Below are 57,671 nucleotides of genomic sequence, written 5' to 3' on the forward strand. Positions count from 1 at the left end.
AAACGGCCAACTCATTGATTAACAAGGAGTTTATCGTTTCGGCTGCGCCGGAAGTGGGGCGAATTATAGACACTACAGATCTGCCGTCAACCCCCAATTCGAAAAACCATCATAACTCCGCGTCCAAGCGTTCTTCTCTATAAGAAGAACGACTACACCACACCTGCAGCGTGAAGCTGGTGATAGGTAAGGGCGTCCATGTTAAGCAGCTGCTGCAGTACTTCCTTGGTGTGTTCGCCCAGCAGAGGCGGCGCATGTCGGTACTCCACAGGGCTGGCACTGAGCCGCAGGGGACTGGCAACCGTAGGCACGGTGCCAGCCAGCGGATGCTGCATATGGATCGCAAGCTCCCTGGCCACTACCTGAGGGTCGGCGAATACCTGGGACAGGTCATTTATAGGCCCACAGGGCACACCGGCCACTTCGAGCTCGGCCACCCACTGCTCGGTGGTCTTGAACACCGTTGCCTGCCGGATTAGGGGGATCAGCTGCTTGCGGTTGGCGACTCTCTGCTGATTGGACGCGAATCGGGGATCGCTTGCCCATTCCGGATGACCCGCCACCCGCGCGAACTTGGCGAATTGGCTATCGTTGCCCACGGTCAGGATGAAGTCACCATCGGCCGTGGGGAAATCTTGGTAAGGCACGATGTTCGGATGGGCATTGCCCAGACGCTCAGGCGCCACCCCTGTCGTGAGGTAGTTCATGGCCTGGTTGGCCAGGCAGGCTACTTGCACATCCAGCAGCGCCATGTCGATCTGTTGTCCACCGCCGCCCTTGTCGCGATGCGCCAGCGCGGCCAGCATGGCAACGGTTGAATAAAGGCCGGTGAGGATATCGGTCAGGGCCACGCCCACCTTGGCAGGCCCGGCTCCGGGTTCGCCGTCCGCCTTGCCGGTGAGGCTCATCAGGCCACCCATGCCTTGCACCATGAAGTCATAACCGGGGCGCGCTGCATAGGGGCCGGTCTGACCGAAACCGGTGATGGAGCAGTAGATCAGTTGCGGGTTCACAGCGCTGAGTGATGCGTAGTCCAGGCCGTAGGCGGCGAGTCCGCCTACTTTGAAGTTTTCGATCAGAATGTCGGAGCCTGCAGCAAGGTCACGTACCAACTGCTGACCTTCGGGTCGGGTGAAGTCGATGGTGACCGAGCGCTTGTTGCGGTTGGCCGACAGGTAATAGGCGGCTTCACCCGTACTGTTGCCAGCGTGGTCGGCAAGGAACGGTGGCCCCCAGGCTCGGGTGTCATCACCCCGGCCTGGGCGCTCGACCTTGATGACCTCGGCGCCGAGGTCGGCCAGGATTTGCCCGGCCCATGGCCCGGCGAGTACCCGCGACAGGTCGAGAACACGAAGATGCGAAAGGGCGCCCATGACGACCTCCTATCAATAGAAGGCTTGCAGGCCGGTTTGCGCCCGCCCCAGGATCAGGGCATGTACGTCGTGAGTACCCTCGTAGGTATTGACCACTTCCAGATTGACCAGATGACGGGCGACGCCGAATTCATCGGATATACCGTTGCCGCCCAGCATATCCCTGGCCATGCGCGCGATATCCAGGGATTTGCCACAGGAGTTGCGCTTCATGATCGAGGTGATCTCCACCGCCGCCGTGCCTTCATCCTTCATGCGGCCCAAACGCAGGCAGCCTTGCAGGGCCAGAGTGATTTCGGTCTGCATGTCAGCCAGCTTTTTCTGGATGAGTTGGTTGGCTGCCAGTGGCCGACCGAATTGCTGGCGATCCAGGGTGTACTGCCTGGCGGTGTGCCAGCAGCACTCTGCAGCACCGAGCGCCCCCCACGAGATGCCATAGCGTGCCGAATTGAGGCACGTGAAGGGCCCCTTGAGACCACGTACATCGGGAAACATGTTTTCTTCCGGCACGAATACGTTGTCCATGACGATCTCGCCGGTGATGGACGCGCGCAGGCCGACCTTGCCGTGGATCGCAGGTGCACTGAGCCCGGCCCAGGCTTTTTCCAGAATGAAGCCGCGGATGTCTCCCGCATCGTCCTTGGCCCACACCACGAATACGTCGGCAATCGGACTGTTGGTGATCCACATCTTGCTACCGCTCATGCGGTAGCCGCCTTCGACCTTGCGCGCTCGCGTGACCATCGCCCCTGGATCCGAGCCATGGTCGGGCTCGGTCAGGCCGAAGCAGCCGATCCACTCACCGCTGGCCAATTTGGGAAGGTATTTCTGCTTTTGCGCCTTGGTACCGAATTCATTGATCGGCACCATGACCAACGACGACTGCACGCTCATCATCGAGCGATAGCCAGAGTCCACCCGCTCGACCTCACGGGCAATAAGGCCGTAGCACACGTAATTCAGGCCACTGCCGCCGAACTCTTCGGGGATGGTCGCACCGAGCAGACCCATCTCGCCCATCTCGCGAAAGATGGCAGGGTCGGTGGTTTCGTGGCGAAAGGCCTCCAGCACTCGCGGCATCAGCTTGCCTTGAGCGTATTGCTCGGCAGAGTCGCGCACCATGCGCTCTTCCTGCGTGAGTTGTTGGTCCAGCAGCAGTGGGTCGATCCAGTTGAAGCTTGCCATGTGCGCGTCCTCGGAAAAGCTGTATAGCCCGAGGGTAGGTGCTGATGCGTTGGTGAGCAAAGGAGGATTACGCATGAGCTTGTGATAATTTCTCACTTCAGGAACCTGCGACAGGCAACATGGCCGGCAGTGATGTGAGGAACAGTTACATGCGTAGACGAATTCCCAGTACGGCGGCTCTGATCTGTTTCGAAGCGGCGGCACGCCATGAGAGCTTTACCAAGGCGTCCCTGGAACTGTTCCTGACTCAGGGCGCGGTGTGTCGACAGATTGCCAACCTCGAGGAATTTCTCGACGTGCGCCTGTTCCGGCGTTCGAAGCGTGGCGTGAAGCTAACCGAGGCTGGGCTGTCCTACAGCCGCCGGGTGGCCGCGCAGCTCGATGCTGTCGAGCGCGAGACACTGGCGGTGATGGGGCAGCAAGGTGCCAGCACCTTGGAGTTGGCGGTGGTGCCGACCTTCGGTACGCAGTGGCTGTTGCCACGCCTGAAGGACTTCCAGCGGCATCATCCGCAGATCACGGTCAACCTGACCAACCGAACTCGACCCTTTCTGTTCGCCGATACCGACTTCGATGCGGCGATCTACTTCGGTGATGGTGATTGGTCGGGGACGCAGACCAGCAGGCTGATGGAAGAGCATCCTGTCCCGGTATGCAGCCCGGCGCTGCTGCAGGGGCAACCAGCGCTGGCGCCAACACGCATTGCCGAGCTTGCGCTGTTGCAGCAAAGCACACGCCCCTATGCATGGCGGCAATGGTTTGCCAGCCTTGAGCTGAACGTGTCCCGCGACCTCAGTGGGCCGCGCTATGAACTATTCTCCATGCTGGCCCAGGCGGCGGTACATGAGATGGGGCTGGCGCTCATTCCTCCGTTCCTGATCCAGCGCGAGTTGCGCGAGGGCAGCCTGGTCATTGCCAACGCCCACGAATTGCGCAGTAGCAAGGCCTACTACCTTGCCGTGCCAGAAAGGCATCGCGAGCTGGCGGCGCTGCGGACCTTTCGCGACTGGTTGATGCAGCAGGCAGAGGATTATCGCCAACCCCTGCCACATGGACTGGAAATCGGTAGTGGCGAACGGTAGCAACCTACAGATGTACGTTTCTGGCGCGTTATTGAAAGCTTTGATAAACCGCGGTATTTCCGCTACAGCCGTTGAACTGCCTGCATCTGGCAGGTTTTTGACACGCTATCGCCCGCAGCCGATAAATATTTCGCAAAATATTTCGAGAAGCCCAGCCTCGCCTGCAACGCCCGTACTAGAAGGGCGGAAGCAGGAATGCTGTGACATTCGGTCACAGCGTGACTTGTAGTGCCCAGAGTGTATCGCTCCATAACCTGTTGAAGCCGCTCGTCGGGGCCTGCAAAATGCCGCGGCCCGCCGCTCTCAGGCGGTATCGCGCTGATGGCGCTCTGGCACGATGGCCATGGCCAGGGCTTGGGTATGACCAGGAAAAAGATCCAGCAGGAGATATAACGTGCACATTGGTGTTCCTCTCGAAACGCAGCAGGGCGAAACACGTGTAGCCGCTACCCCGGAGACCATCAAGAAGCTGGTCGCTCAAGGCCATGCGGTGACGGTCGAACGTGGTGCGGGGGTTCTCGCCAGCGTGACCGACGATGCCTACCAGGCCGCTGGCGCGACCATTGGCAGTGCTGCCCAGGCATTTGCCACGCAACTGGTGCTCAAGGTCAATGCGCCCAGTGACGCAGAGCTGCAGCAGATGGCTGCCGGTACGGTGCTGCTGGGCATGCTCAACCCGTTCAACAACGAAGTGATCGCCAAGATGGCCGCGCGAGGCATCAGCGCCTTTGCTCTCGAGGCGGCCCCGCGCACTTCACGCGCACAGAGCCTGGACGTACTGTCTTCGCAAGCCAACATTGCCGGGTACAAGTCGGTGTTGCTGGCCGCGCACCACTATCCGCGCTTCATGCCGATGCTGATGACTGCCGCCGGTACCGTCAAAGCTGCTCGCGTGCTGATTCTGGGCGCTGGCGTGGCGGGCTTGCAGGCCATCGCCACCGCCAAGCGCCTGGGCGCGGTGATCGAGGCCTCCGACGTGCGCCCGGCAGTCAAGGAGCAGATCGAATCGCTGGGCGCGAAGTTTCTCGATGTGCCGTACGAAACCGACGAAGAACGTGAATGTGCCGTCGGTACCGGCGGCTATGCCCGCCCCATGCCCGCCAGCTGGATGCAGCGTCAGGCGCAAGCGGTTCACGAGCGCGCCAAGCAGGCTGACATCGTCATCACTACCGCGCTGATTCCCGGGCGCAAAGCACCCACGCTGCTTGGCGCCGAGACGGTGGCGCAGATGAAGCCAGGCTCGGTGGTCATCGACCTGGCGGCGCTGCAGGGCGGCAACTGCCCGCTGACCGTGGCCGATCAGATCGTGGTGCACAACGGCGTGACCATCGTGGGCCCGACCAACCTTCCGGCGCAGGTGGGTGCCGATGCGTCGGCCTTGTATGCACGCAACCTGCTGGACTTCATGAAGCTGCTGTTCGACAAGGACGGGCAGTTCACCATCAATCTGGAAGACGACATCGTCGCGGCATGCCTGATGTGCCGCGATGGGCAGATCGTGCGCAAGAACGGCTGAGGACAACGACAATGGAAGACATGCTGATCTCTCACGGTATCTACAACCTGATCATTTTCGTGCTGGCCATCTATGTTGGCTACCACGTGGTCTGGAACGTGACACCCGCGCTGCATACTCCGCTGATGGCCGTGACCAATGCCATTTCGGCCATCGTCATCGTTGGCGCCATGCTCGCCGCAGCGCTCACCGTGACGCCACTGGGCAAGACCATGGGTACGCTGGCCGTTGCGCTGGCAGCGGTGAACGTATTCGGGGGGTTCCTGGTAACCCGGCGGATGCTGGAGATGTTCAAGAAGAAAGCACCGAAAGTGAAGGATGAGGCATCCAAACAATGAGCATGAACCTGGTTACGCTTCTTTATCTGGTGGCATCGGTCTGTTTCATCCAGGCGCTCAAAGGCTTGTCCCATCCGACCACGTCCCGGCGCGGCAATCTGTTCGGCATGCTCGGCATGACGCTGGCGGTGCTCACCACCGTTGGCCTGATCTACAAGCTGGGCGCAGAACTGGCCACCGCCGGGATCGGCTACGTGCTGGTCGGCCTGCTGGTTGGCGGTACTGCCGGGTCGATCATGGCCAAGCGCGTGGAAATGACCAAGATGCCGGAACTGGTGGCGTTCATGCACAGCATGATCGGGCTGGCAGCGGTATTCATTGCCATTGCCGCCGTGGTCGAGCCGCAATCCCTGGGCATCGTCGGGCAGCTGGGCGATCCGATCCCGACCGGCAATCGTCTGGAGCTGTTCCTCGGCGCGGCAATCGGCGCCATCACTTTTTCCGGTTCGGTGATCGCCTTCGGCAAGCTGTCCGGAAAATACAAGTTCCGCCTGTTCCAGGGTGCCCCCGTGCAGTTCTCCGGGCAGCACAAGCTGAACCTGCTGATGGGTCTGGGCACCTTGCTGTGTGGCTTGATCTTCATGTTCACCGGCAGCTATGCCGCTTTTGGCCTGATGCTGGCACTGGCGTTCGTGCTGGGCGTGCTCTTGATCATCCCGATCGGCGGCGCGGACATGCCGGTGGTGGTGTCGATGCTCAACAGCTATTCGGGCTGGGCGGCGGCGGGCATCGGCTTCTCGCTGAACAACTCGATGCTGATCATCGCCGGATCGCTGGTGGGCTCCAGCGGCGCAATTCTTTCCTACATCATGTGCAAGGCCATGAACCGTTCGTTCTTCAATGTCATCGGCGGAGGCTTTGGTGCCGTTGCAGACGCAGGCCCGGCTGGCGCCAAGGAAGCGCGGCCGGTGAGATCGGGCTCGGCGGATGACGCCACGTTCCTGCTGACCAACGCCGACACCGTGATCATCGTGCCGGGTTACGGCCTGGCAGTGGCCCGCGCGCAACATGCGCTGAAAGAGCTGACGGAAAAACTGACCCACGCGGGAGTGACCGTCAAATATGCGATCCACCCGGTGGCTGGGCGCATGCCGGGGCACATGAACGTGCTGCTGGCCGAGGCCGAGGTGCCTTACGACCAGGTTTTCGAGATGGACGACATCAATTCCGAATTCGGTCAGGCAGACGTGGTACTGGTGCTGGGTGCCAACGACGTGGTCAATCCTGCCGCCAAGAACGATCCGAAGTCGCCCATCGCCGGCATGCCGATCCTGGAGGCGTTCAAGGCCAAGACCATCATCGTCAACAAGCGCTCGATGGCCAGTGGCTACGCGGGACTGGACAATGAGTTGTTCTACCTGGACAAGACCATGATGGTGTTCGGTGATGCGAAGAAGGTCATCGAGGACATGGTAAAGGCCGTGGAATAGCATTCCGAGCCCATGCACCTGATGGGCTGCCGTACTGAAAAACCCCGCCCCATGGCGGGGTTTTTCTTTAGGGAGGGAGAACAGATGGCAGAGCTGAACGAGCACTGCGGACCCGTAGGCGCTCGGCACTGCAATGGCGCACCGATCTACGTGAAATCAGTACCGGATTGCACACCCACGCATACAGTTGCAGGCTGCAGCGACTGAGCTTTTGTGCAACGTGATCAGAGATCGCAGCGAATAAATTTAACTGTACTACTGTACTGGTAAAGAAATGAGAATCGAGGCACCCCAGAGCACTGGATTGACGATAAATGCATTAAATTGGTGCAGACCCATACAGTTGCCTCATTCGAGAGCGAGACAGTTTGGTTTCACAGCTAACTGACTGCACACAATACAGGTGAACTGTGCCTACTGTTATGGACGGCGAGCGTGGAAAATGGGTACCAGATAAACCACTACTCAGCCCCGCCACAAGCGGAAGGATGTACATCATGGAACGTACCCTCAGTTCCGACCTGTTCCAGGCCAACACCCAAACTGCGCAAACTTCGGCTCCTCTGCGCTTCTTCGCCAACCTGATGCTCTGGCAGCGCCGTATCGCCAGCCGTCATCAACTGGCTCGTCTGGACGCTCGTCTGCTGGCCGATGCCGGTATCAGCGAAGCCCAGCGTTGCGAAGAGTTGAGCAAGCCGTTCTGGCGTTGATGCAACGCCCCGCTGGTAACAGAGCCTGAAGGCCGAACCAGCACCGAATTCAAGAAACCCGTCGCGGTCCACGCTGACGGGTTTTTTTTCGCCTGCGTGAAACAGGACAAGTACAGTTTTTGGTTATTAATTTATAACCATAACAGTTGAGTCATTGCGCTGCCGGTGTGGTCGGAGTGCTGGCGCCCGAGGCTTCCAGGCGCTCTAATAAGCTTTATTGCGCTCAAACCTCGTTCAGACCTGGAGATTCATCATGACCCGTAATCATTTGCTCAGTGCCGCCGTACTGTTGGCTCTGGCCAGTGGCGCACAGGCTTCAAGCTTCGTTGTCACCACCGATGCGCTGGTGCGTGGGGTCAACGCGTCGACCAACGCCACGTCCGACCTGTCTTCCTCGCTGCGTGACGACAAGATCGTCCGTGAAGCGCGCGATGACGCTGCAAGCTTCGTGGCCAGCCAGGGCGACATCCGCGGCGTGAAGCTGGAAAGTGCCTTTGCCCACATCCGCAAGGTTGCACCTCAGATGCAAGCCAGCGACACCCAACTGGCCCAGGCAATCCTTGCCATCTGATACGTTGCAGCGCGTGCTGCTCCAGATGAAAGAACCGGCAGGCTACCGGCTGCCGGACATCGGAGGTGGCTCTCGCGCAGGCGTTGGGCTAGCCTTGCCGTCCCAATTGCTAGACACCTGAAGCCCGATGCGTTATTTGCCATTCTTGCTTGCCCTCTGGGCGTCGTCGGCTGCGGCCTTCGATGTGAGCCTGCAGTCATCGGTAATCACCTTGTATGTGACCAGCCAAGTCACCACGGCACCGTTCGATCGCAAGTTGATTCTGTCTGCCCGGGACGATGCCGCCTGCTTCGTCGCCAGCGGCGGCCAATGCCGCGGCGCACGGCTCGAAGCGGCCATGGCCGTCATTCGCCAGGCGCACCCTCGAATGGCTGCCGGCGACCTTGAACTGGCGCAGGCGATACTCGTCCAATAAACACCTCGTATTACGGAGAAGCTCCATGCGTACCCCGCTGATTGCCGCTACCCTCGGCCTGTTCCTGCTGGCCGATGTGGCCCAGGCCCAAACTGTCGTGGCCACCAGTAATATCATCGTCCGTGCATTTGGCCGGTCGATCGATTTCACTTCCGACACCACGACCTCGATCCGCGACGCCAAGGTGGTCCTGGAAGCGCGGGACGACGCGGCCAGCTATGTGGCCAGCCAGGGCAACATCCGTGGCGCGCAGCTGGAGGCCGCCTTCAATGCGCTGCGTGAGCGCGTTCCACAGGCGCGCACCGCCAGTGACCAGGACCTTGCCGAAGCCATTCTCGCACTGTGAGGCGATTGGCCCGCTGGCTGCTGACAGCAGGCCTTCTGCTGACGGCTGCGCAGGCTTCTGCCAGCCTGCAGCTGGTGCTTGACCGCAGCGGGCTGGATGCCCGGCAGGCCGATGCCAGCCAGGCGCTGCTCGACGATGCGATGGCCGCATTGCCACCACAGTTCGTCGCGCAGCTGGACCGGCGTATCGACGTCAGCTGGTCATCGCGCATGCCCGACAATGCCTATGGCCAAGCGTCTCTGGTATCCAGCCTGGAATTGAACCTCAATCAATTGCAGGGGCTGGCCGACGGCTCTTCCGCTCAGCGGCAGACCAACCGTCCTCATGGCACAGTGCGCGAAGAGCTGTTGGCCACCGTGCTGCACGAACTCACGCATATCTATGATCGGGCGCGCCTGTGGACACCTGCGGACCGTGCACTGATCAACCGCTGCAACCGTCAGAATGCCAGCCTTGGCAAGATTGGCTTGCCCGATGAGTGCCGTGGCCAGGGTATGCGGCGCTTTACCCTGAGCGACGACCCGCGCCTGCTGGACCTGGCCGGTTGGCAGCAATACGTCGGACGCCGGGGCGAGCGCGAAGAGCAGAACCGTCAGATCGTACGCAGTCCCGACATCTACGAAGTCAGCAGTCCGAAGGAATTCGTCGCGGTCAACATGGAGTACTTTCTCCTCGACCCGGCTTATGCCTGCCGTCGGCCGGCATTGTTCGACTACTTCAAGGCGCGTTTCAACTGGGCGCCGGCGCGCCAGCAAAGCTGCGCCGAAGGCCTGCCTTACCTGAATGCCGGCAGCGACTTCGGCAAGACGCCCTTGGGCAAGATCGATCCGCAACGTGTCTACGCGGTGGACTACCTGCTTGCCGAAGCCAATCAGAACCTCGCCAGCCGTTGGGGGCACAGCATGCTGCGCCTGGTCATCTGCGCCCCGGGACGCCCGCGGGGACCAGACTGCCGACTGGATCTGGAGCAGCATCTGGTGCTGTCTTACCGGGCATTCGTCAATGATGTGCAGCTGTCCACGTGGGGCGGTCTGATGGGGCAATACCCGTCGCGACTGTTCGTGTTGCCGCTGTCCCAGGTGATCGACGAGTACACCAAGACCGAGTTGCGCAGCCTGGCGTCGGTGCCGCTCAAGCTGGACCGCGCCGAGATCGAGTCGCTGGTGCGGCATGCCGCGGAAATGCATTGGAGCTACGACGGCAGCTATTACTTCCTGTCCAACAATTGTGCAGTGGAGAACCTCAAGCTGCTGCGTAGCGGTACCCATGATCCGAGGCTCCAGGGCATCGACAGTATCTTGCCCAACGGTTTGCTCGAGGTGCTGGAAGGGCGCGGGCTGGCCGATGGCAGTGTGCTCGACGATCCGCGTGAAGCATTGCGACTGGGGTATCGGTTCGATTCCTATCGCGATCGTTACCAGGCCATGTTCGAGGTGCTGCGCAAGCATCTGCCCATCCCGCAGCAGACCGTCGAGGATTGGTTGGCGCAGGACGCTCAGCAGCGACGGCCCTGGTTTGCCCAGGCTGACCTGCGCACCAGTGCTGCGCTGTTGCTGCTGGAGCAGGCCAGTTACCGGCGCCAGTTGCTGTTGGCGCAGGATGAGGTCAAGCAACGCTATCTGGGCGCCCGCGAGTTGGGGGATGGCAGCGTGGCCAATGCCAATCAGATGCTGCAGGAAATACTGGCCAACAGTGGTTTTCTCAGCCGGCCGGCGGAGCTGCTCGACAACGGTGGCTACGGGTTGCCGCAGACGGCGGAGTGGCAGCGGCTGGAATCGGAAAGCAGTCAGCGCCAGCAACGGTTGCAGCGCCTGAGTACCGACTTGGACAAGGAGGTGAGGGCGCTGCTGACCCCTGAGCGGGCTGCGGAGATTGCGGCCAGTGAAGCGAATCTGAAGCAGGTGGGGGAACACCTGCGCCAGTTGCACAAGGCGGCGGGTGGGTTGGTGTTGCCTTGAGATCGAGGGGGCGCCATTCGCGGGCAGAGCCCGCTCCCACAAAGGACTGTGTCGTTTTGAGGAGCAGGGCATGAGCATTCGCGAGCAGCGCCCGCTCCCACAAGGACAATTGTATCGTTTTGAATGGCGAAAGGTTGTTGAAAGCTTGCCGACATAGGATCGACCCACCCCCGGCGTAAGACCGGCCGGCCAGATGGCAGCACTAAGGTGCGCTTTCGGCCTCTTGAACAACAACAATGGTGAAACCGATGTCCTTGATGATCCCTACCCGCAGTGCCACCCTTCCCATACTCCCGGCTCTTGCCATTCCTCGCTGAACCTCTCGTTCTTCGTCTTTAGCCGCGCTGTGCCTGGAGTATTCCCATGCTGACATTCCTTGGCTTTGCCATGGTCATCACGTTCATGTTCCTGATCATGACCAAGCGCCTTTCTGCGCTGATCGCCTTGATCATCGTGCCTATCCTGTTCGCTCTGTTCGGTGGTTTCGCACCGGAAATCGGCCCGATGATGCTTGCGGGCATCACCAAGCTTGCGCCGACCGGCGTTATGCTGATGTTCGCCATCCTGTATTTCGCCCTGATGATCGATTCGGGGTTGTTCGACCCGGCAGTGCGCAAGATCCTCAAGCTGGTCAAGGGCGACCCGCTGAAAGTGTCGGTCGGCACGGCCGTACTGGCGTTGATCGTTTCGCTGGACGGTGACGGCGCGACCACCTACATGATCTGCGTTGCCGCCATGCTGCCGCTGTACCAGCGCATCGGCATGAGCCCAAGGATCATGGCCGGTTTGATCATTCTGGCAGGCGGGGTCATGAATATGACGCCGTGGGGTGGTCCGACCGCGCGCGCTGCCAGTGCCCTGCATGTCGACCCTTCGGACATCTTCGTGCCGATGATCCCGGCCATGGCGGTCGGTGTGGTCGCCATCCTGGTGATTGCCTACATGTACGGCAAGCGCGAGCGCGTTCGTCTGGGCGAGCTGCACCTGCCTGGCGACGAGATCGACCACAGCGAAATCAGCGTGTCGCAGTTCCCTGACGCACGCCGGCCCAAGCTGATCTGGTTCAACGGCGGCTTGACCCTGCTGCTGATGATCACCCTGATCATGGGCCTGCTGCCTCTGCCGGTGCTGTTCATGGTCGCGTTCAGTATTGCCATGATCGTCAACTACCCGTGCCTGGAAGCACAGAAGGAACGTGTCGCGGCCCACGCCGGCAGCGTTCTGGCCGTGGTCGGATTGATCTTCGCCGCCGGTATCTTCACCGGCATCCTGACCGGCACGGGCATGGTCGATGCCATGTCCAAGAGCCTGCTGGCCGTGATTCCGGATGCCATGGGCCCGTACCTGGCCGTGATCACCGCGCTGGTCAGCATGCCGTTCACCTTCTTCATGTCCAACGATGCCTTCTACTACGGCGTATTGCCGGTACTGGCCGAAGCCGCGGCGCACTACGGCATCTCGCCGGTGGAAATGGCCCGTGCCTCGATCGTCGGACAACCCGTACACCTGCTCAGCCCGCTGGTACCCTCTACCTACCTGCTGGTTGCCCTGGCCGGTATCGAGTTCGGTGACCACCAGCGCTTCACCCTCAAGTGGGCAGTACTGGTTTGCCTGTGCATAATGTTCGCCGCGCTGGCAATGGGGATCTTTCCTCTGTTCAGCAGTCTATAAATTCTATTCGCGAGCCAGGCCGGACGCCGTCGCGCCGCTACCCCATGGTAGCGGCGCTTTAGCATCCGGCCTTGCGCCGCCCTGACATTCAACACGAAGGACTTCACATGGAATGGTTCACCAACCCGGAAATCTGGGTTGCTTTCTTGACCCTGACGGCACTTGAAATCGTGCTGGGCATCGACAACATCATCATGATCTCGATCCTGGTGAGCCGCATGCCCAAGCACATGCAGGCACGCACACGGATTTTCGGCCTGGCGCTGGCCATGGTCACGCGCATTCTGCTGCTGCTTTCGATCACCTGGGTCATGCGCCTGACCGCCGACCTGTTCGTAGTGTTCGGCCAGGGTATCTCCGGACGTGACCTGATTCTGTTCTTCGGTGGTCTGTTCCTGTTGTGGAAAAGCTCGCAAGAGATCTACCACGGCATGGAAGGCGAAGAAGAGGGCGGTGACGAGGTTGCAGGCAAGGGTGGCAACTTCATCTACACCATTATCCAGATCGCCATCATCGACATCGTGTTCTCGCTGGACTCGGTCATCACCGCGGTGGGCATGGTGTCCCATGTACCGGTCATGGTCGCTGCCATCGTCGTTGCGGTATTGGTGATGATGGTCGCTTCGGGCACCATCAGTCGCTTCATCGACCAGCATCCATCGCTGAAGATGCTGGCGTTGTCGTTCCTGTTGGTGGTCGGTACCGTACTGATCGCCGAAGCGTTCGACGTGCATGTACCCAAGGGCTACGTCTATTTCGCCATGGCGTTCTCGTTGGCTGTGGAAGCCGTGAACATCAAGATGCGTACTGCCATGGCCCGCAAGCGTCGCGAGTCCCAGGAAGAGTCCTGAGCCTGGAAAGCCGCGCGTTGCACTGGCAGCGTGCGGTAGTGGCCAGCAATGTGCTATGAACGACTGACCGGCCAGGGGGTCTGTTCCATTGACTTGGTCGATTTCAATGGAAGGGATTCATGCACGAGCGGGTGAAAAGCGCTCCCGGCACACAGCATCGTCTGCTGTGCCTGTGGCTCCTGGCGGCGACGCTGTTGTGCGCCGGCCGTGAAGCCGTGGCGCTGGACCGCTTCCAGGTCGAAGGGTATCTGTTGCCCAACGGCCTGCAACTGCTGCTCAAACCTGGCGACGAGCGTGCCCACGTGTCGATTCGCCTGGTGGTTGGCGTTGGTTTCGACGACTTCTCCTGCACTGATCAAGAACTGCCCCACCTGCTCGAGCATCTTCTGTTCAGCGGTATCGACGAGCACGGCGAAGGCGGTCTCGAAGAACGCATGCAGGCGCTGGGCGGCGAATGGAATGCGTTCACCAGCAGTGCCGACACCACCTTCGTCATCGAAGCGCCAGCGCACAACCAGCGCAAGGTACTAGACCTGCTGCTGGCTGCCGTCACTCGGACCACCATCGACGAAAAAGCCCTGGCCAGCGCCAAGCGTATCATCGAGCACGAAGACGGCGGCCATCATTCCCACCTGCAGCGCTTGCTCGACAAGCCCGCTCGGGACAGCGATGCCAGCAGTCAGTTGGCTATCGAGTTGGGCCTCAAGTGTCCGCAACCTGCCGAAGTCGCCGACCTGACGCTGGCGCAGGTGCGTGATGTCCGGCAAAACTGGTACGCACCGAACAACATGAGCCTGATCGTGGTAGGAGGCTTGGATAAGCTGCTGCCGGCCTATCTGGAGCGTACCTGGGGTGCGCTGGATGCGGTGGAACCCAGCGACCATCAAGACCTGCGTTCGGTCACCCATGCGGCCGAGCCGCAGGCTGAACTGACCCGCGGTTGGCTGGGCGAGGACACCAAGCTTCATCTGTACTTCGTCGAACCGGTGCTTGAAACCGCGCATCCCGCTACCCTGGACCTGCTGCAGATGTATCTGGAATGGGAGCTTTACCGCGAACTGCGGCTTGCCCACGGCCTGTCGTACGGGCCCTGGGTGGCCCGCGAGTCGTACGGCGACAGCGGCCTGCTGAGCCTGAACGCCGATGTGGATCGAGCCGATATCGGTCAGACCGGCCTGGTCATGGGGCAGATGATCGCGCGTCTGCGCGACAACGGTGTGGACGCGGAGACCTTCAAGCGCCTGAAGAATCTTGCGATCGCCCGGCAAGCCTGGGCGGCGCAAGGCAACGTGGCGCTGGCCGACTACTATTGGGGAGCACTGGCCGACTATACCGACGGCCGCTTCGCCAGCCCGGCGCGGCAGTTGGCTCAGGTCACCGTCGAGGACGCCAACACTGCCTTGCGTCAGATGGTAGGGACGCAGGGGTATATCCGTGTCGAAAAACCCCTGCTCGGCTATGACGAGCTCTATCGGATCGCCTGGGCGGTGTTGATCGGCATGGCAGCATTGCTGGTGGGGCTCATCGTCTGGCGGCGCGCGAAACGACGTTGATCGCTGCCGAGGCGGTATCCTGAATACCGTTTCATTGCCTATTTTCTATGGAAGACCATGCCGTACTTCGTTCAGCGCCTCATCGACCTTATCAAACGCTACCCGGGTGTGATCGCACTGGGCGGTTTCCTGTCCGGCATCGGCAGCTTCGTGCTGGTCGATCGCCAGGCAGGCCTGGCCAGCTGGATCGCGGTGGTGATGCTGCTGACCTGGATCTGGTTGATGCTGGAGAACACCTTCACCCAGTTGTTCACCCGCTTGTTCAAGCGTGAGATACCCACGCCGGTGCTGCGCTACGCGACCCAGATGATTCACCAGGAAAGCCTGTTCTTCGTTCTGCCTTTCTTCTATATCACCACCACCTGGAACAGCGGCCAGCTGGTGTTTACCGGCCTGCTGACGCTGGCCGGGCTGGTGTCGATCATCGACCCGCTGTACTACAAGTGGGTCGCGCCCCGGCGCTGGCTGTTCATGGCGCTGCACACATTCACACTGTTCGCGGCGTTGCTCACGGCGCTGCCGATCATCCTGCACCTGACCACCGATGAAAGTTTCAAGCTGGCGCTGGCCACCGCCATGCTGCTGGCCTTTCCAAGCCTGGCGGTCAGTTTCCCGATCAACCATTGGCGTCGCGGCGTGGCGCTGGTTCTGGCGACCTTGATGATCGGCGGTGCTGGATGGCTGCTGCGCTCCTGGGTGCCGCCGGCCACGCTATGGCTGACCGAGGTGGCGGTGACCACCGAGCTGGACAACCGCAGCCGCACCCATGGCGACAGCCTGGATACGGTCAGCGCGGCGCAGTTGCGCAGCAGCGGGCTGTACGCCTACACCGCCATCAATGCTCCTCGAGGCTTGGACGAGCGTATCTATCATGTGTGGCAGCAGAACGGCACCGAGGTCGATCGCATCGCCCTGGACATCCACGGCGGGCGCAAGGAGGGCTATCGCGCCTGGAGCCACAAGCAGAATTTCCCCGGCAACGTCGCGGGGAAATGGCAGGTGCGGGTGTTGACCGAGGATGGTCAGATCGTCGGCGTGCTGCGCTTCACGGTGACCGACGACGCGGTTCAGGCCGCCGTGGCACCGAAGAACCAGTAGCAGACCACGATGGCGGCGATGACTCCGGCCAGGTCCGCCAGCAGTGCACAGCCGACCGCGTGACGTGCACGCTGGATGCCCACGGCGCCGAAGTACACGGCCAGCACATAGAACGTGGTCTCGGTGCTGCCCTGAATGGTCGCCGCAACCAGGGCCGGAAAGCTGTCCACGCCATGGGACTGCATGGTCTCGATCAGCATCGCGCGCGCGGCACTGCCGGAAAACGGCTTGACCAGCGCGGTCGGCAGGGCGTCGACGAACCGGGTGTCCATGCCCAGCCATTCGACCAGGTGACGAATGCCGTCCAGGCCCAGCTCCAGGGCGCCCGAAGCGCGCAGCACACCTACCGCGCAGAGCATGGCGACCAGATACGGCAGCAGGCTCTTGGCAACGTCGAAACCTTCCTTGGCGCCTTCCACGAAGGCCTCGTAGACCTGAACCTTGCGCAGCGCGCCGATGACCAGAAACAGGATGATCAGGCCAAACAGCGTGAGGTTGCCCAGGATCGAGGACAGCCCCGCCAGGGCTGTAGCCGAGAGGGTGCCCAGGAACGCCATGAACACGCCAAGCAGCAGCGCACCGGGAATCAGATAAGCCAGCACCACTGGATCCCACAGCCGCAGACGTTGCATCACGGCCACTGCCAGCAGCCCGGCGAGGGTACTGGCCGAGGTGGCCAGGAGAATCGGCAGGAACACCAGGGTCGGGTCGAGGGCGCCTTGCTGGGCGCGGTACATGAAGATCGATACCGGCAGCAGGGTCAGCGACGAGGCGTTGAGTACCAGAAACAGGATCTGCGCGTTGCTGGCGGTGGTCGCACTGGGGTTGAGTTCCTGTAGCGAGCGCATGGCCTTGAGGCCGATCGGGGTTGCGGCGTTGTCCAGGCCCAGGCCGTTGGCGGCGAAGTTCATGGTAATCAGCCCCAGTGCCGGATGGCCGCGTGGCACCTCGGGCATCAGTCGGCTGAACAACGGCCCCAGGACCTTGGCCAGCCAATCGACGATACCGGCCTTCTCGGCAATCTTCAGGAAGCCCAGCCACAAGGTGAGGGTGCCGAACAGCAGGACCATTACTTCTACCGACAGCTTGGCCATGGCGAACAGGCTTTCGACCATCGCGGCGAAGATGCCGGCATTGCCGCCGATGAGCCATTGGCCGAAGGCCGAAATCGCGGCGATCAGAAAGAAGCTGAGCCACAGGCCGTTCAGCATGGGTATTCCCTCGTTCGAAGATGCGCGGATGATAGCCCAAAGCGAGGTTGGATTCTGCCCCGCAGGGCAGCGTGGTGTGTCCGGGTTTTCGCGTGAGGCCGGACGTGGCTTGCACCGCTGCTACAGGGTACGAGCCGCGTCGCCGGGTAGGCTGCGGATGCAGGTATCATCGCGGCGCACCGTTCGCGGGCAGAGCCCGCTCCCACAGAGCCGCGTCAGGGGGCGACGCGGTCCTTGTTGCGCCAGTGCGGCAGGGAGTTCCAGTAGCGCTCGCCCTTGGCATCGTCGTACATGCCTTCCCAACGCGAGATCACCAGCACGGCCAAGGCATTGCCGATGACGTTGAGCGCGGTACGGGCCATGTCCATGATGCGGTCGACGCCGGCAATGAAGGCCAGGCCTTCAAGCGGAATGCCGACGCTGCCCAGGGTCGCCAGCAAGACCACGAACGACACGCCCGGCACGCCTGCAATGCCTTTGGAAGTGACCATCAAGGTCAGTACCAGCATCAGTTGTTGCCCGATCGACAGGTCGATGCCATACAGCTGGGCAATGAACAGCGCCGCGATGCTTTGATACAGGGTAGAGCCGTCGAGGTTGAACGAGTAGCCGGTGGGCACCACGAAGCTGCTGATGGCCTTCGGTGCGCCATACGCTTCCATCTTCTCGATCACGCGCGGCAGGACGGTTTCCGAACTGGCCGTGGAATACGCCAGTACCAGCTCGTCCTTGAAGATGCGGAACAGCTTGAAGACCGAGAAGCCGAACAGGCGCGCGATGACACCGAGCACGACGATGGCGAAGAACAGGATCGCCGCATACACCAGCACCACCAGTTTGGCCAAGGGCAGCAGTGAAGCGAAGCCGAAGTTGGCCACCGTGACGGCAATCAGCGCGAAAACCCCGATTGGGGCGTAGTTCATGATCATGTGAGTGACCTTGAACATGCTTTCCGATACGCCCTGAAAGACTTTGACCAGAGGCTCGCGGGTTTCACCTGGCAGACTCGACAGGCCCAGGCCGAACAGTACCGAGAAGAAGATGATCGGCAGCATGTCGCCGCGAACGATCGACGCAAAGATGTTGGACGGAATCAGGTTGAGCAGGGTGGCAACGAACGCATGGTCATGCTGCACCTCAGCCGTGGTTTTCTGATACTGCGAGATATCCACGGTGCCCAAGGTACTCATGTCGATACCCAGTCCAGGCTGGAACAAGTTGGCAAGGCCCAGGCCAACCAGAATGGCAATGGTGGTCACCACTTCGAAATAGAGGATGGTCTTTACGCCAATGCGGCCGAGCTTTTTCGCATCGCCCACGCCGGCAATGCCGACGATCAGAGAAGAGATCACGATGGGGATCACGATCATCTTGATCAGGCGGATGAAGATGTCGCCTGCGGGCTGCAGGATATTGCCGATCCACCAGGCCTTCTCGGCACTGAAGTGGTTGAGCACTGCACCCAGTGCGATGCCCAGTACCAAGCCGATGAGTATTTGCCAGGCGAGGCTCAGTTTTGCCTTCTTCATGTCGTTACCCTTTTTCCAAGTCAACTCGTGATGCCTGTTCGCAAGCCGAACGGCCATCCGTAGAGGTTTCTTCACGCCATGGCGAAACGCTTTGGCGAACGAAAAAAGGCGCAACTATTCCGATGCACTGCGGCAGCGTCTAATGCCGGATGCGACTACCCTATGCAAGATCGGCATAACGCAATTGAATGATTTTCTGCTTTTGATATGTGAGTTCGGATAGACGACTGGTCATGCCGAAGCAATTGGCAGGTTTGCCGAAAGGGGGGTGCAGAAAAACCAACGACGTTCGCGAAACCGAACGCTGGGAATTTTCTGCTGGAAAAAGATGAAACAAGATGGAAGGCAGCTCGACGCTGCGAAGATAGGCTCTGCGCAAGCCGGGCACGTAATGATCGTACACCGCTTGCGCAGCAGCTGTTGCCTGACCCGGCCCGGTTCGGAGGTCCTCCCTGTACCCCTAGGTCACTCCGAACCGACTGCATTCAGAACAACCCGACCCCATGGTCATGACCGCCACCTTCTGAGTGCCAGCCATTCGGACCAGGATGACCCAGCCCAATCTGTAGATTTTTGATGCACTGCCGTGATGGCGCAAACCATCACGGCATCACAGGAAGTCAGTACCAGTCAGGGTCTTTCTTCAACTGTTCCATGAGCATCTGCTGCATGCCCTCGTCGGGCTTGCCGAGAAAGCGATAGGTCGCGTGACGCGTCGGCGACTTATCGGCAGGCAAGCCGGCAGGTACCTGGACATACAATGCGTAGGCATCTTCCTTGTCCATGCTGAAGGCTACGAGCAGTCGCCCGCTTTTGCAGCTCTCAGCGGTTTCACACAGCGGCCCCACCAGATAATTGTCGCCGTCCTCAGGGACTGCAGACATCTGTTGGGGCGAAACGCCTGACAGATTGATGATCCAGTCCGGAACACGTTCCTCGGACTTGATCACCGACTGCCAGGTATCGCGGTACTCGGTGCTCGAACCCAGTAGCTCGCTGACGCGAGCCTGACCGTCATTGGCGGCCATTGCCATGCTGCTGCCGACCAGCGACAGCGCCATGGCTATACCCTTGAGGGTCATGCTGGTCATGGTCAGCCTCGACCGCGACGACCAAAGATGAACGAGACGACGAACAGCACCAGGAATACTACGAACAGGATCTTGGCGATGCCTGCTGCGGTGCCGGCGATACCACCGAAGCCCAGGACGGCGGCGATGATGGCGATGATCAGGAATGTGACTGCCCAACTCAGCATGGTGTATCTCCTTTACGATTTGTCGTGTTTTATCGGTTGATCAGATGCGTTACCAGTACCTCAGAACACCCAACTGCGAATGTGTTCAACCGGTTCGTTCGCTTGTACGCGTTCAATGTTTCCAGATTGCTGACGCCCGACCCAATGCGCACTGGCTGGATTGAGGTGCGCGGTGTCGACCAGACGCTCCTGAGGTGGCAGAAGAAGATCCTGCTGCTGGGCAGATGCCCAGCCTGCATACAGCTGCACCGCCAGCAGGGTCACCAGCGTCGCCAGAACCAGAAACAATGCTTGGCGCATCGATTGGGACAGGGCGGACGCTTGAGCTGCTTGAGGACGGTTCATCCGGAAACTCCTTGCACTGGGATAACGACTGAATACGTGTTCTTGAAACAAGTATTGCAGCCTGCATGCCAACCTTTTATCTCCGATTAAACTCTTTAAAATCAGTAGGTTGCATTAATAGACGTTCAATACTCAATAGCAACCTGCACGATAACGCGCCTGGGCTCGGGCGATTTGCACGATCACAGTATTGGCTTGGACACTTTCAACAGATCGGCATCCACGCCACGGACACCGCGGATGTTGCGTGCCACCTCGACCGCCAGGGTTTTCTGCTCGGAACTGGCGACGTCACCTTTGAGCGCTACCATGCCCGTGCGCGTCTCGACATCGATGCTCAGCCCGTCCAGATCGCGATTGAGCAACAGGCTCGCCTTGATCTTGCTGGTCACCCAAGTATCGCTCAAGGCTTCTTCGGTCTTCTTGCCCTTGGTCTCGGCCCGCGTTGTCGCCGTATCCGCTGCACCCAGGCTGATCAGGTTGTTCACCTGATAGACGCCATCGGTATTGGTCGCCAGGCTGCCAGCCAGTTGCTTGGCGTCGGCAGTCTGCGCCTGGCCCTTGAGCGTCACGACACCGTCGCTGGTGGTGACGACGATATCCAGTGCCTGGGTACTGGTGTTCCACAGCAACTTGGACTTGACGATTGCCGTGAGCGTGGCGTCTTCCAGATGCTGGGCGAATTGCTGACGCTGATTGACGTGCTCAACCAGTTCCGGATCGAGGGTCAGGCGGTTATCGACCTTGTCGATGCCCTGGGTATTGAGGGCTACCTGCTCGGCAAGCTCGCGGTCGACCTGGTCTTCCACAGCGCCGGTCAACGTAGCGGTGCCCTCACGGACCTGCACGCCGAACTCGAAGCCGTTGAGCTGTCGATTCAAAGCCAGCGCTGTCCAGATGGAGCCCTCCTGGCGTGCTGCCTGCAGCCTGCTCTCGAGGCTGGATGATTCACCTTCGTGTTTCTCGAGATTGGCAGGGGTGGCCGCCGAGACCAATGTCGACAGGCCTACCAGACCTGCGATGACGCTTGCCAACGTGAGTCGCTTGATACCGCGCATTCGTACTCTCCTCCCATTGAAGACGATCGGTTGATATCGCAAGGCATATGCCAAACTTTTTACTTACTGAAAGCTCAGATATTTCATACAGTTAGAAATGTAATCAGCTAATAGCTACCATGCAGCCTGCCGAATCAATCAGAATCGACCATGCAACCTGCCCGATTTGTCCGGGACTAACCAAGAATTTTCTCTGAGGAGCGTAGGAACATGGAATCTGGCACGGAGCATAAAGGCCGCATTCTGCTGGTGGACGATGAGTCCGCCATCCTGCGTACCTTCCGCTATTGCCTGGAAGACGAAGGCTACAGCGTGGCGACGGCCAACAGCGCGAATCAGGCAGACACCTTGATGCAACGGCAGGTGTTCGACCTGTGCTTCCTCGACCTGCGTCTGGGCGAGGACAACGGCCTGGATGTACTGGCACAGATGCGTGTGCAGGCACCATGGATGCGTGTGGTGATCGTCACCGCGCACTCGGCGGTGGATACCGCCGTCGATGCGATTCAGGCCGGCGCCGCCGACTATCTGGTCAAGCCCTGCAGCCCCGATCAGTTGCGCCTGGCGACCGCCAAGCAATTGGAAGTACGTCAATTGTCGGCTCGGCTCGAAGCGCTCGAAGGCGAGGTGCGCAAGCCCAAGGACGGCCTTGATTCACACAGCCCTGCCATGATGGTCGTGCTGGAAACCGCGCGCCAGGTGGCGGTGACCGATGCCAACATCCTCATTCTTGGCGAATCGGGTACCGGCAAGGGCGAGCTGGCACGCGCCATTCATGGCTGGAGCAAGCGCGCCAAGAAAAGCTGCGTAACCATCAACTGCCCGTCGCTGACTGCCGAGTTGATGGAAAGCGAACTCTTCGGCCACAGTCGCGGTGCTTTCACCGGTGCCAGTGAAAGCACTTTGGGTCGCGTCAACCAGGCCGATGGCGGGACTCTGTTTCTCGACGAGATCGGCGATTTTCCCTTGACCTTGCAGCCCAAGTTGCTGCGTTTCATTCAGGACAAGGAATACGAGCGGGTAGGTGACCCCGTGACGCGGCGCGCCGATGTGCGCATCCTGGCGGCGACCAACCTCAACCTCGAGGACATGGTTCGCGAGGGCCGTTTTCGCGAGGATCTGCTGTACCGCCTGAACGTGATCACCCTGCACCTGCCGCCGCTGCGCGAGCGCAGCGAGGATATCCTGACCTTGGCCGATCGTTTCCTGGCGCGCTTCGTCAAGGAGTACGCGCGGCCGGCAAGAGGCTTCAGCGAGGAGGCGCGGGCGGCGCTGCTCAACTATCGCTGGCCGGGAAATATCCGCGAGCTGCGCAACGTGATCGAACGGGCGAGCATCATCTGCCCTCAGGAGCGCGTCGAGGTCAGCCATCTGGGCATGGCCGAGCAGCCCGCCAACAATGCACCGCGCATCGGCGCGGCGCTGAGCCTGGACGAACTGGAAAAGGCCCACATCGGTGCCGTCCTGGCCACCAGTGATACCTTGGATCAGGCCGCCAAAACCCTGGGTATCGATGCCTCGACGCTTTATCGCAAACGCAAACAGTACAACCTATGAAACTGGCCATGAAGCTGCACACCCGGCTGTTTCTCAGCATCTCGGCGCTGATTACAGTCGCGTTGCTGGGGCTGGTGTTGGGTCTGGTCAGCGTGATGCAGATGGCTGCTTCGCAGGAAAGCATGCTGCGCAGCCACTTCACCACGCTGGACCTGGGGCTCAAGATGCGCCAGAGCCTGGGCGATCAATTGGTCATGATGCTGGAGCCCGATCCGGACGTCGCGGGCATCGGCCAGTCACAGGAGCAATTCAAAGCGCTGCTCGATGAAGGCATCGCCCATGAGCAAAGCCACAATGCTCACTACGGATTTCTCCAGTCCGCCGAAAACTTCCAGGCCTTTGTCGAGCAATACCGGGCCACGGCCACGCAACACCTGCCGTTGAGCCATAACCCGCCGCTGAGCCAGGCATTCAATACCCTGCGCACGAGCCTGATCGATTCGTACAAGAACACCCTGCAAAGTATCGCCGCGCTGGAGCACGAGTCCCACCAACGGGCGATGTGGGTATCGGGTTTGCTCGGCCTGGTGGGCCTGGCGGTGCTGATCGTCGGCTTTTTTACCGCACACGGTATCGCGCGCCGTTTCGGCGGGCCCATCGAGGCCTTGGCCAAGGCGGCGGACGACATCAGCCAAGGCAATTTCGATGTGCAGCTGCCGGTTTCACCCGCAGCAGAATTGAATCGGCTGGCCAGCCGCTTCGCCACCATGGCCCACGCGCTGCGTCAGCATCAGGCCACCAATGTCGATGAGCTTCGCGCTGGGCAACAGCGCCTGCAAGCGGTGCTGGACAGCATCGACGACGGCCTGCTGATGATTGATCGACAAGGCCAGCTGGAGCATTTGAACCCGGTTGCGCAGCGTCAGCTGGGCTGGGAAGACCACCGCCTGGGCCTGGGGCTGGGCGAAGCGCTTGGCAGGCCCGATCTGGACGAACAACTGAATTTGATCCTGCGCGGTGGCAGCCTGGAGCGTGCGCTGGACGACCTGAGCTTCGAAGTCGATGGTGAAGCGCGTCTGCTTTCGTACAGCCTGACGCCGGTGACCCATACCCAAGGCAATATCCTCGGCGCGGTCATGGTGCTGCACGATGTAACCGAGCAGCGCGCATTCGCACGCGTACGCAGCGAATTCGTCCTGCGCGCCTCCCACGAGCTGCGCACGCCGGTAACGGGCATGCACATGGCCTTTGGGCTGCTGCAGGAGCGCGTGCATTTCCCAGAGCAGAGTCGCGAGGCCGATCTGCTCATGACGGTCAACGAAGAAATGCAGCGTTTGATGCAACTGATCAACGACCTGCTCAACTTTTCGCGTTACCAGAACGGCCTGCAGAAGCTGGTGCTGGCGCCGTGTGCGCTGGATGACCTGTTGCAGCGCGCCTACGAGCGCTTCGCCAGCCGCGCCCATGAGCTGGGTATCCAGCTGACCATCGAGTTGGCCGAAGGGCTGCCACGCCTGCACGTGGACGCAGGGCAACTGGATCGGGTGCTGGACAACTTGCTGGAAAACGCCCTGCGGCACACAGCGGAAAATGGCCATATCCGCTTGCAGGCACGCCGCCATGCCGAGCGCGTGATCATCAGCGTCGAGGACAACGGCGAAGGCATCGCCTACGGCCAGCAGGGGCGTATTTTCGAGCCTTTCGTACAGGTCGGGCGCAAGAAGGGCGGTGCCGGACTGGGCCTGGCGCTGTGCAAGGAGATCGTGCAGTTGCACGGTGGCCGCATGGGGGTCTACTCAAGACCCGGCCAGGGCACCCAGTTCTATATGACCCTGTCGATCTAGCGCGATGGCCTGGGTGCCTTGCGCCCTCAGGCCTCGTCGCCGGCGCGCCGACCAGCGCGGCGCCGGCCCTTGGTGATCAGTTCCTTGAACTGTCGCGCATTCAGTGCCTGCGCGAACAACCAACCCTGACCGTAGTCGACGCCCTCGCTTTCGAGCAGCAGCGCTTGCGCCTCGTGCTCGATGCCTTCGGCGATCACCCGCAGATCCAGAGCATGAGCCATGCGAATGATATGGGGCGCCACGCCACTGCTTTCGACGTCATCGCCCAGGGCATCGATGAACGCCTTGTCGATCTTGAGGCAGTCCACAGGCAGGCTTTGCAGGTATGCCAGGCTGCAGTAACCGGTGCCGAAATCATCGATCAATACCGTATGGCCCACGTCGCGAAGGGCCTGAAGGTTTTCCCGCGCCACGTCGACGTCGATCAGGGAACGTTCGGTCACCTCGAAGGCGATCTGCTCGGGCGCCACGCGGTAGATGGAGAGCAGCCGGGCCACCACCTCGCCGATGCGCGGCACGGTGACATCGCACGCCGCCAGATTCACTGAAATGTACAAATGCGGGTTGGCTCGCAAGAGGTGGCTGAGCTGCTCGAGCGACTGCTGCAGGACGAAGTCGGTGATCTGGCGGATCTGGCCGCTGTGTTCCGCCAGCGGAATGAACAGCTCCGGGCTGGTGAGCGTACCGTCGGGGCGACGCCAGCGCACCAAGGCCTCGGCACCGACGCAGCGACGATTGCTCAGGTCGAAGATCGGCTGGTAGAGCACCTGCAGTTCGCCCCGACGCAACGCACCGTGCAGCTCGCCGCCCATCGAGCGGCGCTGGGTGATCAGTTGCAGAACCAGCCAGCCGATGCACAGGGCCACCACCAGGCTGACAGGAAACAGCAGCCACAGCGGGGTATCGAATATGGGCAGTTCCTTGCTGCGCGGAGCGATCAGCACCAACTGGAAGTCCGGGGACTTGGTCGACATGCGGTAGATCAACCGGTCCGACGTGACCTGCAAGGCATCGACCGCATCGGCACGCCAACCCGATACCGGCGGCCATGGCTGCTCTGAACCCAGCACCGGGATCGCCCGGCGTCCCTGGTCGAGCACCACCAACAGGCTGCCACCGGCGGGCAGGTCGACCACGTCGCTCAGATGCCCCCGCGAGGTCGAAACCCGGAACGGCCCGCGACCAAGCATCAGCGCGGCCCAGTTGTCATTGCGCTGAGTGGTGGTGTTGAGCCAGTAACTGTAGGTAGAACCCTGGATGTCCGGCGGTCGACCCAGGCTGGCGACGTCCTTGCCGCGGCGGTTGGAGCAGCGCTGGGCGCCGTCGATGAACGCGGCTTCGAAGACGAAGCGGTTGTCGAAGCCGATCTTTTCCAGGGCATCCATCATCTGCGGGCCGCAATGGCGCACAGGTTGAGCCTGCAACGCATCGACCCCCTCGCGCAGCTGACCGAACACCTGCTCCAGGCGGATCAGGAAGCGTTCGCCGCTGGCATTCATCTGCTGCCGTTCGTTGAGCTGAACCTGGTGCATGATCAGCGCGAAACTGGCCGCGAACAGCAGCAGCGCGCTGGCCAGGGCGGCAAGCGTTGCCAGCGCCCAGGGGCGGTACAGAAGACTGCGGAGCTGCGGGAAAACGGCGGCCATCGAGGATCATCCAGTCGGGGGCATCAATGTATAGCAACCAGATGGCGATTGGCCCGCGCTTTCGAGCATATCGACGTGAAATCGGTTGTTACCTGCTGATGAGCGCCTGCAGGATCGCGGCGCTTTGTGCATCAGGCTCGCCGTCGAAGCGTTGCGGACGAAAGTGCATCTGGAAGGCTGCAATCACGTGTCGCGTGGCGACGTCCAGCTCGCCGCTCTGGACCACCTCGTAACCCACTCGGGCCAACTGCTGCTGATACCAGGCGATACTCGGCGGGCTGGCCTGGAAGCGCGCCTGGTAGCGTGCCACGGCCTTCGCATCGGGCCACATGCCCAGGCCGTGTTCGGCCAGGCGTTGCCAGGGAAACATCGGCCCCGGATCGGTCTTGCGCAGCGGCGCGATGTCGCTGTGGCCGATGATGTTGCGCGGGGCGATGCCGTTGCGCTGGACGATATCCTTGAGCAGGGCGATCACGGCCTGGATCTGCGCTTCGCTGTAGGGGTACCAGACCCGGCCGGTCGGGGTGTCCTTGTAGCCGGGGTTGACGATTTCGATGCCGATGGAGCTGGAGTTGAGCCAGGTGCGGCCGTCCCATTGGCTTTCGCCGGCATGCCAGGCACGGCGGCTCTCGTCCACCAACTGGTAGACGGTGGCCGGCTGGTCGCCGATCAGGTAGTGGCTGCTGACTTCACCATGAGTGAGCAATTGCAGCGAACGCGGCAGATCGGCCGAGGTGTAGTGCAGCACCACGAACTGCACGCGGTTGTCATGGTTCGCGGACGGGTGACTGCGATCGATGCTCAAGCCGTTGGAGCAACCGGCCAGTACCAGCAGGGAGAGGGCGACAAGGAGCAACTTCATAGGGAGATCACATGCAGGTTCGGGAACAGGGCATCAGCATAGCGTAGCCGGTTGTCTGGATTCAGCGGGCATGCGTTACGTCGCGTTGCCGAATGTTGCGCGCGCGTCCGTGGCGGGATGGCGCGGGAGCCTCAGGGAGCCGGTTCGATCTGGTTGCGTCCCGCTTCCTTGGCGCGGTAGAGCGCCTGATCCGCGCGCTTGAGCACCTGACTGGCATTCTCACCGGGTTTGAACACCGCTACGCCAGCCGACATCGTCACGCTCACGCGCTCGCCCTTGAAATGAAAAGGGCATTGTTCGACGGCAGCACGCAGGCGTTCGAGCAGACGGCTGCCGCCGCCCAGATCGCTGCCCGGCATCAGCAGGGCGAACTCTTCGCCACCGAAGCGGGCGATGAAATCGTCACCGCGCAAGCCTTTGCGCAGCACGTTGGCGATGATCTTCAAGACCTTGTCGCCGGCCTGATGACCAAAGGTGTCGTTGATCGACTTGAAGTGATCGAGGTCAAGTATGGCCAGCAGCAGGCCATTGCCGGTCTGCTGCGAGCGGACATGCTCCAGGACCAGTCGCTCGCTCCAGGCAGCTCGGTTAGGCAGGCCGGTGAGCGGATCGAGCAAGGCCTTGTTGCGCTGCTGCTCGAGCTTGTCGCGGTAGTCGAGGGCTTCGCGCTCCATGCTCGTCACACGCTCGCCGAGGCCTTGCAGGCGCGCGGTGATTTCCTGTTCGCGTGCCTCGCGCTGCAGGCGGTGCTGCTCCATGCTGGCCAGCAAGCCCTCGAGCCGGCTTTCCAGCACCTGCTTGAGGCCGTCGATATCGACAGCGCCACGCATGCTCGTCTGCAACCCGTCGACGTGTTCACGCAGCACGTCGTCCAATGCCAGGGCGGCGTTGCGCGAGTCGGCATGGTCGCCATGGGTCAGCTGCAACTGACGCTGGAAATTCTCCAGGCGCTGGTTGAGCTGTTGCAGGTAGCGTTCGAACTCCTGCTGACTGCCGTCGTTGACGGCCAGCATCAATACGGCGAGCTCATCGAGCACCGGCAGCAGCTCGTACCAGTTCAGCCCGCGCTGGATGCGCGCGTGCATGGCCTGGGCCTGGGCCATGTAGCGCTCGGGCAAGGTCAACTCGCTGAGCAGCTCGAGCAAGGTGGTTTCGATATGGCTGGCAACGCTGCTGTACGGCGGTTCAAGGCTGGCCGGCAAGGCATAGAAAGCCTGTTCATCGGTCAGGCCGCTGTCGAGCACCTGCAGCTGTTCAGCGGGCTTCTCGGTGGGCTGCTCGACCAAGGGCGATGCCACGGGGTCTGCAGCGCCAAGCGCGGGCGCTTCACTGGCAGTGTTGCTCGCTGGCAGGCGCAGGTCGGCCACTGCCAACGCAACAGCGAGCGGGGCAGGCTGCGGCGCCGGCTCGTCTGCAATGGCCACGGGGGCCGCGTGAGCGTCGGATACTGCAGTGTCGGATTCCGCAGTGACGGGATCAGGCGTCGAGCCGGCCACTGCCGGTGCACCCTGCGCTGCGGGCACGGGCATGGACTGCACAGGGCTGGCGTCGGCCGGATCGGGGCTGCCGAACAAGCGCTGCAGCAGGCCCGCCCGCTGCGCGCGCAAGGGACGGTCGAGGGTATTGAGCGCCTGCTCCTGCAAACCACTGAGCTCACTGAGCAGCAAGGGCATCTCGCGCGCCTGTCCAGCCCGCTCTTCAAGGCCCTGGGCGAGCTTTTTCAAAGGTTTGCTGACATCGCGCGGCAGCGGCAGCGACTGCAGTTGCGTAACCAGAGCCCCCAGCGCGGTGCCTATCTGCTGCACCCGGGACTGTCGGCGCTTCTCGGACTCCAGCACGGCAATTTCCAGACGCGGAATCAGCGCCGCCAGCCGAGCGTCCATGTCGTCGCCACGCAGCACCTCGCGCATCTCCTTCATGCAGACATCCACCGCCCGGTCGCTGCCTTCGGCCGCAAGGCTGCTGCGCACCAAGCCTCGACGCAGCAGGTCGAGACGGGCGTTCCAGCGCCGCTCGAGCTTTTCCTGCTGGTCGATGCTTTGCAGGTATTTCTCTTTCCAGCGCTGGCTGTCGTCACTCATGACAAGGATTGCTCGTTGACCTGCAGCTCACACCCACCCGCGATGGGTGCGCTGCGAAAACGTCGTATCGCGGGTGATGCCGCTTACTTGGCGGCACGTTCCTTGGCAATCAGCTGGTCGGCCACGTTCAGGGTCTGCTCGGGACCGCCGGAGGTGCCCAGGTCGAAACGGTACTTGCCGTTGACGATCATGGTCGGCACGCCGGAGATCTCATATTTCTTGGCGAGCTCCTTGGCCTTGGCGATCTGGCCCTTGATGGCGAAGGAATTGAACGTCTGCAGAAACTTGTCCTTGTCTACACCCTGGGTGGCGACGAAATCGGCCATTTCCTGAGGATCGGTCAGGCGCTTGTGTTCTTTCTGGATGGCATTGAACACGGCGTTGTGGACCTTGTGCTCCACACCCATGGCTTCCAGGGTCAGGAACAACTGGCCGTGGGCGTCCCACGGGCCGCCGAACATGGCTGGAATACGGACGAAATTGACGTCGGCCGGGAGCTTCTCGACCCAGGGATTGATAGTCGGCTCGAACGCGTAGCAGTGCGGGCAGCCGTACCAGAACATCTCGACGACTTCGATCTTGCCAGGCTCGGCCACAGGCACGGGGGCATTGAGCTGAACGTAGGTCTTGCCGGCTTCCAGCGGCACATCCGCCGCCTGGGCAGTCACGCCCATGGCACTGGCGACAACGAGGAAGGCGCCGAAAATCAGATTACGCATGCGTGACTCCTGAGCAGTTTCATACAAGGGACGGATCGGTGCCAGCACCGGACCTGCCTGATCGAGGTGGCTAGTGTAACGGCAGTGATGTCAAAAAAGGGTGGACGAGGAGGGCCTTTGCGCTATTTTCATGGCCCAATAGATGTAACCAGGCGTAAGACGGCCGCGAAGGTCTGGCGCCTGGCCTGCACCTGGCCCATGCCCGATCGTGTTCAGCGCAGGGCCTGAATATAAGTGGCCAGGGCTGCAATATCGTCATCGCTGAGCCTGCCCGCAATGTCGTGCATGATCGCGGCAACATCGCCCTCTTGGCGAAAAGCGGTCAGCCGCTTGATCAGGTACGGTGCATGCTGACCCCGCAGCTGTGGAAAGCCGGCCAGTGCGGTACCGGCACCCTCGGGAGCGTGGCAGCCGCTGCAGGCAGGTACACCCAGCGCCGGGTCGCCACTGCGGTAGAGGTCCTGCCCACGCTGCGCCAAGACGGCTGCGGCTTCCGTGGGGGCGGGCGTCTGCTCGGCGTACCAGGCGGCGATGTCGAGCAGATCCTGGTCGCTCAGCTCAGCCAGCGTACCGGCCATTTCCGGGACCACGCGACGGTTTTCGCGGATGTCCAGCAACTGCTCGTTCAGGTAGCGCTCGCCCTGGCCGGCCAGCTTCGGAAAGATCGGCACCAGGCTGTTGCCGTTCGGGCCGTGGCACGCCGCACACAGTGTCGTCAGTGGCTGCCCTCGGGCGCTGTCGCCCGTCGTGCCGGCAGCACTTGCCGCGCTGCTGGCCAGCAGCGCGCAGAGCAGGCCCATCACACGCATTGCGCTCATCGACTGATCCAACCAAGGTGAAGTTCTCGACCTGCCGCACCGTACGGCCGGCCTGGGCGCATTATGCCCGCACGCAGGCCATTGCCGGCAAAATCACCCACATATTGTCCAGCCCTATATACTTCGCTGCATCGTTCTTGCGGCTGCTGCATCGGGCCCTGCCTCTACCGGAAATCACATGCAACTCAAAAACCCCATCCTGGGCCTGTGCCAACAGGCTACCTTTTCGCTCAGCGCCGCCAAGGTCGAGCAGTGCCCCGATGACGAAGGGTTCGAGGTCGCGTTCGCTGGCCGTTCCAATGCCGGCAAGTCCAGCGCCTTGAACACCCTGACCCACGCCAGCCTGGCACGGACCTCGAAAACCCCAGGGCGCACGCAGCTGCTCAACTTCTTCAACCTGGACGAGGAGCGGCGCCTGGTCGACTTGCCCGGCTACGGCTACGCCAAGGTTCCGATCCCGCTCAAGCTGCACTGGCAGCGCCACCTGGAAGCGTATCTGGGCAGTCGTGAAAGCCTCAAGGGGCTGATTCTGATGATGGACATCCGCCATCCGATGACCGACTTCGACCTGTTGATGCTCGACTGGTCGGTGGCCAGCCACATGCCCATGCACATTCTGCTGACCAAGGCCGACAAGCTGACCTACGGCGCAGCCAAGAATACCCTGCTCAAGGTTCAGGCCGAGATCCACAAGGGGTGGGGCGACGCCGTCAGCATCCAGCTGTTCTCCGCGCCCAAGCGCCTTGGCCTGGAAGATGCCTACACGGTGCTGGCACGCTGGATGGAGCTGCCGGACAAGAACACAGCCGAGGCCTGAGCCCGGAGTGAGAAAATCCGGGCAAAAAAAACCCCGGACTTCGTATGGGGAGGGGGAAGTCTGGGGCTCAAGGTCCGAACCGCTGAGGGTCCGGATATCTGCCAACACTTAACACAACATAGGAGCATCGAAAGGCTTCACTAGCCAATCCCAACGTCTGACTGGGACAGGCCGGGGGAGTTCCTTGGCAGATGCAAACTATTTGCGATAAGTCATTGGTTTCATGTGGGGTTCAGGTGTTTCATCTGGGCTGGATTCGGGGGTGCCCCTTCGCGGCCGCTGACCGCTCCTACAGAAAGCATGAGCATCCGTAGGCGCGGTCAGCGGCCGCGAAGCAGCAACACCGCGCCGAACCAGTGCGCAAAAGTCCGTAGGAGCGGCCGGCGGCCGCGAAGCCGTCAACCCGGCTTCGAATCAGTGCGCAAAAGTCCGTAGGAGCGGTCAGCGGCCGCGAAGCAGCAACACCGCGTCGAAGCAGTGCGCAAAAGCCCGTAGGAGCGGTCAGCGGCCGCGAAGCCGTCAACCCGGCTTCGAATCAGTGCGCCTCGTCCCAGTTGGAACCCACGCCGACTTCCACCAGCAAGGGCACGTCGAGTTGCGCGGCGCCGCTCATGTACGGGCGGATCTGAGTGCCGATCTGCTCGACCAGGTCCTCGCGCACTTCCAGCACCAATTCATCGTGCACTTGCAGGATGACGCGTGCGTCCAGCCCGCTTTCGGCCAGCCAGTTGTCCACCGCAACCATGGCGCGCTTGATGATATCGGCAGCCGTACCCTGCATCGGCGCGTTGATCGCGGTGCGTTCGGCGCCCCGGCGCAGGGCCGGGTTCTTGGCGTTGATGTCCGGCACGTAGAGGCGACGCCCGAACAGGGTTTCGACGAAGCCCTGTTCGGCGGCCTGGGCGCGGGTGCGCTCCATGTACTCGAGCACGCCCGGATACTGGGCGAAATAGCGGTCGATATAGGCCTGCGACTGCTTGCGGTCGACGCCGATCTGCTTGGCCAGGCCGAACGCGCTCATGCCGTAGATCAAGCCGAAGTTGATCGCCTTGGCACTGCGCCGCTGGTCGGTGGTGACCTGCGCCAGGTCTACCCCGAACACTTCCGCAGCCGTGGCCCGGTGCACGTCCAGATCGTTCTGGAAGGCATGCAGCAAGCCTTCGTCCTTGGCCAGGTGGGCCATGATGCGCAGCTCGATCTGTGAGTAGTCGGCCGCCAGCAGGCGATACCCGGGCGCCGCGATGAAAGCCTGACGGATGCGCCGACCCTCGGCGGTGCGGATGGGGATGTTCTGCAGGTTCGGGTCACTGGACGACAGGCGTCCAGTGGCGGCGACCGCTTGATGGTAGGACGTGTGGATGCGCCCGGTGCGCGGGTTGATCTGCTCGGGCAGGCGGTCGGTGTAGGTGCTCTTGAGCTTGCTCATGGAACGGTACTGCATGAGCACCTTGGGCAACGGATAGTCCTGCTCGGCCAGTTCGGCGAGCACCGCTTCTGCCGTGGAGGCTTGGCCCTTGGCTGTCTTGGAGATGATCGGCAAGCCGAGTTTCTCGTAGAGAATCACCCCCAATTGCTTGGGTGATCCCAGGTTGAACTCCTCGCCGGCGATCTCGAACGCTTCGCGCTCCAGGGCAACCATCTTTTCACCCAGTTCCACGCTCTGGATACCCAGCAGCTTGGCATCGACCAGCGCGCCCTGGCGCTCGATCCGTGCCAGCACCGGCACCAGCGGCATTTCGATGTCCTGCAGCACGGGCAACAGGCTGGGCACTGCATCCAGCTTGGCCTGGAACAGTTGATGCAGGCGCAGGGTGATGTCGGCGTCTTCGGCGGCGTAGGGGCCGGCCTGTTCCAGCGCGATCTGGTCGAAGGTCAGCTGTTTGGCGCCCTTGCCGGCGATGTCGGCGAACTTGATCGTGGTGTGGTTCAGGTACTTGAAGGCCAGGCTGTCCATGTCGTGCCGCGTCGCGGTGGAGTCGAGCACGTAGGATTCGAGCATGGTGTCGAAGGCCACGCCGCGAACCTCGATGCCGTTTTCGTGCACGCCGCCAATCGCACAGTTGGCCAGGATGTTCATGTCGTACTTGGCGTGCTGCCCGACCTTGAGCTTGCGCGGGTCTTCGAGCAGCGGCTTGAGTGCCAGCAGTACGGTGTCGCGGTCGAGCTGCTCGGGCACGCCCATGTAGGAATGGGTCAACGGAATGTAGGCCGCTTCGTGCGGTTCGACTGCAAAGGAAATGCCCACCAATTGCGCGCGCTGTGCGTCCAGGCCGGTGGTCTCGGTATCGAAGGCGAACAGGCTGGCCTGTTCGAGCTTCTTTAGCCAGACATCGAAACGGGCCTGGTCGAGGATCGTCTCGTAGCGGACCTCGATGGCGGCCACCGGCTCCTGCACCGGGGCCAGTTCCTCACCGGCGCGCCGGGCGTCGCGCTCGACGTCTTCGATCCAGCTGCGGAATTCAAGCTCGCTGTAGATCTCCAGCAGGGCGTCGCGGTCCGGCTCGGTGCACATCAGCTGATCGACTTCGACGTCCAGCGGCACGTCGATCTTGATGGTCGCCAATTCGTACGAAAGAAAGGCCATCTCCCGGTGCTCTTCCAACTTGGCCGGCAACGACTTGGCGCCGCGAATGGCCAGGGTCGGGACCTTGTCGAGGTTCTCGTAGAGTTCCTTGAGGCCGCCGCCGATGCCGGTCAGCAGGCCCTGAGCGGTTTTTTCGCCCACGCCCGGCACGCCGGGGATGTTGTCGACCTTGTCACCCATCAGGGCCAGGAAGTCGATGATGTGCTCGGGACCGACGCCGAACTTCTCCTTGACGCCGGCGATGTCCAGCACGCTGCCGGTCATGGTGTTGACCAGGGTGATGTGGCCGTCGACCAGTTGCGCCATGTCCTTGTCACCCGTGGAAATGACCACCGGGCGATCGGCTGCCGCGCTGCTGCGGGCCAGGGTGCCGATGACGTCGTCAGCCTCGACGTTATCCACGCACAGCAATGGATAGCCCAGGGCCCGGACGCAGGCGTGCAGTGGCTCGACCTGTACCCGCAGGTCGTCGGGCATGCTCGGGCGGTTGGCCTTGTAGTCGCCGTAGAGGGCATCGCGGAACGTCCCGCCCTTGGCGTCGAAGACCACCGCGAACGGGCTGTCCGGATACTGCCGACGCAGACTCTTGAGCATGTTCAGCACGCCCTTCACCGCACCCGTGGGCATGCCCTTGGAGGTGGCCAGCGGCGGCAGTGCGTGGAACGCCCGGTACAGATAGGAAGAACCGTCCACCAGGACGAGAGGAGCTTTGCTCATGAGCAGAATCAACCTTTTCGGCGAGCCCGGCGTTAGAATGCCCGGAGCTGTGACAACGAGAACTGTGACAACAAAGGGACAAGGTTATCATGCGTAACGTAAAACACCTGTTGCTCGCGGCTCTGCTGCTGACCAGCCCGCTGATGACCCTGGCTGCGGACGACGCGCCTTCGGCCGATCCGGACGTGACCATTCGCCAGGACGGCGACAAGACCATCCAGGAGTATCGCCAGAACGGCTTCCTGTATGCGATCAAGATCACTCCGAAGCACGGCAAGCCGTATTTCCTGGTGCGTGCCGATGGCACCGATGACAATTTCATTCGCTCCGACCAGCCGGACATGTTGATCCCGGCCTGGAAAATCTTCGAGTGGTGAGGCTGTAACCTTCAATTCAACCGGGCGCCGCCCTTGCGGCGCCAGTATGGGCAAATCTACGACATGTCTGTGTTTACACCCTTGACCCGCGCCGAGCTCGAAACCTTTCTGGCCCCCTATGGCCTTGGCCGTCTGCGGGACTTCCAGGGAATTGCCGCCGGTACCGAGAACAGCAACTTCTTCATCAGCCTGGAGCAGGGTGAATACGTGCTGACGCTGGTCGAGCGCGGGCCGACCCAGGATTTGCCGTTCTTCATCGAACTGCTCGATGTACTGCACGACGCTCGGCTGTCGGTGCCCTATGCCTTGCGCACCACCGAGGGCGTGGCGCTGCGCACGCTTGCAGGCAAGCCGGCCCTGCTGCAGCCGCGCCTGGACGGTCGCCATGTGCAGGCGCCGAACAACCAGCACTGTGTGCAGGTGGGCGAGTTGCTGGGGCACATTCACACCGCCACCCTCGACGCACCGTTGGTACGCCGCACCGACCGTGGCCTGGACTGGATGCTGGAAGAGGGCGAGAAGCTGGTCGCCGACCTGGATACTGCAGCCGCGGCGCTGCTGCGTCCGGCCCTGGCCGAGATCCAGGCGCATCACGCACAGATTCTGGCACTGCCACAGGCCAACCTGCACGGCGACCTGTTCCGTGACAACGTGATGTTCGAGGGCACCCACCTGACGGGTGTGATCGACTTCTACAACGCCTGCTCCGGGCCGATGCTGTATGACCTGGCGATTACCGTGAACGACTGGTGCTCGGATGAGCACGGTACCCTCGATGCGCCACGCGCGCGGGCATTGCTGGGTGCCTATGCAGCCCTGCGGCCATTCACTGCGGCAGAGGCACAGCTGTGGCCACTGATGTTGCGTGTGGCTTGCGTGCGGTTCTGGCTGTCGCGCCTGATCGCGGCGCAGTCGTTTGCCGGGATGGATGTGTTGATCCATGATCCCAAGGAGTTTCAGGACCGGTTGGCGCTGCGGCAGAAAGTTGGGGTGCCGTTGCCTTTTGCTTTTTAGGGCTTGAGACCGTGGGGCGGCCTTCGCGGGCAGAGCCCGCTCCCACAGGAACCTGCGTCTAGCCTGAACCTTCTCTCACAGGGCAGGGGTTCAGGCATGTGCGAGGAGCGTCAGAGCTTTTCCAGGCAGCCGGCGAGGTTGTCGGCCAGATTGCCCAGCAGGGTTTCGTAGCCGGTTGCGGTAGCGTCTTCGAAGCCACCCAGGGCGTCCAGCTCGGCCAGGGTCACCGGCAGCCCGGCAGTCAGGGTCTGCGCCAGCTTGGGGCGCATCGGCGGCTCGCTGAACACGCACGTCTTGCCCACTTCCTGCAGGCGCTGACGCATCGCGGCAACATGCTGTGCGCCGGGTTGTACTTCGGCGGCCACGGCGAATACACCCGCATGCTTGAGGCCGTAGGCCTCCTCGAAATAATCGAACGCCTCGTGGAAGACGAAGTAGGGCTTGCCCTGAATGCCAGCCACCCGAGCGGCCAGACGTGTGTCCAAGGCCTGCAGGCGTTGCGTGAAGGCGGTCAGGTTGGCCTGGTAGCGCGGCGCATTGGCAGGGTCGGCAGCGGACAGGTCGGCGGCCATGCGCGTGGCGATCACCCGGGCATTGACCGTCGAGAGCCACAGGTGGGCGTCCAGGGTGCCCGGGCGATGGTCGTGATCGTGGTCCGATGCTTCCTCGTCATGGCCGTGGCTGTCTTCGGCAAAATGCCGCAGGTGCATGCCCGGCAGCGTCTGGATCGAGACCGTCGGCTTCTGCCGAGTCTGCAGCACGCGCGGCAGAAAACCTTCCATGTCCGGGCCGATCCAGTACAGCAGATCGGCGTCGGCCACCCGCCGCACGTCCGATGGCCGCAGGGCGTAATGGTGCGGCGAGGCACCGGGCGGCAGCAGCACTTCGGGCTGGCCGACACCGTCCTGCACGGCGGCCGCAATCAGCTGCACCGGCTTGATGCTGGTCAATACCCGCACTTGCGCCTGTGCCGGCAGGGCGGTCAGGCACGCGGCGAGCAAACCGATGGAAAGAGCAAAAATACGAACCACAATGAACACTCTCGGGGGCAAGAACAGGTAACATAATAACGTCTCTATCAGAATTCGTCGCCGCTCATGTCCAAAACACCGCTGGCCAGCCGTCCCCACGACCACTCACATTGCGTGCACCACGCACTGAGCGAAGCCGATGCCTTGTGCCTGAAACAAGGCCTGCGCCTGACCGCCTTGCGTCGTCGCGTGCTGGAACTGGTCTGGCAAAGCCACAAGCCACTGGGTGCCTACGACATCCTCGCCGTGCTCAGCGAACAGGACGGCCGCCGCGCAGCGCCCCCCACGGTCTACCGCGCCCTGGATTTTCTGCTCGACAACAACCTGGTGCACCGCATTGCCTCGCTCAACGCCTTCATTGGCTGCAACCATCCCGAGCATGCGCATCAGGGCCAGTTCCTGATCTGCCGCGCCTGCCACGTGGCCGTGGAGCTAGAGCACAAGACCATCAGCGACGCCATCGTCGAAAGCGCCCTGGGTGTCGGCTTCGTCGTCGAGGGGCAAACCGTGGAAGTGGTCGGCCTGTGCGCGGCCTGTCAGGGGGCGTGATGAGCGAAGCCTTGATCCGCCTGGACCAGGTCACGGTGGCATTCGCCGGCCAGCGGGTGCTCGATGACATCCACTTGTGCGTGCAGCCCGGCGAAATCGTGACGTTGATCGGCCCCAATGGCGCCGGCAAGACCACCCTGGTGCGTGCCGTGCTCGGGTTGCTCAAGCCCGATTCGGGCAGCGTGTGGCGCAAGCCGCGACTGCGCATCGGCTACATGCCGCAGAAGCTGCACGTGGATCCGACCCTGCCGCTGTCGGTCCTGCGCTTTTTGCGCCTGGTGCCGGGTGTGGACCGTGCCCGCGCTCTGGCGGCGCTGGAAGAAGTAGGCGCCGCGCAGACCATCGACAGCCCGATCCAGACGGTGTCCGGCGGTGAGATGCAGCGGGTGCTGCTGGCCCGGGCACTGTTGCGCGAGCCTGAACTGCTGGTGCTCGACGAGCCGGTGCAAGGCGTCGACGTGGCCGGCCAGGCCGAACTGTATGCCCTGATCACGCGCCTGCGCGAACGCCACGGCTGCGGTGTGCTGATGGTTTCCCACGACCTGCACCTGGTCATGAGCACCACCGACCAGGTGGTCTGCCTGAACCGGCATGTGTGCTGCTCCGGGCACCCTGCACAGGTCAGCGGTGATCCGGCATTCGTCGAGCTGTTCGGCAGCCACGCTCCCAGCCTGGCCATCTATCACCACCATCACGACCATGCCCATGACCTGCACGGCAGCGTGGTCAGTGACACTCATGTACACGGAGACAGCTGCAAGCATGGCTGATTTTTTACTGTATGCCTTGCTGGCGGGGCTTTCCCTGGCAGTGGTGGCGGGACCGCTGGGCTCGTTCGTGGTGTGGCGGCGCATGGCCTATTTCGGCGACACCTTGTCCCACGCGGCCTTGCTGGGCGTGGCCCTGGGCTTCGTGCTCGACATCAGCCCGGCACTGGCGGTCACGGTAGGCTGCCTGCTGCTGGCGATACTGCTGGTGACCCTGCAGCAACGCCAGCCGCTGGCCTCGGACACACTGTTGGGGATACTCGCGCCCAGCACACTGTCGCTGGGTCTGGTGGTGCTGAGCTTCATGCACGACGTGCGCATCGACCTGATGGGTTATCTGTTTGGTGATCTGCTGGCGATCAGTCCGACCGATTTGTATTGGATCATCGGTGGCAGTGTGGCCGTGCTCGCGCTGTTGATTGCCCTGTGGCGGCCGTTGCTGGCAATCACCGTTCACGAAGAGCTGGCACGGATCGAAGGACTGCCCGTGGCGGGCCTGCGCATGGCCTTGATGCTGCTGATTGCGGTGGTGATCGCGGTGGCGATGAAGATCGTCGGGGTGTTGCTGATCACCTCATTGCTGATCATCCCGGCGGCAGCCGCACAGCGGCATGCGCGCTCCCCCGAGCAGATGGCGCTGGGTGCCAGTGTGTTGGGGGTGATCGCGGTGTGTGCCGGGCTGGCGCTCTCGTGGTTCAAGGACACGCCGGCCGGGCCATCGATCGTGGTCAGTGCGGCGCTGTTGTTTCTGCTGAGTTTTGCGTTGCCCAAGCGGTAGTGGAGTGGCTGGCGCGAGTCGCTGTTATCTGTACACCTCGCGTCGATTGCCCAGCTGTGGACAGGCACAGACCCCGCTTTCCTCGGCCAAAGAGTGGTGGCCTCAGCGATTTTCGGCGTCCATATTTTCGCCGACACCCCCACGGTGTAGACTTGGCCGTTTTTTGGGCAAATAGAGAGTCGTAGCAATGAAGCCGTTCGTCTCCCGTTACCTGCTACTTGCCACACTTTCCCTGGTGTTGACCGCTTGCCAGACCTCACCGGCCGACCACGCCGCTGATGCGGGTCCGGATGCCTGGCAGCAGCTGGAAACAAACATTGCCAGCAGCGAACTGGCCACGGCCGAGGATCAGCTGGTCAAGCTGCAGGCGCAGGCACCGCAGGATCCACGCCTCACCGAGGCGCAGCGGCAGCTGGCCGAAGCCTACCTGCAGCGCAGCCAGGTGATGCTGCAGAAAGGTGACGTCAACGCTGCCGCCACTGCGCTGGGCCGTGCCCGCGTGCTGATGCCCCAGGCACCGGCGCTCACCGGTGGCGTCAACGGCGCCATCGCCCAGGCGCGCAAGTCTGAACTGGAGAAAGCCGAAGCCGCCCTGAAAGCTGCCGAAGCCAGGCCCAAGGCCCTGGTGCTGGATCCGAACGCCAGCGTTTCAGCGGTGCCGTTGAAGATGCACAGCGCGCCGCAGCTGCGCGCGCAGATGCGCGACATCGCAACCGACGTCGTTCATTACCAATGCGATGTGATCATTCAGGTGGCCCAACCGGGCGAATATCGCCGGCTGGAGGCGCTGCTCAAGCAGCGCGTCAGCGAACAGTTGCCAGAGATGCAACTGAAGGTCGGTCGCCGTGTGGTCCACGGACAACCGACCCAGGTGGTGCTTATACCGCGCCGTTAAGCCGGAATGGCTTTGGCGGCCGGCTCGCGATCCCACACGCGGTGCTTGGCGATGGCGGCGATGAACGCCTTGATGGTGCTGTCATCGTCACCCACCAACAGGCCGGCATCTTCCTTCAGGCGCAACGCTTCGAGCAGCGCCTTGCCATCCTTGCTGATACCGATTGCCTTGAGGTGCTTGTAGGCCTCGAGCAGGTAATGCAGTGCCACGCCATCGGCGCTCAGTGCCTTGATCGAATCGGCACCGCCCGGCACCCACACTGCATCGAAGGCCACCGAAGGCAGGCCTTCCTGGGACGCGTCGACGGCCAGGGTCTTGCCATCGGCCGTCTTGACCGGTGCGCTGGTAGGGCCCAGCACCTTGGCATGCGCGCCTTCGGCCTTGAGCGCCTTCTGCAGCGCAGCGACTGCATTGCCGTCCACGCCGTTGGCAACCAGAATAGCGACCTTGCGGCTCTTGATGTCGCCGGACAACAGGTTCATCTGGCTCAGCGCAGGCGATTCCTTCAGCGAGGAAGGCTTGACCGATACGGTGCCCTTGGTAGGCGCCGGCAGACCCAGGTTGGCCGCAACGCGCGAAGCCAGTTCCAGATCGATGTTGGCCAGAATCTCGTTGACCTGACGGGCACGGATGTACTCGCGCTCGACCTTGCCCAACTCGAAGCTGTAGGCCGCGATGATGTGCTCTTTCTCGGCATGGCTCATGCTGTTGAAGAACAGCGTGGCCTGGGAGAAGTGGTCGGAGAACGATTCGCTGCGCTCGCGGACCTTGTGCGCATCGACACGCTCGGGATAGGTCTCGAAGCCGCCGTCGATGGGTGCCGATGGGGTTTCCTTCGGCCAGCCGCCGTCGATCGAGTTCGGTTCGTAGGAAGCACGGCCCTTGTCGATACGGGTGCGATGCTGGGCATCACGCTGACCGTTGTGGTTCGGCGCGATCGGGCGGTTGATCGGGATCTCGTGGAAGTTCGGCCCACCGAGGCGGCTGATCTGGGTATCGGTGTAGGAGAACAGACGGCCCTGCAGCAGTGGGTCGTTGCTGAAGTCGATGCCAGGCACGATGTGGCCCGGGCAGAACGCGACCTGTTCGGTCTCGGCGAAGTAGTTGTCCGGGTTGCGATCCAGCACCATGCGGCCCAGTGGAGTGACCGGGACCAACTCTTCGGGAATGATCTTGGTAGGGTCGAGCAGGTCGAATTCGAACTTGTGCTCGTCTTCTTCCGGCACGATCTGCACGCCCAGTTCCCATTCCGGGTAGTCGCCCATCTCGATGGATTCCCACAGGTCACGGCGGTGGAAATCGGTGTCCTTGCCGGCCAGCTTCTGCGCCTCGTCCCAGACCAGCGAGCAGGTACCGAACTTGGGCTTCCAGTGGAACTTGACGAATGTGCCTTTGCCCTCGCCATTGACGAAGCGGAAGGTATGGATACCGAAACCCTGCATGGTGCGCAGGCTTTTCGGGATGGCGCGGTCGGACATGGTCCACAGCACCATGTGCGCCGACTCAGGCACCAACGAGACGAAGTCCCAGAAGGTGTCGTGGGCGGAGCCGCCGGTCGGGATCTCGTTGTGCGGCTCAGGCTTCACCGCGTGGACGAAGTCGGGGAACTTGATCGCGTCCTGGATGAAGAAGATCGGCATGTTGTTGCCGACCAGGTCGAAGTTGCCTTCGTCGGTGTACAGCTTGACCGCAAAACCACGCACGTCGCGCACGGTGTCGCCCGAGCCACGCGGGCCCTGCACGGTGGAAAAGCGCACGAAGACCGGGGTCTTTTTCGACGGGTCGCGCAGGAAGCCGGCCTTGGTCAGCGCCGAGTGGTCTTCGTAGGTTTCGAAGAAACCGTGGGCCGCGGTGCCGCGGGCGTGGACGATACGCTCCGGGATGCGTTCGTGGTCGAAGTGCGTGATTTTCTCACGCATGATGAAGTCTTCGAGCAGCGACGGGCCGCGCGGGCCAGCTTTGAGGGTGTTCTGGTTGTCGCTGATTTTCACGCCATGGTTGGTGCGCAGCGCCTGTCCGGTGCCATCGGCACGGAACTGCTCGAGCGATTCGAGCTTGGCGTTGGTGTTCTGGCGATCCAGGGTATCGGTGCCAGCGGCTTCGCTCTTGCCGGTAGGGGGGGTCTTGTTGCTCATCGGGCCTTAACTCCTTGGTTCACGGCAGTCCGTGGACGGACTCTGATAAGTACCCTCACCTGATCACGGCAGGCATGGGCCAGGGATACTCAGCAAGTGACCGGACGAATTGCGTGGACGTTCCTTTTTTTTCGCGAACGGTGGGTGGGCGAGCCTTTAGTCGCGTTATTGCCAAATCGCAGGTCGCCGCGAAAATAAATGCTAAATGCCACGGGATGCCTGGGCTAAAATGCGCGCCCGGCTACCCGCTGCCCCCATTCATGCGCCCCACAAGGTTCGCTACGTGATCGAGTTCCAAGATGTCCACAAGACCTACCGCGTGGCCGGTAGGGAAATTCCCGCGCTGCACCCCACCCGACTCACGGTGCCGGCAGGCCAGGTGTTCGGCCTCATCGGCCACTCGGGCGCGGGCAAAAGCACGCTGCTGCGCCTGATCAACCGTCTGGAGAACCCCAGCGGCGGCACCATCATCGTCGACGGTGAAGACGTCACTGCCTTCGACGCCGACGCCCTGCGCGGTTTCCGGCAACAGGTCGGCATGATCTTCCAGCATTTCAATCTGCTGGCGTCCAAGACCGTCGCCGACAACGTAGCGATGCCGCTGAACCTGGCCGGCCGTCTGTCGCGCAAGGAAATCGACCAGCGCGTGGCCCAGTTGCTCGAGCGGGTGGGCTTGTCCGACCACGCACGCAAATACCCGGCGCAGCTGTCGGGCGGACAGAAGCAGCGCGTCGGCATCGCCCGCGCCCTGTCGACCAACCCGAAGATCCTGCTCTGCGACGAGGCCACCAGCGCGCTGGACCCGCAGACCACGGCCTCGGTATTGCAGTTGCTGGCCGAGATCAACCGCGAACTGCAATTGACCATCGTGCTGATCACCCATGAAATGGACGTGATTCGCCGGGTCTGCGACCAGGTTGCGGTGATGGACGCCGGGCGCATCGTCGAGCAAGGCTCTGTGGCCGACGTGTTTCTGCACCCGCAACATCCAACCACGCGTCGCTTCGTCCAGGAAGACGAGCAGGTCGACGAGAACGAGCAGCGCAGCGACTTCGCCCATGTGGCGGGGCGGATCGTGCGCCTGACGTTCCAGGGCGAGGCCACCTATGCGCCGCTGCTGGGCACGGTGGCACGCGAGACCGGTGTCGACTACAGCATCCTGGCCGGTCGTATCGACCGCATCAAGGACACCCCCTATGGCCAGTTGACCCTGGCTATCACCGGCGGCGACATGGAAGCGGCTTTCGCTCGCTTCACCGCAGCCGACGTTCACATGGAGGTGCTGCGCTGATGGACCTGATCAACTTCTTCGCCAGTGTCGACTGGAGCGAAATCTGGCAGGCCACCCTGGATACGCTGGTGATGCTCGGCACCTCGCTGCTGTTCACCATCCTGCTGGGGCTGCCGCTGGGTGTCGTGCTGTTCCTCACCAGCCCACGGCAGATGTTCGAAAAGCCACGCTTGTACGCGGTGCTATCGTTCATCGTCAACGTAGTCCGCTCGCTGCCGTTCATCATTCTGATCATCCTGCTCATCCCGGCCACGGTGGTGTTGGTAGGCACCTCGCTGGGGGTAGCCGGTGCAATTCCGCCACTGGTCATCGGCACCGTGCCATTCTTTGCCCGCCTGGTTGAAACCGCCCTGCGCGAGGTCGACCGCGGCATCATCGAGGCGACCCAGGCCATGGGCGCCACGACGCGGCAGATCATCACCCGGGCGCTGGTGCCCGAGGCCATGCCGGGGATCATCGCGGCCATCACCGTGACGACCATCACTTTGGTGTCGTACACCGCGATGGCCGGTGTGGTGGGCGCCGGAGGCCTGGGCGACCTGGCGATTCGCTACGGCTACCAGCGCTTTCAGGACAACGTGATGTACGTCACGGTGATCATTCTGATTCTGATGGTCCAATTGCTGCAGATGCTCGGCGACCGTCTGGTCGTGCATTTCTCGCGCAAATGATTCATGCCTCGCACCTCATTCATGCCTGGTAAATAGTTCACAGTCAGGCCCGCAGGGGCCGACAAGGAAACCGAAGATGAAAAGACTACTGGCCGCCATGGCCGCCGTCGCTGCACTGTCCGTCCAAGCCAACGAAACCCTGAGCGTGGCAGCCACTGCAGTGCCTCACGCGGAGATTCTCGAGTTCGTCAAGCCGCAGTTGGCCGAACAGGGCGTGGACCTCAACATCAAGGTGTTCACCGACTACATCCAGCCCAACGTCCAAGTGGCGCAGAAAGCCATGGACGCCAACTTCTTCCAGCACCAGCCTTACCTGGATGAGTTCAACAAGGGCAAGGGTACCGACCTGGTCGCCGTGACCGGCGTCCATCTGGAGCCGCTGGGCGCCTATTCCAGCAAGATCAAGACCCTCGACGAGCTGGGCAACGGCGCCAACGTAGTGGTGCCCAACGACGCCACCAACGGCGGCCGCGCGCTGCTGCTGTTGCAGAAGTACGGGCTGATCCGCCTCAAGGACCAGAGCAACATCCTGGCGACCACCAAGGACATCGTCGAGAACCCCAAGGGCTTGAAGATCCGCGAGCTGGAGGCAGCGACCATCCCGCGCGTGCTGACCCAGGTCGACCTGGCCCTGATCAACACCAACTATGCCCTGGAAGCCAAGCTGGATCCGTCCAAGGACGCGCTGTTCATCGAAGGCAGCGATTCGCCGTACGTGAACATCCTGGTGGCACGCCCCGACAACAAGGATGCGCCGGCCATGCAGAAGCTGGCAGCCGCGCTGCACAGCCCCGAGCTCAAGCAGTTCATCACCGAGAAGTACAAGGGTGCAGTATTGCCGGCCTTCTAAGCCCGTGACGGCTTGACTCGCGCGTCCCTCAATCGCCCGCGACCAGCCCTGGAAGCTGGGCGATCATCTTGGCATTGTCGATCGGCCCGCGGATGAACCCACGTTGGCGCCCATCCGGCCCGATCAACGCCAGGTTGGCGCTGTGCTCCACCAGGTAATTGGGCTTGCGCGTGTCGGCCGCGATGAATGGAATGCTGATGGCCCTGGCCAGTGTCTGCAGAGTGTCGACCGGCGCCACCCACCCCCGGAATCCCGCCTTGAAATAACCCAGGTATTGCTTGAGCCGCTCGGGCGTGTCGCGGTGCGGGTCGACGCTGATCAGCACCACTTGCAGGCGCTCGCGCGTGGCGTCCGGTAGCTGGTTCTGCACATTGCGCAGGTTGGCCAGCGTGGTGGGGCAGATATCCGGGCAGAACGTGTAGCCGAAGAACAGCAGCGACCATTTACCCTGCAGCCGGGTCAGGTCGACCACCGATCCGTTCTCGTCGGTCATGTGCAGGGCAGGCATCGCGCGGCTTTGCGCCAACAGCATGATGCCCGCATCGACCAGCCCGGCGCGGTCGGGTTGACGCTGTCCACTGAGCAGGTGATGAACGCTCAGCCCGATCAGCAGGGCAAGGGCGCCGGCAAGGGTAAACACGATTTTCTGCGTTCGGGTCATGAGCCTGGGATCGAGAGACGTTGGAGGAGGCGACGTTATCAGGCGAGCCGCAGCGAGGGTAGTGGTCAAGCGCCGTTATGAAATGTGTCCTGATTATGACAAATGCGTCTTAGCCTTCCCGATGGGCCAGCTATCGTTCCCACTTCACTTGCGTGACACTCGCCTGGAGCCTTCATGAACACCGCCGCATTGCGCGAGCAGATTCAACGTGCAACCGAACACGAGGCCGCTACCGGCCACCTGCATCAACGCCTGGAAAAACAGTTGCCGCAGCTGCACCCGGCCATCGACCTGGCCGAGGGCGGTGGTGTCGCTTTGTGGCGCTTCGTCAGCGCCTACATCGAGGAAGTCCCGCAGTTGCTCGATGCGGCCAGCGAAGTCGCCGGCAAGGCCGGAATCGAGTCGCAGATCAAACCGGTACTGAAGATAGCCGAGGAGTATTTTCTGCGTCCGCCCGGAATTGTGGCCGGCCAGGAGGGGCTGGATGGCCTGCTCGACGAAGCCTACCTGGCGCATCGCCTGGTCGAGGAAGTGAACGACCTGTACATCCGCCACCTGGGCCAGCCACTGATACCGCTGGACATGACCGTGGCCAACCTGATCGCTCACCAGTTGATCGGTGAAACGTTCGCCAACCAGCTGGATGAAGTCGTGCATCACTCGATGGCTCAGATGCTCTGTGACGAGCGCTTCGAGCTGCCGTCGGTGCTGGCCTATCGCGACAAGCTGATCAGCCCTGAAACCGGCGCGGCGTGGCAGCAATGGCCGTGCATGTCGCGGCGCCTGGGTATTGGCCTGGACCTGAACTCAGCCAGTTCCTGAGGGCCTGCACGGGGCCTGGCGAGCGGTCGTCGCCAGGCCCCGTGCAGCCGGTCTGCGCGGTCGTGCTAGCTGCCGAAGCCTGCCGTGGTGCGCAGCCGACCCTCGATACGCCGCTTCAGCCCGCGGCTTTCGATGACCATCCGCGAGCCCTTGCTCTGGTTGGCCCGACCCCAGTCTTCCAGCAGCTCCAGGCATGAGTGGTCGATGTAGTTCAACCCGGCCAGTGGCACATGCACGGTCGTACCCTCCGGAATGCTCGCCAGGGCCTTGGTCAGGGCCGGTACCTTGAGAAAGGTCGCCGAGCCCACCATGCGCAATTCCACTTCACCCGGTGCCTGGTCGATCAGGGTGATCTTCAGACGTGCCGCCTTGAAGGCCAGCTTCAGCAAGGTCAGGGCGAAACCCAGCAGCACACCGGTGAGCAGGTCGGTGAAGACGATTGCCAGCGCCGTGGCCGCGTAGGTAAACATCGGCATCCGGCCGTAGCGGCCCAGGCCCTTGAAGGCCTTGAAGTCGACCAGCTTGACGCCGGTGAAGACCAGCACGCCCGCCAGGCTAGCGACCGGGATGCTTTGCAGCAGGCTGGACAGCAAAACCACGAACCCCAGCAGCCAGACACCGTGCAGGATCGCCGACATGCGTGTCTGTGCGCCGGCCTGGACATTGGCCGAGCTGCGCACGATCACGCCGGTCATGGGCAGCGCGCCCAGAATGCCGCAGAGCATGTTGCCTACACCTTGTGCCGACAGCTCGCGGTCGAAATCCGAACGCTGGCCGTTGTGCATGCGGTCGACCGCTGCTGCCGAGAGCAGGGTTTCGGCACTGGCGATGAAGGCCACGGCGATCGCGGCGATGAGCAGGGCAGGATCGGCCAGGTTGAGCAGGTCTGCCGGGCGTAGCCAGTCGATGGCTTCCGCCAGGTTCGCCGGCACTTCGACACGCTTGACCGGCATCGCGAAGAACAGGCTGAGGCCCGTCGCCAGGCCTACACCGAGCAAGGCACCGGGCACGAAGCGCAGTTTTTGCGGGCGCAGCTTTTCCCACGCATACATCACGGCAATGGTCAGCAGGCCCAGCAAGCCAGCCTGCCAGCCCAGCCCGCCACCGATGCTGGGGATGGCCTGGCCGACCACGGCGGGAAATTCGATCAGGTTGCTCAAGCCCGAGGGTTGCGGCGCCCGGTCGAGCATTACATGCACCTGGGACAGCACGATCAGTACGCCGATGCCGGCGAGCATGCCGTAGACCACTGCCGGTGCGGTGACGCGGAACCAGCAGCCGAGCTTGAAGCGCCCGGCCAACAGTTGCAGCAGGCCGGCCAGCAGCAGGATCGGCCCGAGCATGGCCATGCCATGCTGGCGAACCAGCTCGAAGACCAACACCGCCAGGCCGGCGGCGGGACCACTGACCTGCAACGGCGACCCGGCCAGGAATCCGACCACGATACCGCCGATGATGCCGGTGATCAGGCCTTTGGAAGGCGGCATTCCCGAGGCGATGGCGATACCCATGCACAACGGCAGCGCAACCAGAAACACCACGACCGAGGCGAGCAACTCGCGCGGCAACACTGCTTTCATCTGTGCAATATTCACGTTCAATCTCCTGCAAGCATTCAGGCGAGCCGGGCCGCACTTTTCGACAGGCAGCAGCGTGCCTGCCCAATCCCCTGCGGCCCAGCCAACGCGGCTGGGTACAAGTGGATTCGGCAAGCGAACGATGAGGTGTGCTGTCGACAGATTACGGCCAGGCGGGCCCTGTCATACGAATGACGCGGCTACCTAGAACCGGCCCTTGGGCGTCGCGCTCGGGGTCGTAGTCATTCTGTCGAGGGGACGGAAGCAGTCCTGTTCGGCGTCGTAGGCCTTGATCTCGCTGGTTTCGATGTTGTAGATCCAACCGTGGATGAACAACTGGCCGCTGGCCATGCGCGAGGCTACCGATGGGTGCGTGCGCAGGTGCTGCAGCTGGGAAATAACGTTTTCTTCGGTCAGCACTTTCATGCTTTCGGCTTCGTTGGCGCAGTTGCAGTTGTCTTCGACGACCGTGCGGGCCACTTCCGAATGGCGCAGCCAGGCCTTGACCGTTGGCATCTTTTCAAGCGAAGCCGGGTTGAGCACGGCACGCATGGCGCCGCAGTCGGAGTGGCCGCAGACGATGACGTGCTGCACGCCCAGCGCCAGGATGGCGTATTCCAGCGCTGTGGAAACGCCGCCGTTCATTTGCCCGTAGGGTGGCACGACGTTACCGACGTTGCGGGTGACGAACAGGTCGCCGGGGGAGCTTTGGGTGATCAGTTCAGGGACGATTCGCGAGTCTGCACAGGTGATGAACATGGCCCGTGGCGCTTGCGCAGTGGCAAGCTTCTTGAACAATTCCTGTTGCTGGGGGAAGACGTCATGATGGAAATGCAGGAAGCCGTCGACGATCTGCTTCAGGGAGGCTTCAGCCGTATCGGCATGGCTCGGTGTAGGATCCTTGTCGCTCATGATTCATCCTCTTGCTGGATTTGAGATGGTTCCCAGTTTACCGGGTAAAAATTCCCACAGCTCATGGCTGGATGAGACGATTCACACAGGATTATGACTCGTGAGTCATTTGTCACTAACCCTACCGGTGAAAACTTAACTGAACCTGAATCGAGGCGTCTATTGCGCGGGGATGAGGGTTGTCGAGACGATGAACGGTGTTACAGGAGCACGCGGTCCCTGTAGCAGCGGCGCAAGCCGCGTCAGGCGTCACCGCGTTTTCCCAGATGCACCACATGGACCGCCGACGCGGCTCGCGCCGCTGCTACAGGGATCATGCGATCCGCAACCACGGTGCAAGCCGCTCCGGTGTCGGCTGTAGCAGCGGCGCAAGCCGCGTCATGAGGGCATACGGTGCAGCTGGCGGTTCAACGCACCAGGCAGGGACGCTTGTTGTCGAACTGCCAACCCGAGATCAGGTATTGCATGGCGATGCCGTCATCGCGCGCGCCGAGGCCCTTGGCCTTGTACAGCTCGTGGGCCTTGGCCACTTCGTCCATGTCGATGTCCACGCCCAGCCCCGGTTTGGCCGGCACCTTGACGAAGCCATCGACGATCTGCAGCGGCTCTTTGGTCAGACGCTGGCCGTCCTGCCAGATCCAGTGCGTGTCGATCGCGGTGATCTCACCCGGCGCCGCAGCCGCCACCTGGGTGAACATGGCCAGGGAAATGTCGAAATGATTGTTGGAGTGCGAGCCCCAGGTCAGCCCCCAGTCGTTGCACATCTGCGCCACCCGCACCGACCCCTGCATGGTCCAGAAATGTGGGTCGGCCAGCGGGATGTCCACCGACTGCAGCTGAATGGCATGGCCCATCTCGCGCCAATCGGTGGCAATCATGTTGGTGGCGGTGGGCAGGCCGGTGGCACGGCGGAACTCGGCCATGACTTCACGCCCCGAGTAGCCGTTCTCCGCGCCGCATGGGTCCTCGGCGTAGGCCAGCACATGGTGCTGGTCACGGCACAGGCCGATCGCCTCCTTCAATGACCAGGCACCGTTGGGGTCCAGGGTGATGCGCGCCTCGGGGAAGCGCTCGGCCAGTGCCGTCACCGCCTCGATCTCCTCGGCACCGCGCAGCACGCCACCCTTGAGCTTGAAGTCATTGAAGCCGTACTTGGCCTTGGCCGCTTCGGCCAATCGCACGACCGCCTCGGGGGTCATTGCCTTTTCATGGCGCAGGCGGCTCCAGTCGTCGCCGGCGTCCGGCTCGCTGCGGTAGGCCAGGTCGGTCTGACCACGATCACCGACGTAGAACAGGTAGCCCAGCATCTTCACGGCGTCGCGCTGCTGGCCTTCACCCAGCAGCGCCGCCACTGGCACCTCGAGAAACTGCCCGAGCAGGTCGAGCAGGGCGGCTTCCATGGCCGTCACGGCATGAATGGTGATGCGCAGGTCGAAGGTCTGCAGGCCCCGCCCGGCGCTGTCACGGGCGGCGAAGGTGGTGCGCATGCGGTTGAGGATCTGCTGGTACTGGCCGATGGGCTGGCCCACCACCAGGCTGCGGGCGTCTTCCAGGGTTTCACGAATGCGCTCGCCCCCAGGCACCTCGCCAACCCCGGTGTTACCCGCACTATCCTTGAGAATCACGATGTTGCGGGTGAAGAACGGGCCGTGGGCGCCGCTGAGATTGAGCAGCATGCTGTCGTGCCCGGCAACCGGGATGACTTGCAGGCTGGTGACGACAGGAGCGTTGTGCGCGGTCATATTGTTTTCCTTCTCCATGTTGTTGTCCTTGTCATTGAATCCACGCCAGGCGCCGCATGGGCCTGGCGAAAACAGTGCAGGCCGGCGTGCCCGTCAGAGCGACCGGGCCTGCGCGGGTTCGGCCAGGCCGTTGGCAGGCTTGCCGGGCTTGGGCTGGGTACGCGCGAAGAACACCACGATCGCGGCCAGCACTGAGGTACCGGCCAGGCCGTACAGCCCGCCCTGAATGGAGCCCGTGCTCTGCTCCAGAAAGCCGAAGGTGGCCGGTGCGACGAAGCCACCCAGGTTGCCCACCGAGTTGACCAGAGCGATCACCGCCGCAGCGATGCGTGCATCCAGGTACGCCTGGGGAATCGGCCAGAACAGCGACGAGGCCGACTTGAAACCGATCGCGGCGAAACACACGGCGACGAAGGCGAACACCGGCCCACCGGTGGTCGACATGAACATCCCGGCGGCGGCGATCAGCAAGGCCGTGGCCACCCACGCCTGCTGGAATTTGAACTTGCCGGACAGGGCCGCGAAGCCGTACATGGCAATGATCGAGATCAGCCAGGGTATGGAGTTGAGGAAGCCCACCTGCAGGTCGTCCAGGCCGCCCATTTTCTTGATGATGCTGGGCAGCCAGAAGGTCGCCGCATAGATGGTCAGCTGGATGCAGAAGTAGATCAGGCAGAACAGCAGGATCTGGCGATCCCTGAGCAGGGTGCCCAAGGTAGGCTTGACGGTGTGCATGGCATCACGTTCGCGCTGTTCGCGGTCAATCTCGCCCACCAGCGTGTCTTTCTCTTCCTGGGTCAGCCATTTGGCGTCGTGAACCCTGGAATCCAGCCAGAACCAGACAAAGAAGCACAACAGCACCGAGGCCAGGCCTTCGATCAGGAACATCCACTGCCAGCCGTGCATGCCCAGCCCTTCGATCTGCAACAGGGCACCGGCCAGTGGCCCGGAAATCAGCGAGGCCAGGGCCGAACCGCTGAGGAAAATCGCAATCGCCTTGCCACGCTCGACCCCAGGCAACCAGCGGGTGAAGTAGTAGATCACCCCCGGGAAGAAACCGGCTTCGGCGATCCCCAGCAGAAAGCGCAGGATGTAGAAATGGGTTTCGTTCTGAATGAACGCCATCATCGTCGCGACGATGCCCCAGGTGAACATGATCCGCGTCAGCCAGACCCGTGCGCCGACTTTCTGCAACAGCATGTTGGACGGCACTTCGAACAGGGCATAGCCGATGAAGAATAACCCGGCGCCGAATCCGTAGGCTGCCGCACCGATGCCCAGGTCATGCTCCAGGTGCGTGCGCACGAAGCCGATGTTGACCCGATCGATGTAGTTGACGATAAACATGATGACGAACAGCGGAAGTACGTGACGCTTCACTTTCGAGACGGCGCGGGCCAGGACGGCATCGCCGGTTGCAACGTTTGAATTGCTCACAATTCAAATCTCCCACTGATTGTTTTTATGCGGGTAGTGTGTGGATCGAGCGGCAGCTGTGTGCTCGGTCGGCAGACATCATACAACTCAGCATGATTCAAACTCAACGCTTATGCAGGCTTTAAGCATGCCATCCGTCGTTGTCATACATCTTGGCGAGCAGGTGGCGATGTCGATGGTCATTCCGCGAAACCCGTACCGAGCCCCGCGCAATGCCTGAGTGATACACCCAAGGTATGATCGGACTTTTCCTCGAGGGGGGCTCATCGATGTCCAAGCGACCCAACAGCCTGGCCCATGTGCTGGTCGAGGCCTTGAGCCAGCAGATCCGCCTGGGCACCTTGGCGCCAGGGGCCAAACTGCCGTCGGAGGGCGCCATCGTGGCCGAGCACGGGGTCAGCAGGACCGTGGTGCGCGAAGCCTTGTCACGCTTGCAGGCGTCCGGGCTGGTGGAGGCCCGGCATGGCGTCGGCACCTTCGTGTTGCAGCGCGAGCCGGCCCATGGCCTGCGCTTGAACGTCGATACGGCGCTCAGCGTGCGCGGCATCCTGGAGCTGCGCCTTGGCTTGGAAACCCAGGCGGCGGCTTTGGCGGCCAAGCGTCGCAGCGACGCTCAACTGGAACGCATGCGCAAGGCGCTGGATGACTATCAACGCTCGCTGGCCAACAACGACAGTTGCGTGGAGGAAGACAAACGCTTTCACCTGCTGATTGCCGAGGCGACCGGCAATACGTATTTCACCGACATCATGCAGCACCTGGGTGATGCGATGATCCCGCGCACTCGTCTGAATGCGCTGGAGAAAGGTGACGCCGATCTGTCCCAGCTGGGGCAGTTGGCGAACCTCGAGCATGAAGCGATCTACCAGGCCATTCGCAAGCAGGATGCCGACGCGGCGCGGGCGGCGATGTGGCTGCATTTGAGCAACAGCCGTGATCGTTTCAATGCCGATTGAGGGGGAGGCCTTTTACTGAAGGGTTTCAGTGGGGGCCTCTTCGCGGGCAGAGACCCGCTCCCACAAGGATGGTCACCCATTCACATACCTGTGGGAGCGGGGCGGGCGGCGAGCCCTCTGCCCGCGAAGAGGCCGGCAGCCTCGATCAATGGCTGGTGGACTGCCCCAGGTCATCGCCGGAAGTGTGTTTCATGTCGTCACCGCGCATCTGCTTGACGTCGCCGGCCGACACCGCCGAGCCCTGATTGCCCCAGCTGGTGCGGATGAAGTTCACCACGTCGGCCACTTCCTGGTCGGACAGGCGCCAGGCGAAGGCAGGCATGGTGAACGTCGACGGCGCCGTGTGCGTCGCTGGCAACGTGCCCCCGGCCAGTACGATATGGATCAACGAACTGGCATCCTCGGTCTGCAGCACCGGGTTGCCGGCCAAGGCCGGGAACACCCGGGTATAGCCCTGGCCATCGGTCCGATGACAGGCTGCGCAGTTGTCGATGTACAGCCCGGCGCCGACCTTGCTGTCGTCGCCCTTCCACAGCGCATCGGCCACGCGCGCATCGTATTCATGCGGCTTGTCGGCCCGGTCCACTGCCGGAAGCGTCTTCAGGTAGCGGGCAATTGCGGTCAGGTCTTCATGGCTCATGTACTGCATGCTGTGCTCGACCACGTCGCTCATGCCGCCGAACACCGCGCTGCGGTCGCTGCGGCCGGTCTTGAGAAACTGCACCAGTTGCTCTTCGCTCCAGCTGCCCAGGCCGTCCTTGTGATCGCCGCGCAGGCTCTTGGCGATCCAGCCTTCGAGCGGTGCGCTGCCAGCCAGGAAGTCGGCGCTGTCGGCGGCGCTGAGGGCCTTCTCCTGCATGGTGATCGCCCGCGGCGTATGGCAGGCGCCGCAGTGCCCGAGCCCTTCGACCAGATAGGCGCCGCGGCTGATCACCGGATCCGAGCCCGGCGGTGGCTGATAGGCACTGACCTTGGGCGCGAACAGACCACGCCAGATCGCCAAAGGCCAGCGCATGCTCAACGGCCAGGGAATGTCGGTGGCCTTGTTCGGCTCGGCCACCGGCGCCACACCCTTCATGAAGTAGGCATACAGGGCCTGCATGTCGGCATCGCTGACCCGCGCATACGACGGGTAGGGCATGGCCGGGTACAGGCTGCTGCCGTTCTTGCCGATACCGTGGCGCACGGCCTTGTCGAAGTCGTCGAAACTGTAATTGCCGATGCCGTCGCCGTGCGGCGTGATATTGGTCGAGTAGACCGTGCCGATCGGGGTTTCCATGCCCAGTCCACCCGCGAATGGCGCACCGCCCTTGGCGGTATGGCAAGCCACGCAATCACCGGCACGGGCCAGGTAGCGACCCTGCTCGATCAGGGCGTCGTCGGGCTCGGCGGCCCAGGCCGGCAGACTGGTCGACAGGCAGGCCAGCAAGGTCAACGCAGCCATCTGGATAACGTTCATCTCTGCGCTCCTTATGCCTGCACCAGCGGGCCGGGGTTCTTCAGGTACTGCTCGCGAATGGCCCGCGCCGACCAGTAGGTCAATGCCGCCACCAGGCCAGTGGGGTTGTAGCCAAGGCCCTGAGGAAAGGCCGAGGCGCCTGGAACGAACACGTTAGGCACATCCCAGCACTGCAGATAGCGGTTGATCGCGCTGGTCTTGGGGTCGGTGCCCATGATCGCGCCGCCGTTGAGGTGGGTGGTCTGGTAGGAGGCAGTGTTGAAATGCTCGCCGACCTTCTTGCCGAGCAGGGCAATGGCCTTGGGGTTCATGGCCTGGGCGACCTTGCTCATTTTCTCGACCATGAAGCGGTTCATCTTGATGTCGTTTTCCTGCCAGTCGAAGGTCATGCGCAGCAACGGCAGGCCATAGGCATCGCGGTACACCGGGTCCAGGTCCAGGTAGTTGCCGCGATAGGACTGATGGGCGCCGTGGGCATCCATCGACACCTGATGGGTGTAGTAGTCGGCAGTGGCTTTCTTCCACGCACTGCCCCAGGCAGGCGTGCCGGGTGGATTGGCCGTACCGGCGATGGGCCGGCTGCCGGCCTGGTTGACCCACATCGGCGAGCCGCCGACGAAGCCATGGGGGCCATGGTCGAAGTTGTCGGCGTTGAAGTCGTCGAACGCCACGCCGTTGCCACCGGCACCGATGAAGTTGTTGGTGTGGGTGTCCTTGTCGAAGAAAGCCTTGATGGTGGCCATGTTCTGATAGGCGAAGTTCTTGCCGACCACGCCTTCGCCGGTCTTGGGGTCGTACGGCTGGCCGATGCCGGAGAGCAGCATCAGGCGCACGTTGTTGAACTGGAATGCCGCAAGAATCACCAGGTCTGCGGGCTGCTCGACCTCACGGCCCTGGGCGTCGACGTAGGTCACGCCGGTTGCCTTGCGCTTGCTGCTGTCCAGGTTGACCCGCAGCACGTGGGCATTGGTGCGTAGCTCGAAGGTGTCGACCTGACGCAATGCCGGCAGAATGTTCACGTTCGGTGACGCCTTGGAATACATGTAGCAGACATAGCCGCTGCAGAAGCCGCAGAAGTTGCAGGGGCCCATCTGCGCACCATAGGGGTTGGTATACGGCCCCGAGGTATTGGCCGAGGGCAGGTTGTACGGCTTGTAACCGACCTCGGCCGCAGCCTTCTGGAACAGCTGCGCCGACACGGTGTTCTTCTGCGAGGCCAGCGGGAAAGGGTTGGAACGATCCGGGGCATACGGGTTGCCACCCTTGCCTTCGCCGACGCGCACGCCGTTCACCGTCCAGGCCTGACCCGAGGTGCCGAAGACTTTTTCGGCAAAATCGAAGAACGGTTCCAGCTCTTCATAGCTGACGCCGAAATCCTGGATGGTCATGTCCTTGGGAATGAACTGCTTGCCGTAGCGCTCTTCGTAGTGGCTGCGCATGCGCAGCTCGATGGGATCGACCCGGAAATGCACGCCGGACCAATGCAGGCCGGCACCGCCGACGCCTTTGCCTGGCAGAAACGCACCCAACTGACGGTTGGGCAGGGCGACGTCGTTGACGCTGTGACGGATGGTCACGGTTTCCTTGGAGATGTCCTGGAACAGCTTCTTGCGCACGCTGTAGGTCAGCTCGTCGATCACCTGTGGATAACTGCCGTCGGGGTAGGTGTCCTGCATCGGGCCGCGCTCCAGCGCGACCACGTTGAGGCCCGCCTCGGTGAGCTCCTTGGCCATGATCGCGCCGGTCCAGCCGAACCCGACGATGACCGCGTCGACCTTCTTCATTACCGTTGCCATGTCAGGCCCTCTCGCCGCGAATCGATACTGCCGGGAAAGGGTATTGCTCGTTGCGTTCCACCCAATCCATGAAATCGGCGCGGGCGCCGGGAAAACCGATCTGCGTCCAGCCGACCATGCCTTTGTTGCCACCATGCACCGGGTCGCAGAAGAAGCCTTCGCGGGTGTTCTGCAGCATCAGACTGAAAAACGCCGTAGCTGGCAATTCCTCGAAAACCAGCTCCCCTGCTTCGATCTTGCTGAGAATACGCTCCTGGGTAGCGCTGTCTTGCTCGGCAAAGCTTTTACCTGATTGAGCCTTGCACCAGGTGTCCGTGGCAGCGATGCCCAAGCGATAGATCTGCTGTGGCACCAACTGCAGCTGATAGCCCATTTGCGGCGCGGCGTCGGTGACGAATGGACCCTGCATGTACCACAGCGCGCCGGTGGCGTAGGGCGTGTTCATCTGGCGGTCGATGAATTCTGCCGCTCCGGCTTCCAGAGCACCGGGGCCCAGATCGTCCGCCGGAATCAAGCGAGCCACTGCGGCTTGGACGAACGCCCATTCTTCAGCGGTGAAAAATGACGGCTGGTAGTCGGCGGCAGGCGCGGGGGCTGGCGAGCGAGTATCGGCGTTGGCATTGGCAGTCAGGGCAGCGACGCCCAGGCCACTGCTGGCAACGGTCACCACCGGAATGAGGGTCAGGGTTTTGCGCAGAAAATCCCGGCGCGGGTTGTTTTCTTGCTCGGACATCAAGGTTCTCATCAGCTGTTCGATACGGTTTTATCGATGCGCAGCCCAGCGGTACGTGTTCGTTGCACCACGCGGCCGGAGGCGGGTGGTGCTTTGTTGAAGGCGCAGACGCGACACATTCGGCACGAAGCCAGG

General features: G+C 62.2%; 51 protein-coding genes. 27 read left to right on the top strand and 24 right to left on the bottom strand.

Features of this window, described 5'->3' with window-relative positions:
- Positions 1-152: 152 nt before the first annotated feature.
- Both IFT80_RS14485 and IFT80_RS14490 read right to left on the bottom strand, forming a co-directional pair.
- A complete protein-coding gene (locus tag IFT80_RS14485; protein WP_192059192.1) occupies positions 153-1,373 on the bottom strand; it encodes a CaiB/BaiF CoA transferase family protein in 1,221 nt (406 codons plus the stop codon).
- A gap of 12 nt (positions 1,374-1,385) precedes the next feature.
- The gene (locus IFT80_RS14490; RefSeq protein ID WP_192137779.1) at positions 1,386-2,558 is read right to left on the bottom strand and encodes an acyl-CoA dehydrogenase; all 1,173 of its coding nucleotides are present in this window, start codon (positions 2,556-2,558) and stop codon (positions 1,386-1,388) included.
- A 149-nt stretch (positions 2,559-2,707) separates the two neighbouring features.
- Here IFT80_RS14490 and IFT80_RS14495 point away from each other — a divergent pair, with 149 nt between their 5' ends.
- The 13 genes from IFT80_RS14495 to IFT80_RS14555 all read left to right on the top strand — a co-directional run bounded on the left by IFT80_RS14495 (position 2,708) and on the right by IFT80_RS14555 (position 16,097).
- On the top strand, positions 2,708-3,640 hold the full coding sequence (locus tag IFT80_RS14495; protein ID WP_192102993.1) for a LysR family transcriptional regulator: 933 nt from the start codon (positions 2,708-2,710) through the stop codon (positions 3,638-3,640).
- Between the two features lie 394 nt (positions 3,641-4,034).
- A complete protein-coding gene (locus tag IFT80_RS14500) occupies positions 4,035-5,156 on the top strand; it encodes a Re/Si-specific NAD(P)(+) transhydrogenase subunit alpha (RefSeq protein WP_122480118.1) in 1,122 nt (373 codons plus the stop codon).
- 11 nt (positions 5,157-5,167) lie between these two features.
- Positions 5,168-5,494, top strand: coding sequence for an NAD(P) transhydrogenase subunit alpha (locus IFT80_RS14505; protein WP_043191874.1), 327 nt, complete (start codon positions 5,168-5,170; stop codon positions 5,492-5,494).
- Complete coding sequence (locus IFT80_RS14510; RefSeq protein ID WP_192137780.1) at positions 5,491-6,924, top strand: NAD(P)(+) transhydrogenase (Re/Si-specific) subunit beta; 1,434 nt, start codon at positions 5,491-5,493, stop codon at positions 6,922-6,924. Before IFT80_RS14505 ends, IFT80_RS14510 begins: the two co-directional genes overlap by 4 nt.
- A gap of 497 nt (positions 6,925-7,421) precedes the next feature.
- Positions 7,422-7,634, top strand: coding sequence for a DUF1127 domain-containing protein (locus tag IFT80_RS14515; RefSeq protein ID WP_122714881.1), 213 nt, complete (start codon positions 7,422-7,424; stop codon positions 7,632-7,634).
- 253 nt (positions 7,635-7,887) lie between these two features.
- On the top strand, positions 7,888-8,205 hold the full coding sequence (locus tag IFT80_RS14520; RefSeq protein ID WP_192137781.1) for a DUF2388 domain-containing protein: 318 nt from the start codon (positions 7,888-7,890) through the stop codon (positions 8,203-8,205).
- A 127-nt stretch (positions 8,206-8,332) separates the two neighbouring features.
- Positions 8,333-8,620, top strand: a complete 288-nt coding sequence (locus IFT80_RS14525; RefSeq protein ID WP_185794574.1) for a DUF2388 domain-containing protein — start codon at positions 8,333-8,335, stop codon at positions 8,618-8,620.
- Between the two features lie 25 nt (positions 8,621-8,645).
- Entirely contained in the window at positions 8,646-8,966 is a 321-nt protein-coding gene (locus tag IFT80_RS14530; protein ID WP_122480114.1) for a DUF2388 domain-containing protein, read from the top strand.
- Positions 8,963-10,924: a DUF7844 domain-containing protein gene (locus IFT80_RS14535; RefSeq protein WP_342214343.1), complete on the top strand. Its 1,962-nt coding sequence runs from the start codon at positions 8,963-8,965 to the stop codon at positions 10,922-10,924. Before IFT80_RS14530 ends, IFT80_RS14535 begins: the two co-directional genes overlap by 4 nt.
- A 363-nt stretch (positions 10,925-11,287) precedes the next feature.
- Positions 11,288-12,595 (top strand): CitMHS family transporter, encoded by a 1,308-nt coding sequence (locus IFT80_RS14540; RefSeq protein ID WP_122480113.1) that lies wholly within the window; start codon positions 11,288-11,290, stop codon positions 12,593-12,595.
- Positions 12,596-12,702: 107 nt separating this feature from the next.
- Complete coding sequence (locus IFT80_RS14545) at positions 12,703-13,446, top strand: TerC family protein (RefSeq protein ID WP_122480112.1); 744 nt, start codon at positions 12,703-12,705, stop codon at positions 13,444-13,446.
- A 119-nt stretch (positions 13,447-13,565) separates the two neighbouring features.
- A complete protein-coding gene (locus IFT80_RS14550; protein ID WP_192137782.1) occupies positions 13,566-14,999 on the top strand; it encodes a M16 family metallopeptidase in 1,434 nt (477 codons plus the stop codon).
- Between the two features lie 57 nt (positions 15,000-15,056).
- Complete coding sequence (locus IFT80_RS14555) at positions 15,057-16,097, top strand: DUF5924 family protein (RefSeq protein WP_185794576.1); 1,041 nt, start codon at positions 15,057-15,059, stop codon at positions 16,095-16,097.
- On the opposite strand, the gene IFT80_RS14560 is transcribed toward IFT80_RS14555, so the two are convergent.
- The 6 genes from IFT80_RS14560 to IFT80_RS14585 all read right to left on the bottom strand — a co-directional run bounded on the left by IFT80_RS14560 (position 16,067) and on the right by IFT80_RS14585 (position 21,498).
- Positions 16,067-17,308, bottom strand: a complete 1,242-nt coding sequence (locus tag IFT80_RS14560; RefSeq protein WP_122480109.1) for a nucleoside recognition domain-containing protein — start codon at positions 17,306-17,308, stop codon at positions 16,067-16,069. The genes IFT80_RS14555 and IFT80_RS14560 overlap by 31 nt on opposite strands.
- Before the next feature lie 215 nt (positions 17,309-17,523).
- On the bottom strand, positions 17,524-18,837 hold the full coding sequence (gene gltP / locus IFT80_RS14565) for a glutamate/aspartate:proton symporter GltP (RefSeq protein WP_185794577.1): 1,314 nt from the start codon (positions 18,835-18,837) through the stop codon (positions 17,524-17,526).
- Positions 18,838-19,457: 620 nt separating this feature from the next.
- Entirely contained in the window at positions 19,458-19,928 is a 471-nt protein-coding gene (locus IFT80_RS14570; RefSeq protein ID WP_192055232.1) for an inhibitor of vertebrate lysozyme family protein, read from the bottom strand.
- Positions 19,929-19,930: 2 nt separating this feature from the next.
- On the bottom strand, positions 19,931-20,095 hold the full coding sequence (locus IFT80_RS14575) for a DUF1328 domain-containing protein (RefSeq protein WP_043191899.1): 165 nt from the start codon (positions 20,093-20,095) through the stop codon (positions 19,931-19,933).
- Between the two features lie 60 nt (positions 20,096-20,155).
- Positions 20,156-20,440, bottom strand: a complete 285-nt coding sequence (locus tag IFT80_RS14580; RefSeq protein WP_192102995.1) for a hypothetical protein — start codon at positions 20,438-20,440, stop codon at positions 20,156-20,158.
- A 182-nt stretch (positions 20,441-20,622) separates the two neighbouring features.
- The gene (locus IFT80_RS14585; RefSeq protein WP_192137783.1) at positions 20,623-21,498 is read right to left on the bottom strand and encodes a BON domain-containing protein; all 876 of its coding nucleotides are present in this window, start codon (positions 21,496-21,498) and stop codon (positions 20,623-20,625) included.
- A 210-nt stretch (positions 21,499-21,708) separates the two neighbouring features.
- Between IFT80_RS14585 and algB the strand changes: the two genes are divergently transcribed.
- The gene (algB, locus tag IFT80_RS14590) at positions 21,709-23,055 is read left to right on the top strand and encodes a sigma-54-dependent response regulator transcription factor AlgB (RefSeq protein WP_049860524.1); all 1,347 of its coding nucleotides are present in this window, start codon (positions 21,709-21,711) and stop codon (positions 23,053-23,055) included.
- Positions 23,052-24,839 (top strand): KinB sensor domain-containing domain, encoded by a 1,788-nt coding sequence (locus tag IFT80_RS14595; protein ID WP_122480104.1) that lies wholly within the window; start codon positions 23,052-23,054, stop codon positions 24,837-24,839. The genes algB and IFT80_RS14595 overlap by 4 nt, the downstream gene beginning before the upstream one ends.
- A gap of 26 nt (positions 24,840-24,865) precedes the next feature.
- Here IFT80_RS14595 and IFT80_RS14600 read toward each other — a convergent pair whose 3' ends face one another.
- From IFT80_RS14600 to IFT80_RS14620, 5 genes are all read right to left on the bottom strand, one after another.
- A complete protein-coding gene (locus IFT80_RS14600) occupies positions 24,866-26,485 on the bottom strand; it encodes an EAL domain-containing protein (protein WP_122480103.1) in 1,620 nt (539 codons plus the stop codon).
- 88 nt (positions 26,486-26,573) lie between these two features.
- Positions 26,574-27,347, bottom strand: coding sequence for an N-acetylmuramoyl-L-alanine amidase (locus tag IFT80_RS14605; RefSeq protein ID WP_192137784.1), 774 nt, complete (start codon positions 27,345-27,347; stop codon positions 26,574-26,576).
- A 131-nt stretch (positions 27,348-27,478) separates the two neighbouring features.
- A complete protein-coding gene (locus IFT80_RS14610; RefSeq protein WP_192137785.1) occupies positions 27,479-29,428 on the bottom strand; it encodes a GGDEF domain-containing protein in 1,950 nt (649 codons plus the stop codon).
- Between the two features lie 83 nt (positions 29,429-29,511).
- Positions 29,512-30,147 carry a thiol:disulfide interchange protein DsbA/DsbL gene (locus IFT80_RS14615; RefSeq protein WP_122714865.1) on the bottom strand — a complete coding sequence of 212 codons (636 nt, stop codon included), beginning with the start codon at positions 30,145-30,147 and terminating at the stop codon, positions 29,512-29,514.
- 212 nt (positions 30,148-30,359) lie between these two features.
- Positions 30,360-30,965, bottom strand: coding sequence for a c-type cytochrome (locus IFT80_RS14620; protein ID WP_192137786.1), 606 nt, complete (start codon positions 30,963-30,965; stop codon positions 30,360-30,362).
- 178 nt (positions 30,966-31,143) lie between these two features.
- Between IFT80_RS14620 and yihA the strand changes: the two genes are divergently transcribed.
- The gene (gene yihA, locus IFT80_RS14625; protein ID WP_122480098.1) at positions 31,144-31,782 is read left to right on the top strand and encodes a ribosome biogenesis GTP-binding protein YihA/YsxC; all 639 of its coding nucleotides are present in this window, start codon (positions 31,144-31,146) and stop codon (positions 31,780-31,782) included.
- A 535-nt stretch (positions 31,783-32,317) separates the two neighbouring features.
- Here the strand turns inward: yihA and polA are convergent.
- Entirely contained in the window at positions 32,318-35,083 is a 2,766-nt protein-coding gene (gene polA, locus IFT80_RS14630; RefSeq protein ID WP_192137787.1) for a DNA polymerase I, read from the bottom strand.
- A gap of 89 nt (positions 35,084-35,172) precedes the next feature.
- Between polA and IFT80_RS14635 the strand changes: the two genes are divergently transcribed.
- Entirely contained in the window at positions 35,173-35,460 is a 288-nt protein-coding gene (locus IFT80_RS14635) for a DUF2782 domain-containing protein (RefSeq protein ID WP_122480096.1), read from the top strand.
- 63 nt (positions 35,461-35,523) lie between these two features.
- Positions 35,524-36,474, top strand: coding sequence for a homoserine kinase (locus IFT80_RS14640; RefSeq protein WP_185794585.1), 951 nt, complete (start codon positions 35,524-35,526; stop codon positions 36,472-36,474).
- 110 nt (positions 36,475-36,584) lie between these two features.
- Here IFT80_RS14640 and IFT80_RS14645 read toward each other — a convergent pair whose 3' ends face one another.
- On the bottom strand, positions 36,585-37,514 hold the full coding sequence (locus IFT80_RS14645; protein WP_446730961.1) for a zinc ABC transporter substrate-binding protein: 930 nt from the start codon (positions 37,512-37,514) through the stop codon (positions 36,585-36,587).
- A 57-nt stretch (positions 37,515-37,571) separates the two neighbouring features.
- Here IFT80_RS14645 and IFT80_RS14650 point away from each other — a divergent pair, with 57 nt between their 5' ends.
- The 4 genes from IFT80_RS14650 (at position 37,572) to IFT80_RS14665 (ending at position 40,494) form a co-directional block, all read left to right on the top strand.
- On the top strand, positions 37,572-38,054 hold the full coding sequence (locus tag IFT80_RS14650) for a Fur family transcriptional regulator (RefSeq protein ID WP_122480095.1): 483 nt from the start codon (positions 37,572-37,574) through the stop codon (positions 38,052-38,054).
- Positions 38,054-38,824, top strand: coding sequence for a zinc ABC transporter ATP-binding protein ZnuC (gene znuC, locus IFT80_RS14655; protein ID WP_122480094.1), 771 nt, complete (start codon positions 38,054-38,056; stop codon positions 38,822-38,824). Before IFT80_RS14650 ends, znuC begins: the two co-directional genes overlap by 1 nt.
- Entirely contained in the window at positions 38,817-39,599 is a 783-nt protein-coding gene (gene znuB, locus IFT80_RS14660; protein ID WP_122480093.1) for a zinc ABC transporter permease subunit ZnuB, read from the top strand. The genes znuC and znuB overlap by 8 nt, the downstream gene beginning before the upstream one ends.
- A 187-nt stretch (positions 39,600-39,786) precedes the next feature.
- Positions 39,787-40,494, top strand: coding sequence for a PA5502 family lipoprotein (locus IFT80_RS14665; protein ID WP_192059225.1), 708 nt, complete (start codon positions 39,787-39,789; stop codon positions 40,492-40,494).
- Here IFT80_RS14665 and katE read toward each other — a convergent pair.
- On the bottom strand, positions 40,491-42,629 hold the full coding sequence (katE, locus tag IFT80_RS14670; protein WP_185794590.1) for a catalase HPII: 2,139 nt from the start codon (positions 42,627-42,629) through the stop codon (positions 40,491-40,493). The genes IFT80_RS14665 and katE overlap by 4 nt on opposite strands.
- Before the next feature lie 283 nt (positions 42,630-42,912).
- Here katE and IFT80_RS14675 point away from each other — a divergent pair, with 283 nt between their 5' ends.
- From IFT80_RS14675 to IFT80_RS14685, 3 genes are all read left to right on the top strand, one after another.
- Positions 42,913-43,920, top strand: coding sequence for an ATP-binding cassette domain-containing protein (locus IFT80_RS14675; protein WP_122480090.1), 1,008 nt, complete (start codon positions 42,913-42,915; stop codon positions 43,918-43,920).
- Positions 43,920-44,591 (top strand): methionine ABC transporter permease, encoded by a 672-nt coding sequence (locus IFT80_RS14680; protein ID WP_122480089.1) that lies wholly within the window; start codon positions 43,920-43,922, stop codon positions 44,589-44,591. Before IFT80_RS14675 ends, IFT80_RS14680 begins: the two co-directional genes overlap by 1 nt.
- Positions 44,592-44,667: 76 nt before the next feature.
- Positions 44,668-45,441, top strand: a complete 774-nt coding sequence (locus IFT80_RS14685) for a MetQ/NlpA family ABC transporter substrate-binding protein (RefSeq protein WP_122480088.1) — start codon at positions 44,668-44,670, stop codon at positions 45,439-45,441.
- A gap of 28 nt (positions 45,442-45,469) precedes the next feature.
- Here IFT80_RS14685 and IFT80_RS14690 read toward each other — a convergent pair whose 3' ends face one another.
- On the bottom strand, positions 45,470-46,102 hold the full coding sequence (locus IFT80_RS14690) for an SCO family protein (protein WP_192137788.1): 633 nt from the start codon (positions 46,100-46,102) through the stop codon (positions 45,470-45,472).
- Positions 46,103-46,276: 174 nt separating this feature from the next.
- Between IFT80_RS14690 and IFT80_RS14695 the strand changes: the two genes are divergently transcribed.
- Entirely contained in the window at positions 46,277-46,924 is a 648-nt protein-coding gene (locus tag IFT80_RS14695; protein WP_192055216.1) for a hypothetical protein, read from the top strand.
- A 65-nt stretch (positions 46,925-46,989) separates the two neighbouring features.
- On the opposite strand, the gene IFT80_RS14700 is transcribed toward IFT80_RS14695, so the two are convergent.
- The 4 genes from IFT80_RS14700 to IFT80_RS14715 form a co-directional block, all read right to left on the bottom strand.
- Positions 46,990-48,519: a SulP family inorganic anion transporter gene (locus IFT80_RS14700; protein ID WP_122480085.1), complete on the bottom strand. Its 1,530-nt coding sequence runs from the start codon at positions 48,517-48,519 to the stop codon at positions 46,990-46,992.
- A 186-nt stretch (positions 48,520-48,705) separates the two neighbouring features.
- Positions 48,706-49,413, bottom strand: coding sequence for a carbonic anhydrase (locus tag IFT80_RS14705; protein WP_043191935.1), 708 nt, complete (start codon positions 49,411-49,413; stop codon positions 48,706-48,708).
- 407 nt (positions 49,414-49,820) lie between these two features.
- The gene (gene gudD / locus IFT80_RS14710) at positions 49,821-51,155 is read right to left on the bottom strand and encodes a glucarate dehydratase (protein WP_244647050.1); all 1,335 of its coding nucleotides are present in this window, start codon (positions 51,153-51,155) and stop codon (positions 49,821-49,823) included.
- A 93-nt stretch (positions 51,156-51,248) separates the two neighbouring features.
- Complete coding sequence (locus tag IFT80_RS14715; protein WP_425312016.1) at positions 51,249-52,595, bottom strand: MFS transporter; 1,347 nt, start codon at positions 52,593-52,595, stop codon at positions 51,249-51,251.
- A gap of 266 nt (positions 52,596-52,861) precedes the next feature.
- Between IFT80_RS14715 and IFT80_RS14720 the strand changes: the two genes are divergently transcribed.
- Entirely contained in the window at positions 52,862-53,548 is a 687-nt protein-coding gene (locus tag IFT80_RS14720; RefSeq protein WP_185794595.1) for a FadR/GntR family transcriptional regulator, read from the top strand.
- A gap of 145 nt (positions 53,549-53,693) precedes the next feature.
- Here IFT80_RS14720 and IFT80_RS14725 read toward each other — a convergent pair whose 3' ends face one another.
- From IFT80_RS14725 to IFT80_RS14735, 3 genes are read right to left on the bottom strand one after another with little or no spacing between them, the layout of a single operon-like run.
- Positions 53,694-54,992: a c-type cytochrome gene (locus tag IFT80_RS14725; protein ID WP_244652445.1), complete on the bottom strand. Its 1,299-nt coding sequence runs from the start codon at positions 54,990-54,992 to the stop codon at positions 53,694-53,696.
- Between the two features lie 26 nt (positions 54,993-55,018).
- Positions 55,019-56,803 carry a GMC family oxidoreductase gene (locus tag IFT80_RS14730; RefSeq protein WP_122480080.1) on the bottom strand — a complete coding sequence of 595 codons (1,785 nt, stop codon included), beginning with the start codon at positions 56,801-56,803 and terminating at the stop codon, positions 55,019-55,021.
- Position 56,804: 1 nt separating this feature from the next.
- Positions 56,805-57,536 carry a gluconate 2-dehydrogenase subunit 3 family protein gene (locus tag IFT80_RS14735; RefSeq protein ID WP_122480140.1) on the bottom strand — a complete coding sequence of 244 codons (732 nt, stop codon included), beginning with the start codon at positions 57,534-57,536 and terminating at the stop codon, positions 56,805-56,807.
- Positions 57,537-57,671: the final 135 nt, after the last annotated feature.

The organism is Pseudomonas sp. CFBP 8771, assembly GCF_014841695.1.
GTDB classification, from domain to species: Bacteria; Pseudomonadota; Gammaproteobacteria; order Pseudomonadales; family Pseudomonadaceae; genus Aquipseudomonas; species Aquipseudomonas baltica.

Bases quoted from the DNA above. Each gene is read 5' to 3' on its own strand.
- IFT80_RS14485 (WP_192059192.1), bottom strand. From the start codon at position 1,373: ATGGGCGCCCTTTCGCATCTTCGTGTTCTCGACCTGTCGCGGGTACTC.
- IFT80_RS14490 (WP_192137779.1), bottom strand. From the start codon at position 2,558: ATGGCAAGCTTCAACTGGATCGACCCACTGCTGCTGGACCAACAACTC.
- IFT80_RS14495 (WP_192102993.1), top strand. From the start codon at position 2,708: ATGCGTAGACGAATTCCCAGTACGGCGGCTCTGATCTGTTTCGAAGCG.
- IFT80_RS14505 (WP_043191874.1), top strand. From the start codon at position 5,168: ATGGAAGACATGCTGATCTCTCACGGTATCTACAACCTGATCATTTTC.
- IFT80_RS14510 (WP_192137780.1), top strand. From the start codon at position 5,491: ATGAGCATGAACCTGGTTACGCTTCTTTATCTGGTGGCATCGGTCTGT.
- IFT80_RS14515 (WP_122714881.1), top strand. From the start codon at position 7,422: ATGGAACGTACCCTCAGTTCCGACCTGTTCCAGGCCAACACCCAAACT.
- IFT80_RS14520 (WP_192137781.1), top strand. From the start codon at position 7,888: ATGACCCGTAATCATTTGCTCAGTGCCGCCGTACTGTTGGCTCTGGCC.
- IFT80_RS14525 (WP_185794574.1), top strand. From the start codon at position 8,333: ATGCGTTATTTGCCATTCTTGCTTGCCCTCTGGGCGTCGTCGGCTGCG.
- IFT80_RS14530 (WP_122480114.1), top strand. From the start codon at position 8,646: ATGCGTACCCCGCTGATTGCCGCTACCCTCGGCCTGTTCCTGCTGGCC.
- IFT80_RS14540 (WP_122480113.1), top strand. From the start codon at position 11,288: ATGCTGACATTCCTTGGCTTTGCCATGGTCATCACGTTCATGTTCCTG.
- IFT80_RS14545 (WP_122480112.1), top strand. From the start codon at position 12,703: ATGGAATGGTTCACCAACCCGGAAATCTGGGTTGCTTTCTTGACCCTG.
- IFT80_RS14550 (WP_192137782.1), top strand. From the start codon at position 13,566: ATGCACGAGCGGGTGAAAAGCGCTCCCGGCACACAGCATCGTCTGCTG.
- IFT80_RS14555 (WP_185794576.1), top strand. From the start codon at position 15,057: ATGCCGTACTTCGTTCAGCGCCTCATCGACCTTATCAAACGCTACCCG.
- IFT80_RS14560 (WP_122480109.1), bottom strand. From the start codon at position 17,308: ATGCTGAACGGCCTGTGGCTCAGCTTCTTTCTGATCGCCGCGATTTCG.
- gltP (WP_185794577.1), bottom strand. From the start codon at position 18,837: ATGAAGAAGGCAAAACTGAGCCTCGCCTGGCAAATACTCATCGGCTTG.
- IFT80_RS14570 (WP_192055232.1), bottom strand. From the start codon at position 19,928: ATGACCAGCATGACCCTCAAGGGTATAGCCATGGCGCTGTCGCTGGTC.
- IFT80_RS14575 (WP_043191899.1), bottom strand. From the start codon at position 20,095: ATGCTGAGTTGGGCAGTCACATTCCTGATCATCGCCATCATCGCCGCC.
- IFT80_RS14580 (WP_192102995.1), bottom strand. From the start codon at position 20,440: ATGAACCGTCCTCAAGCAGCTCAAGCGTCCGCCCTGTCCCAATCGATG.
- IFT80_RS14585 (WP_192137783.1), bottom strand. From the start codon at position 21,498: ATGCGCGGTATCAAGCGACTCACGTTGGCAAGCGTCATCGCAGGTCTG.
- algB (WP_049860524.1), top strand. From the start codon at position 21,709: ATGGAATCTGGCACGGAGCATAAAGGCCGCATTCTGCTGGTGGACGAT.
- IFT80_RS14595 (WP_122480104.1), top strand. From the start codon at position 23,052: ATGAAACTGGCCATGAAGCTGCACACCCGGCTGTTTCTCAGCATCTCG.
- IFT80_RS14600 (WP_122480103.1), bottom strand. From the start codon at position 26,485: ATGGCCGCCGTTTTCCCGCAGCTCCGCAGTCTTCTGTACCGCCCCTGG.
- IFT80_RS14605 (WP_192137784.1), bottom strand. From the start codon at position 27,347: ATGAAGTTGCTCCTTGTCGCCCTCTCCCTGCTGGTACTGGCCGGTTGC.
- IFT80_RS14610 (WP_192137785.1), bottom strand. From the start codon at position 29,428: ATGAGTGACGACAGCCAGCGCTGGAAAGAGAAATACCTGCAAAGCATC.
- IFT80_RS14615 (WP_122714865.1), bottom strand. From the start codon at position 30,147: ATGCGTAATCTGATTTTCGGCGCCTTCCTCGTTGTCGCCAGTGCCATG.
- IFT80_RS14620 (WP_192137786.1), bottom strand. From the start codon at position 30,965: ATGAGCGCAATGCGTGTGATGGGCCTGCTCTGCGCGCTGCTGGCCAGC.
- yihA (WP_122480098.1), top strand. From the start codon at position 31,144: ATGCAACTCAAAAACCCCATCCTGGGCCTGTGCCAACAGGCTACCTTT.
- polA (WP_192137787.1), bottom strand. From the start codon at position 35,083: ATGAGCAAAGCTCCTCTCGTCCTGGTGGACGGTTCTTCCTATCTGTAC.
- IFT80_RS14635 (WP_122480096.1), top strand. From the start codon at position 35,173: ATGCGTAACGTAAAACACCTGTTGCTCGCGGCTCTGCTGCTGACCAGC.
- IFT80_RS14640 (WP_185794585.1), top strand. From the start codon at position 35,524: ATGTCTGTGTTTACACCCTTGACCCGCGCCGAGCTCGAAACCTTTCTG.
- IFT80_RS14650 (WP_122480095.1), top strand. From the start codon at position 37,572: ATGTCCAAAACACCGCTGGCCAGCCGTCCCCACGACCACTCACATTGC.
- znuC (WP_122480094.1), top strand. From the start codon at position 38,054: ATGAGCGAAGCCTTGATCCGCCTGGACCAGGTCACGGTGGCATTCGCC.
- znuB (WP_122480093.1), top strand. From the start codon at position 38,817: ATGGCTGATTTTTTACTGTATGCCTTGCTGGCGGGGCTTTCCCTGGCA.
- IFT80_RS14665 (WP_192059225.1), top strand. From the start codon at position 39,787: ATGAAGCCGTTCGTCTCCCGTTACCTGCTACTTGCCACACTTTCCCTG.
- katE (WP_185794590.1), bottom strand. From the start codon at position 42,629: ATGAGCAACAAGACCCCCCCTACCGGCAAGAGCGAAGCCGCTGGCACC.
- IFT80_RS14680 (WP_122480089.1), top strand. From the start codon at position 43,920: ATGGACCTGATCAACTTCTTCGCCAGTGTCGACTGGAGCGAAATCTGG.
- IFT80_RS14685 (WP_122480088.1), top strand. From the start codon at position 44,668: ATGAAAAGACTACTGGCCGCCATGGCCGCCGTCGCTGCACTGTCCGTC.
- IFT80_RS14690 (WP_192137788.1), bottom strand. From the start codon at position 46,102: ATGACCCGAACGCAGAAAATCGTGTTTACCCTTGCCGGCGCCCTTGCC.
- IFT80_RS14695 (WP_192055216.1), top strand. From the start codon at position 46,277: ATGAACACCGCCGCATTGCGCGAGCAGATTCAACGTGCAACCGAACAC.
- IFT80_RS14705 (WP_043191935.1), bottom strand. From the start codon at position 49,413: ATGAGCGACAAGGATCCTACACCGAGCCATGCCGATACGGCTGAAGCC.
- gudD (WP_244647050.1), bottom strand. From the start codon at position 51,155: ATGACCGCGCACAACGCTCCTGTCGTCACCAGCCTGCAAGTCATCCCG.
- IFT80_RS14720 (WP_185794595.1), top strand. From the start codon at position 52,862: ATGTCCAAGCGACCCAACAGCCTGGCCCATGTGCTGGTCGAGGCCTTG.
- IFT80_RS14725 (WP_244652445.1), bottom strand. From the start codon at position 54,992: ATGGCTGCGTTGACCTTGCTGGCCTGCCTGTCGACCAGTCTGCCGGCC.
- IFT80_RS14730 (WP_122480080.1), bottom strand. From the start codon at position 56,803: ATGGCAACGGTAATGAAGAAGGTCGACGCGGTCATCGTCGGGTTCGGC.
- IFT80_RS14735 (WP_122480140.1), bottom strand. From the start codon at position 57,536: ATGTCCGAGCAAGAAAACAACCCGCGCCGGGATTTTCTGCGCAAAACC.